46 protein-coding genes (2 of these 46 running past the window's edge) are annotated in these 57,671 nt (G+C 69.8%); 20 read left to right on the forward strand and 26 right to left on the reverse strand.

The window, feature by feature from the left end; all coding sequences use genetic code 11:
* On the forward strand, positions 1 to 372 hold the final stretch of the coding sequence (locus tag J2853_RS10870) for an alpha/beta fold hydrolase (RefSeq protein WP_307556928.1). Its footprint begins 1,074 nt before the window's first position; the window shows 372 of its 1,446 coding nt (coding positions 1,075-1,446); its start codon lies beyond the left edge, outside the window; it ends in the stop codon at positions 370 to 372.
* A gap of 241 nt (positions 373 to 613) precedes the next feature.
* Here J2853_RS10870 and J2853_RS10875 read toward each other — a convergent pair whose 3' ends face one another.
* The 12 genes from J2853_RS10875 to J2853_RS10930 all read right to left on the reverse strand — a co-directional run bounded on the left by J2853_RS10875 (position 614) and on the right by J2853_RS10930 (position 16,779).
* Positions 614 to 1,207, reverse strand: a complete 594-nt coding sequence (locus tag J2853_RS10875) for a helix-turn-helix domain-containing protein (protein WP_307556930.1) — start codon at positions 1,205 to 1,207, stop codon at positions 614 to 616.
* 156 nt (positions 1,208 to 1,363) lie between these two features.
* Positions 1,364 to 2,392: a ketopantoate reductase family protein gene (locus tag J2853_RS10880; RefSeq protein ID WP_307556931.1), complete on the reverse strand. Its 1,029-nt coding sequence runs from the start codon at positions 2,390 to 2,392 to the stop codon at positions 1,364 to 1,366.
* Positions 2,393 to 2,401: 9 nt separating this feature from the next.
* Positions 2,402 to 3,745, reverse strand: coding sequence for a M24 family metallopeptidase (locus J2853_RS10885; RefSeq protein ID WP_307556933.1), 1,344 nt, complete (start codon positions 3,743 to 3,745; stop codon positions 2,402 to 2,404).
* 219 nt (positions 3,746 to 3,964) lie between these two features.
* A complete protein-coding gene (locus tag J2853_RS10890) occupies positions 3,965 to 6,457 on the reverse strand; it encodes an ATP-binding cassette domain-containing protein (RefSeq protein WP_307556935.1) in 2,493 nt (830 codons plus the stop codon).
* A gap of 10 nt (positions 6,458 to 6,467) precedes the next feature.
* Positions 6,468 to 7,649 (reverse strand): substrate-binding domain-containing protein, encoded by a 1,182-nt coding sequence (locus tag J2853_RS10895; RefSeq protein WP_307556937.1) that lies wholly within the window; start codon positions 7,647 to 7,649, stop codon positions 6,468 to 6,470.
* A 45-nt stretch (positions 7,650 to 7,694) separates the two neighbouring features.
* Positions 7,695 to 8,693, reverse strand: coding sequence for an ABC transporter permease (locus J2853_RS10900; RefSeq protein ID WP_307556939.1), 999 nt, complete (start codon positions 8,691 to 8,693; stop codon positions 7,695 to 7,697).
* Positions 8,694 to 8,704: 11 nt separating this feature from the next.
* Positions 8,705 to 10,090 carry an amidohydrolase family protein gene (locus J2853_RS10905; protein ID WP_307556941.1) on the reverse strand — a complete coding sequence of 462 codons (1,386 nt, stop codon included), beginning with the start codon at positions 10,088 to 10,090 and terminating at the stop codon, positions 8,705 to 8,707.
* A 224-nt stretch (positions 10,091 to 10,314) separates the two neighbouring features.
* Positions 10,315 to 11,001 (reverse strand): helix-turn-helix domain-containing protein, encoded by a 687-nt coding sequence (locus tag J2853_RS10910; protein ID WP_307568647.1) that lies wholly within the window; start codon positions 10,999 to 11,001, stop codon positions 10,315 to 10,317.
* Between the two features lie 313 nt (positions 11,002 to 11,314).
* Complete coding sequence (locus J2853_RS10915; protein WP_307556943.1) at positions 11,315 to 12,031, reverse strand: helix-turn-helix domain-containing protein; 717 nt, start codon at positions 12,029 to 12,031, stop codon at positions 11,315 to 11,317.
* A 277-nt stretch (positions 12,032 to 12,308) separates the two neighbouring features.
* On the reverse strand, positions 12,309 to 13,193 hold the full coding sequence (locus tag J2853_RS10920; RefSeq protein ID WP_307556945.1) for an NAD(P)-dependent oxidoreductase: 885 nt from the start codon (positions 13,191 to 13,193) through the stop codon (positions 12,309 to 12,311).
* A 53-nt stretch (positions 13,194 to 13,246) separates the two neighbouring features.
* Positions 13,247 to 14,572: a dihydrolipoamide acetyltransferase family protein gene (locus J2853_RS10925; RefSeq protein WP_307556948.1), complete on the reverse strand. Its 1,326-nt coding sequence runs from the start codon at positions 14,570 to 14,572 to the stop codon at positions 13,247 to 13,249.
* Between the two features lie 26 nt (positions 14,573 to 14,598).
* Entirely contained in the window at positions 14,599 to 16,779 is a 2,181-nt protein-coding gene (locus J2853_RS10930; protein ID WP_307556950.1) for an alpha-ketoacid dehydrogenase subunit alpha/beta, read from the reverse strand.
* Between the two features lie 132 nt (positions 16,780 to 16,911).
* Here J2853_RS10930 and J2853_RS10935 point away from each other — a divergent pair, with 132 nt between their 5' ends.
* Positions 16,912 to 17,439, forward strand: coding sequence for a VOC family protein (locus J2853_RS10935; RefSeq protein ID WP_307556951.1), 528 nt, complete (start codon positions 16,912 to 16,914; stop codon positions 17,437 to 17,439).
* A gap of 7 nt (positions 17,440 to 17,446) precedes the next feature.
* Positions 17,447 to 18,115 (forward strand): GntR family transcriptional regulator, encoded by a 669-nt coding sequence (locus tag J2853_RS10940; RefSeq protein WP_307556953.1) that lies wholly within the window; start codon positions 17,447 to 17,449, stop codon positions 18,113 to 18,115.
* A gap of 248 nt (positions 18,116 to 18,363) precedes the next feature.
* On the opposite strand, the gene J2853_RS10945 is transcribed toward J2853_RS10940, so the two are convergent.
* The 4 genes from J2853_RS10945 to aceE all read right to left on the reverse strand — a co-directional run bounded on the left by J2853_RS10945 (position 18,364) and on the right by aceE (position 25,424).
* A complete protein-coding gene (locus J2853_RS10945; RefSeq protein ID WP_307556955.1) occupies positions 18,364 to 19,842 on the reverse strand; it encodes a non-reducing end alpha-L-arabinofuranosidase family hydrolase in 1,479 nt (492 codons plus the stop codon).
* Between the two features lie 631 nt (positions 19,843 to 20,473).
* A complete protein-coding gene (locus J2853_RS10950) occupies positions 20,474 to 22,045 on the reverse strand; it encodes an MDR family MFS transporter (RefSeq protein ID WP_307556957.1) in 1,572 nt (523 codons plus the stop codon).
* A 97-nt stretch (positions 22,046 to 22,142) separates the two neighbouring features.
* A complete protein-coding gene (locus J2853_RS10955) occupies positions 22,143 to 22,757 on the reverse strand; it encodes an acyl-CoA-like ligand-binding transcription factor (protein WP_307556959.1) in 615 nt (204 codons plus the stop codon).
* Positions 22,758 to 22,964: 207 nt separating this feature from the next.
* The gene (gene aceE, locus J2853_RS10960; protein ID WP_307556961.1) at positions 22,965 to 25,424 is read right to left on the reverse strand and encodes a pyruvate dehydrogenase (acetyl-transferring), homodimeric type; all 2,460 of its coding nucleotides are present in this window, start codon (positions 25,422 to 25,424) and stop codon (positions 22,965 to 22,967) included.
* Positions 25,425 to 25,484: 60 nt separating this feature from the next.
* Between aceE and J2853_RS10965 the strand changes: the two genes are divergently transcribed.
* A complete protein-coding gene (locus J2853_RS10965; RefSeq protein WP_307556962.1) occupies positions 25,485 to 26,096 on the forward strand; it encodes a GntR family transcriptional regulator in 612 nt (203 codons plus the stop codon).
* 48 nt (positions 26,097 to 26,144) lie between these two features.
* On the opposite strand, the gene J2853_RS10970 is transcribed toward J2853_RS10965, so the two are convergent.
* Positions 26,145 to 29,345, reverse strand: a complete 3,201-nt coding sequence (locus tag J2853_RS10970; protein WP_307556964.1) for a hypothetical protein — start codon at positions 29,343 to 29,345, stop codon at positions 26,145 to 26,147.
* Positions 29,342 to 29,683 (reverse strand): hypothetical protein, encoded by a 342-nt coding sequence (locus tag J2853_RS10975; protein WP_307556966.1) that lies wholly within the window; start codon positions 29,681 to 29,683, stop codon positions 29,342 to 29,344. Before J2853_RS10975 ends, J2853_RS10970 begins: the two co-directional genes overlap by 4 nt.
* A gap of 174 nt (positions 29,684 to 29,857) precedes the next feature.
* On the opposite strand from J2853_RS10975, the gene J2853_RS10980 reads away from it, so the two are divergent.
* The 4 genes from J2853_RS10980 to J2853_RS10995 all read left to right on the forward strand — a co-directional run bounded on the left by J2853_RS10980 (position 29,858) and on the right by J2853_RS10995 (position 35,029).
* Positions 29,858 to 31,408, forward strand: a complete 1,551-nt coding sequence (locus J2853_RS10980; protein ID WP_307568648.1) for an FAD-dependent monooxygenase — start codon at positions 29,858 to 29,860, stop codon at positions 31,406 to 31,408.
* Between the two features lie 168 nt (positions 31,409 to 31,576).
* Entirely contained in the window at positions 31,577 to 32,347 is a 771-nt protein-coding gene (locus J2853_RS10985) for an FAD-dependent monooxygenase (protein ID WP_307556968.1), read from the forward strand.
* Positions 32,348 to 32,639: 292 nt separating this feature from the next.
* Positions 32,640 to 34,016, forward strand: coding sequence for a serine hydrolase domain-containing protein (locus J2853_RS10990; RefSeq protein ID WP_307556970.1), 1,377 nt, complete (start codon positions 32,640 to 32,642; stop codon positions 34,014 to 34,016).
* A 236-nt stretch (positions 34,017 to 34,252) separates the two neighbouring features.
* The gene (locus tag J2853_RS10995; protein ID WP_307556971.1) at positions 34,253 to 35,029 is read left to right on the forward strand and encodes a MerR family transcriptional regulator; all 777 of its coding nucleotides are present in this window, start codon (positions 34,253 to 34,255) and stop codon (positions 35,027 to 35,029) included.
* Between the two features lie 84 nt (positions 35,030 to 35,113).
* Here the strand turns inward: J2853_RS10995 and J2853_RS11000 are convergent, their stop codons facing one another.
* A complete protein-coding gene (locus J2853_RS11000; RefSeq protein WP_307556973.1) occupies positions 35,114 to 36,322 on the reverse strand; it encodes a serine hydrolase domain-containing protein in 1,209 nt (402 codons plus the stop codon).
* Between the two features lie 198 nt (positions 36,323 to 36,520).
* On the opposite strand from J2853_RS11000, the gene J2853_RS11005 reads away from it, so the two are divergent.
* On the forward strand, positions 36,521 to 37,180 hold the full coding sequence (locus tag J2853_RS11005; RefSeq protein ID WP_307556974.1) for a helix-turn-helix domain-containing protein: 660 nt from the start codon (positions 36,521 to 36,523) through the stop codon (positions 37,178 to 37,180).
* Between the two features lie 65 nt (positions 37,181 to 37,245).
* On the opposite strand, the gene J2853_RS11010 is transcribed toward J2853_RS11005, so the two are convergent.
* On the reverse strand, positions 37,246 to 37,908 hold the full coding sequence (locus tag J2853_RS11010) for a response regulator (RefSeq protein WP_307556976.1): 663 nt from the start codon (positions 37,906 to 37,908) through the stop codon (positions 37,246 to 37,248).
* Positions 37,905 to 39,032 (reverse strand): sensor histidine kinase, encoded by a 1,128-nt coding sequence (locus tag J2853_RS11015; protein WP_307556978.1) that lies wholly within the window; start codon positions 39,030 to 39,032, stop codon positions 37,905 to 37,907. Before J2853_RS11015 ends, J2853_RS11010 begins: the two co-directional genes overlap by 4 nt.
* Positions 39,033 to 39,250: 218 nt before the next feature.
* Between J2853_RS11015 and J2853_RS11020 the strand changes: the two genes are divergently transcribed.
* Complete coding sequence (locus J2853_RS11020; protein ID WP_307556980.1) at positions 39,251 to 39,640, forward strand: DUF6223 family protein; 390 nt, start codon at positions 39,251 to 39,253, stop codon at positions 39,638 to 39,640.
* A gap of 110 nt (positions 39,641 to 39,750) precedes the next feature.
* Positions 39,751 to 40,737 carry a serine hydrolase domain-containing protein gene (locus J2853_RS11025; protein ID WP_307568650.1) on the forward strand — a complete coding sequence of 329 codons (987 nt, stop codon included), beginning with the start codon at positions 39,751 to 39,753 and terminating at the stop codon, positions 40,735 to 40,737.
* On the opposite strand, the gene J2853_RS11030 is transcribed toward J2853_RS11025, so the two are convergent.
* Positions 40,718 to 45,238 carry a WD40 repeat domain-containing protein gene (locus J2853_RS11030; protein ID WP_307556982.1) on the reverse strand — a complete coding sequence of 1,507 codons (4,521 nt, stop codon included), beginning with the start codon at positions 45,236 to 45,238 and terminating at the stop codon, positions 40,718 to 40,720. The two genes, J2853_RS11025 and J2853_RS11030, sit on opposite strands and share 20 nt — an antisense overlap.
* A gap of 284 nt (positions 45,239 to 45,522) precedes the next feature.
* Here J2853_RS11030 and J2853_RS11035 point away from each other — a divergent pair, with 284 nt between their 5' ends.
* The 6 genes from J2853_RS11035 to J2853_RS11060 all read left to right on the forward strand — a co-directional run bounded on the left by J2853_RS11035 (position 45,523) and on the right by J2853_RS11060 (position 52,772).
* The gene (locus J2853_RS11035) at positions 45,523 to 46,773 is read left to right on the forward strand and encodes a GNAT family N-acetyltransferase (RefSeq protein WP_307556984.1); all 1,251 of its coding nucleotides are present in this window, start codon (positions 45,523 to 45,525) and stop codon (positions 46,771 to 46,773) included.
* A 704-nt stretch (positions 46,774 to 47,477) separates the two neighbouring features.
* Positions 47,478 to 48,371 carry a DUF2268 domain-containing putative Zn-dependent protease gene (locus tag J2853_RS11040; RefSeq protein WP_307556986.1) on the forward strand — a complete coding sequence of 298 codons (894 nt, stop codon included), beginning with the start codon at positions 47,478 to 47,480 and terminating at the stop codon, positions 48,369 to 48,371.
* Positions 48,372 to 48,373: 2 nt separating this feature from the next.
* Positions 48,374 to 49,132, forward strand: a complete 759-nt coding sequence (locus J2853_RS11045; protein WP_307556988.1) for a MerR family transcriptional regulator — start codon at positions 48,374 to 48,376, stop codon at positions 49,130 to 49,132.
* Positions 49,133 to 49,242: 110 nt separating this feature from the next.
* Positions 49,243 to 50,040: a hypothetical protein gene (locus J2853_RS11050; RefSeq protein WP_307556990.1), complete on the forward strand. Its 798-nt coding sequence runs from the start codon at positions 49,243 to 49,245 to the stop codon at positions 50,038 to 50,040.
* Positions 50,041 to 50,133: 93 nt separating this feature from the next.
* The gene (locus tag J2853_RS11055) at positions 50,134 to 52,116 is read left to right on the forward strand and encodes a sensor histidine kinase (RefSeq protein ID WP_307556992.1); all 1,983 of its coding nucleotides are present in this window, start codon (positions 50,134 to 50,136) and stop codon (positions 52,114 to 52,116) included.
* Entirely contained in the window at positions 52,113 to 52,772 is a 660-nt protein-coding gene (locus tag J2853_RS11060) for a response regulator (protein WP_307556994.1), read from the forward strand. The genes J2853_RS11055 and J2853_RS11060 overlap by 4 nt, the downstream gene beginning before the upstream one ends.
* A gap of 249 nt (positions 52,773 to 53,021) precedes the next feature.
* Here the strand turns inward: J2853_RS11060 and J2853_RS11065 are convergent, their stop codons facing one another.
* Positions 53,022 to 53,933, reverse strand: a complete 912-nt coding sequence (locus J2853_RS11065; protein WP_307556996.1) for a helix-turn-helix transcriptional regulator — start codon at positions 53,931 to 53,933, stop codon at positions 53,022 to 53,024.
* A 217-nt stretch (positions 53,934 to 54,150) separates the two neighbouring features.
* On the opposite strand from J2853_RS11065, the gene J2853_RS11070 reads away from it, so the two are divergent.
* Both J2853_RS11070 and J2853_RS11075 read left to right on the forward strand, forming a co-directional pair.
* A complete protein-coding gene (locus J2853_RS11070) occupies positions 54,151 to 55,119 on the forward strand; it encodes an aldo/keto reductase (protein ID WP_307568652.1) in 969 nt (322 codons plus the stop codon).
* Between the two features lie 95 nt (positions 55,120 to 55,214).
* Complete coding sequence (locus J2853_RS11075) at positions 55,215 to 55,619, forward strand: nuclear transport factor 2 family protein (RefSeq protein ID WP_307556998.1); 405 nt, start codon at positions 55,215 to 55,217, stop codon at positions 55,617 to 55,619.
* Between the two features lie 181 nt (positions 55,620 to 55,800).
* On the opposite strand, the gene J2853_RS11080 is transcribed toward J2853_RS11075, so the two are convergent.
* Genes J2853_RS11080 through J2853_RS11090 form a run of 3 tightly spaced genes read right to left on the reverse strand, consistent with a single transcriptional unit; the run spans position 55,801 to position 57,261 of the window.
* On the reverse strand, positions 55,801 to 56,148 hold the full coding sequence (locus J2853_RS11080; protein ID WP_307557000.1) for a DUF3703 domain-containing protein: 348 nt from the start codon (positions 56,146 to 56,148) through the stop codon (positions 55,801 to 55,803).
* Positions 56,099 to 56,854, reverse strand: a complete 756-nt coding sequence (locus J2853_RS11085; protein ID WP_307557002.1) for a cation efflux transmembrane domain-containing protein — start codon at positions 56,852 to 56,854, stop codon at positions 56,099 to 56,101. The genes J2853_RS11080 and J2853_RS11085 overlap by 50 nt, the downstream gene beginning before the upstream one ends.
* On the reverse strand, positions 56,851 to 57,261 hold the full coding sequence (locus J2853_RS11090) for an ArsR/SmtB family transcription factor (RefSeq protein ID WP_307557004.1): 411 nt from the start codon (positions 57,259 to 57,261) through the stop codon (positions 56,851 to 56,853). The genes J2853_RS11085 and J2853_RS11090 overlap by 4 nt, the downstream gene beginning before the upstream one ends.
* Before the next feature lie 239 nt (positions 57,262 to 57,500).
* Between J2853_RS11090 and J2853_RS11095 the strand changes: the two genes are divergently transcribed.
* Positions 57,501 to 57,671, forward strand: the 5' portion of a protein-coding gene (locus J2853_RS11095; protein ID WP_307557006.1) for a helix-turn-helix domain-containing protein. It continues 132 nt past the right edge of the window; 171 of the gene's 303 nt are visible here — the first part of the coding sequence; the start codon lies at positions 57,501 to 57,503; the stop codon falls past the right edge of the window.

The following is a 57,671-nucleotide window of genomic DNA, read 5'->3' on the forward strand; positions in this document are numbered from 1 at the left end:
TGTCCCGACGGTCTGGGCTACACCACCTACGCCGAGCACCGCGAAGCACTGAGGGAGGCCGGGAAGATCTCGCCGGACATGCCCTACAGCACCTTCGACGGCCTGGTCTGCTCCGGTTGGAAGATCCCGGTGGCCAATCCGGCCCGGCCACTGCCGGTCAAGGGACTGCCGCCGTTCCTGGGCGTCGGCAGCCAAACCGATTTCCCGTGGACCGACAGCCTGACCCGCACCATCCCCGGCTCCGCCTCGGTGCTGTATGACGGGCCTGGTCATGTCATGTATCTGACGGGATCCTCATGCGTGGTCGAGCACGCCGATCGGTATCTCACCGAGTTGAAGCTGCCCCCGGCCGGAACCGTCTGCCGGGCGTGATCACACCCCGGCGCGCCTTCGGCGTCGACGCCGAAATCGCCCAGTTCGGTCCCACCGGCCACCGGCCGCTCCGCGTCGGCGACACCCTCTTCCGACAGGCGTGCGGCCGTACGCGAGGAGATCGCTCGGCGGGTACCCGCTGGACGGTTGGGCGCCCACAGCCGGCCGGCGTCGCCGGCGGCGAGCCGGCCTCGGCGATGCTCGGCACCGGGCGCTGGGATGAACCGGTGCCGTGGTTCCCTCAGTGGCGGTCGGGCTTGAAGACGAACATGAGTGCGCGGGCGTCCTCGGTGCCGGTGTTCTCAAGCATGTGGGGCTCGGTGGCGTCGAAGGTGGCGGTGTCACCGGGGCCGAGGACATAGGTGTCGAATCCGAGGTGCAGCGTCAGCCGGCCGGCGATCACATAGGCGAAGTCGATGCCGTCGTGCCGCTGGAACTTGCCGGCCTCCACCGATGTGCCGCCCGGCGGGTAGGTGATCTCCATGAGCGTCGCGACGTCGGGGTGGATGTGGGCGAGCCGTTCCCACACCACCCCCGAATCGAGTCGGATCTTGGTCCGGTCACCGGCGTGCTCGACCGGCCGGTCCCGGTGCACGGGAACGACCTGGGGCCGCGCCGGCGGGTCCGGGACGGACCGGCCCCCGAACAGTTCGTCCAACGACAGGTCCAGTTCGCGCACCAGGGCGTAGAGGGTGGTCACCGACACGCGGCTGCGACCGGTCTCGACCTGGGACAGCATGCTGGCCGAGACTCCGACCCGGCCGGCGAGTTCGCGCAGCGACAGCCCCTTTCGCTTTCGCTCCTCCCGGATGTGCTTCCCGAACTCGACTTCCATCGAACGCTCCCGTTGCCCGCGCCTGTCTCGCCCCTGAGGGTCTCACGGCCCGACGGTACGCCGGGCCGTGGACATCAGCCTTCAGGCACGTTCACGGTGTGGCGGGATGCCGACCGGGGGCCGCGGGATGAACGGCGGCGTTCCCGATGGGCGGTGTTACGACAGGCTCTTCACCATCAGGTCGACGTTTTCGGGACGGGCTTCCAATTCGCCGGATTCGACCCGACGTGCCAGTTCCACCGCGATCGCGTTGGCGGGCGCCGAACTCCCGTGCTCGGCGTGGACGTCGACCACCAGACCGTTGATCTCCTCGACCTCGCAGCGGCGGCCCTTCATCCAGTCGTGCAACACGGTGGTCTTGGTGTGGGGCAGAGCGAAGTCGTACATGACCGCGTCCAGCAACGCCTCGACGAATTTGTGCGGGTCCGTCGGGTCGAGCCCGTCGAGACCGAAGATGGGCACCAGCTTGTTGCCGGTGGCGATGATGGCCTCGGCGGCCTCGATCCCGCACCGCAGCATGAACTCCCGCATCCCGGGGGTCGCCATCGCCTCCCGCATCGGCAGGTTCAGGACGGCCGAAGGCACCAGTTCGCCGGCATTGACCAGGAGCTTCGCCCACTTCGCCGACCGGATGTCCTCGACGATCTCCACGGTTCCCGCGTGCCCGAGGATGTCGGCGACCTCGCGTTCCCGCGGGCGGGTCGCCGCTGTCACGCTGCCGAGCCCGAACCAGGACTTCGCGGGTGGTGTGTGCCGTTCGACCACGCCGGGCTCGAACATCGCGGCACTGCACTCGATCACCGCACCGAGCGTGCGCTCGGGCCCCATGATGTCGGCGATCGCGTCGATCGTCATCCCGTTCTGCAGCCCGATCACCAGGCCGTCCGGTTTGACCAGCGGCTTGATCAGCTCGCACGCCCATCGCGTGTCATACGCCTTGACCAGCGTGAACACCAGATCGAAAGGTTCGCGCAGAGTCGCCACCTCGCAGAGGTTGAGCGCCCGCACGGGAGTGACGACGCTCTCCTCGGGCATGTCGACGCGGACCCCCGCCGCGCGCATCGCGGCCACGTGCTCCGGCCACTGCTCGATGAATGTGACGTCGAGGCCCGCTCTGGTGAGGTCGGCTCCGATCGCGGCACCGTTCGCGCCGGTGCCCAGCACAGCGATCCGTGGACCGGTCATCGTGTCTCCTTATTCGGTCGGTCGGTTGTTGATGTGGGACTGGGCGTGGCGCTCGGTCGGCAGCGGTCCGCCGACGCTGTAGTAGCGCTGGCCCGCCACCAGCAGTTGCTCGGCAGGGAACTTGGTGATGACCTCGGCGCCGTCGGCGGTGACGACCAGCTCTTCCTCGATCCGCGCCGCCCCCACGCCGTCGGCCGACGGCCAGTAGGTCTCCAGCGCGAACACCATGCCCTCCTCCAGCACCTCCGGATGGTCCAGCGAGACCAGGCGGCTGAAGATCGGCTTTTCCCAGATGGACAGTCCGACGCCGTGGCCGTACTGCAGGGCGAAGGCGGCCTCCTCGTCGGCGAACCCGAATTCCTGCGCCGTCGGCCACACGTTCACGATGTCGGCCGTCGTCGCGCCGGGCTTGACGAGTTCGATCGCGTGGTCCATGTATTCGCGGCAGCGCTTGTAGGCGTCGTTCTGCGCGCGGGAGGCGCTGCCGACCGCGAAAGTGCGGTAGTAGCAGGTCCGGTACCCCATGAAACTGTGCAGGATGTCGAAGAACGCCGGGTCTCCGGGGCGCAGCAGCCGGTCGCTGAACACGTGCGGATGCGGGGAGCACCGTTCCCCGGAGATCGCGTTGACGCCTTCCACCTGCTCCGACCCGAGGTCGAACAGCCGCTTCGCCACCAGTCCCACGGCTTCGTTCTCGCGCACCCCGGGGCGCAGGAACGCGTACAGGTCGTCGTAGGCCGCGTCCACCATTGACGCGGCGGTGGTCAGCAGCGTGATCTCGTCGTCGGTCTTGATCCGGCGGGCCTCCAGGAAGATCTGCTGCCCGTCGACGACCTCGATGCCCTTGGCCCGCAGTGCCATCAGCACGGGGATCTCGGCGATGTCCACGCCGATGGGCTCGTTCTGCAGGCCGTAGCGTTCGAGCTCTTCGAAGATCTTTTGTGCGACCGCCTCGGCGATGCCGGCGTCGGGGTGGAAGGCGCCTCGCAGCACGGAGATCCCGGCGCGGGCGCCGCTGGTGCCGCGGGCGGGTCCGGCCACGTCGTCACCGGTGCGGTAGTCCAGCCACGGTGCGTAGAGCTGGTGGTGGCGCGCCGCCGAGCCGAAGTCCCACAGCACGGGTTCGCCGCCGCGGGGAAGCAGGGCGAACCGGATCAGCTTGTCCATCGCCCACGTGCCGATGTGGGTCGAGGTCATGTAGCGGATGTTGTGGAAGTCGAAGGTCAGCAGGGCACCGACGTCCGAGGCGGCGAGCTGCCGCTTGAGCTTGGCCAGCCGCTCCCGGCGCAGCCGGTCGACGTCGACGCGCGCCTCCCAGTCGACGACGTTCATGCCGAATGTAGCTGTTCCCATGAGTTTCTCCGGATTGTGTCGATGCTCAGCCACAGGGCCGGCGATGCGGATCCCGCCCGTTGGGGAGGGAACGAGTGAAAGGGCGGGCGACGCGTTCGTTCTCCGGCAGGACAGGTGCCGACGCTGCCCTGCCGGTGGAATCGCCCATCGTGGACCGGACGCGGTCCCGGCCCGGCGGGAGCGGCGCGAGCCCGTTGCCGGTACGCGACAGGGGGAGCATCAGGCACCCGCCTTCCGCCGGGAGTCGCCCGTCCGGACCAGGGGGACCACCGCGGCGCCGATGACGAGGATGCCCTGGATCCAGTACTGCCAGGCCACGCTGACCGACAGGAAGCTCAGGGAACTCGTGATGGTCTGCAGGAACAGCGCGGTGGCCAGCGTCGCCAACGCCGAGCCGGTGCCGCCGAAGATGCTGGCGCCGCCCAGCACCACGGCGGTGACCGAGGTGAGCGTGAGCGACTGGCCGATCGAGGCGTCACCGACACCGGTCTGCGAGTAGAACGCGATGCCGGCGCACGCGGCCAGCACCCCGGCGATCACGTAGGCGAGCAGCCGGGTGCGGCCGGTCGGCACCCCCATGCGCGCGGCCCGCAAGGCGTCGGCCCCGGTCGCCCGCAGCGCCCGGCCCGCCCTGGTACGGCGGATCACCACGTGGGCGAGCACCCCCACCACGACGGCGAGCACGAACACCATCGGGACACCGCCGAGCGTGGTGCCCAGCAGGCTGAGCAGGGTGTCGCCGGCCTGACCGCCGGGCAGCGGGCGCAGCAACTGTGCCAGCCCCAGCACCCCGATGGAGCTGACCAGGGTGGCGATCACCGGCGGCATGGCCACTTTCGACACCAGCAGGCCGTTGAGCAGCCCGATCGCCGCGCCCGCCCCGGCGGCGCACAGCACGCCGACGCCGAACAGGGCGGGTGAGCCGCCCGCGAAGAACGACACCGTGACCACCGACAGCGCGACCACCGAGCCCACGGACATGTCGATCCCGCCGGTCATCACGACCAGGAGCTGAGCGAGGGCGACCAGGGCCAGGGACGCGGTCGCCATGAACAGTTGCCCGAGGCTGAGGCTGCTCAGGAACGCCGGCGACGACAACGCGGTCAGCCCGCCGACGACGACGACCAGCGCCAGCATGGCCGCCGCCTGGAGCTCGCCGCCCAGCAGCGGGCGACCCGCCCGCGTGTGGGACGGCGGCGGCTGCTCGACGCTCATCTCGGTGGACAACACGGCCGCGCCGGTGATCTCCCGTTCGGACAGCGTCGCCGCCTGCAACTCGGCCCTGACGCGCCCGCGAGAGAACACCAGCACCCGGTCGCACAGCCCTTCGAGCTCGACCGCGTCGGTGGACAGCGTGATGACCGCCGTGCCGCGGGCCGCGATCTCGCGGAGCACACGGTAGATCTCCAGCCGCGCCCCCGCGTCGACCCCCTGCGTCGGATCCTCGACCAGCAGCACCTTCGGCGCGCCGAGACTCGCGCGGGCGAGCAGCACCTTCTGCTGGTTGCCACCGGAGAGCGTGTTGACCGGAGTGTCCAGACTGGCCGCCTTGATCCGCAGGGCGGCCGCCGCGGGGGCGACCAGTTCCCGCTCCCGGCGGGGGACGAGCACCGACCGGGCCAGCGAGACGTCCGGGAGCCGCAGCGCGTCGATGTTCTCCCGAACGCCCAGGTCACCGAACACCGCTTCCCGCAGGCGGTCCCCGGACAGGAACACGATGCCGTGCCTGGCCGCGGCGGACGGGCCGGACAACCGGACCGCCTTCCCCGCCACGTACACCGCTCCCTGGGATCGGGTGAGCCCGGCGAGCGCGCGAAGCACGTCCCGCTGCCCGTTGCCTTCGACGCCGGCGAAGCCGACGATCTCGCCCGCGCGCACCGATCCGTCGACGTCCTGGAATCCGGTGCCGGTGAGCTTCTCGAACCGGAAGACCGTCTCGGCACCGGTCAGGTCCGGCTTGCCGGGGAACGTGGTCTCCAGCGAGCGGCCGATGATGAGTTCGATGATCTGCTCGTCGCTGAAGTCCGCGACCTTGCCGCCGCCGACCACGCGGCCGTCCCGCAGCACGGTCATCGAGTCGGCGATCTCCCGGATCTCCGGCATGCGGTGCGTGATGTAGACGACCGCGCCTCCTGCGGCGACGAGGGATCGGACCTTGCCGAACAGCCACTCGGTCTCGTCGGGGCCGAGCGCTTCGGTCGGCTCGTCGAGCACGAGCACCCGCGGTTCGTTGGCGAGCGCGGCGGCGATCTCCACCAGGTGCGCTTCACGCGGCGTCAGGTCGGCGACCCTCAGCCTGGAGTCGATCCGCAGGCCGAGCTTCTCGAAATGCTTCCTGCTCCACTCGGCGGCGCCGGCCACGGAAGGCCGTACCGATTCGTTCAGGAGCACCAGCATCGATTCACTGATCGTCAGGGTCGGCGCGAGCGCCGGTGTCTGATACACCAGCGCCAGGCCGTGTTCCCTGGCCACCGTGGGCGTCATCGCCGGGTAGGACGTGCCCAGCAGGGAGATGCGTCCCTCGTCCGGGGTCACCGACCCCGCGGCGACCCCGACCAGGGTCGACTTTCCCGCGCCGTTCTCGCCGAGCACCGCGTGGATCTCCCCGGGGCGGACCGTCAGGTCCACCCCGTCCAGTGCCCGGACGCCGGGATACTGTTTGACGATCCCCGAGAGCGCGAGGGCGGCGTTGGCCGCTGCTTCCACCTTCATCTCCATCTGCTCAGCTGCTGAGCAGAGAGCCGAGTTGTGCGTCGGTCAGCTGGGAGGACGGCGGAGTGCCGTTGGGCAGTCCCGGCTTGCACGCCTTCGACGGGGCGACGGCGCCGTCAGAGCTGCCGGTGGAGTCCTCGTACAGGCCGAGCTGAACCAGGGAGGGCTCGGCGTCGGGCTTGCCGTTCAGCGCGGCGACGGCTTTGCGCAGCCCGATACGGCCGACCCAGGTGCGTGAGGAGACGGTGGCCAGCTCGTAGTCGGGGTTGGCCTTCTTCAGGGCGTCGAAGCCGCAGCTCAGCTCGTTGTCGTCGGTGGACGCGATCGGCACCAGAGGCCGGCCGGCGCCGGCGAAGGCCCGCGTCACCCCGCTCGTGGTCGCACCGTAGTCGCTGATCACACCGTCGATCTGGGGGTACTTGGCCAGCAGGCCGCTCATCGCCTGCTGGGCCATGGCCGGATCCCAGTTGGTCGTCACCGGATCCTCGTTCAGCAGCTTCACCTGGGGCGCGGCGGCGAGCGCCTTCTTCACGCCCTCCATTTCCCCCGCCGACACCGCGTTACCCGCGGGCCCGCCGAGCATCACGATGTTGCCGCCCTTGGTGCCGAGCCGGTCGATCATCCACTTCGCCCAGGTCTCACCCATGTACGCCGGGTCCCAGTCGACGTAGTCGAGGAAGTCCGATCCGGCGGAGCCGGTGGGATCCGCGGCGATCGGGACCACGGTGGTGCCCGCCTTCGTCGCCGCGCGCATGGCGGCCAGGTGCGAGGGGCCCGGGCCCGCGTCGGGGATGACCAGCAGGATGTTCACGCCCTTGGTGGTGAGGCTGGTGATGCCCGCCAGCGTCGCCTGCAGATCGCCGCGGCCCGCCACGTAGTCGAAGCTCGTGATCGCCGGGCACTTCTTGACCTCGTCCTCGACCTCGGCCCGGACGATCTTGGACCATGCGTTGGTGCCCAGACCGTCGACCAGGCCGACCTTCACCGGCTTGTCACCGCAGACCTGGTCCATCGAGATCAGCGCCGACATGGGGCCCGAGTTGCCCACGGTGACCTGGCTGGGGCTTGCCGGGGTGCCGCCGGCGGCGGACGGCGAGGTGCTGTTCACACTGGAGCATGCGGTCAATGCCGCGGCCAGGGTCGCCACCGTGGCGAACGCTGCGGTGGCATGGCGTCGGGTTTTCCTGGACATGAGATTTCCCCAAAAGACGGGTGTGGATAAGCAAGAAGTGGTGTGTCAGGTCGGGTTTCGCCGGATGACGCGGCGCCGCAGGCGGTTCGCCAGATCGAGTTGGACGACGATGCCGACGCCGATGATCGCGGCCTGCACGATGTTCTGCACGGCTGTCGTCTGGGTGTAGGTCTGGACCAGTTGATTGAGCTGCCCGAGAAAGAGCGCGCCCAGTGCGGTGCCCACCAGGCTGCCCCGGCCACCGGTGAGCGCGGTGCCGCCGAGCACGACGGCGGCCACCGAAGGCAGCAGGTAGGAATCCCCCAGGGAAAGCGTGGTGGTGCGCAGGAACGCGGCCAGCAGGACACCGGTGGCCGCGGCGAGCAGGGCCGACAACACGTACGCGGCGACGATGTGGCGCCGGGTGCCGATGCCGGCCGCGTGTGCGGTGTGCCGGTTCGCGCCGACGAGTTCGTAGCGGCGCCCGAGTACGGTGGTTTTGAGCACGATCTGTGCCACCACGATGAGGACGACCGCGATGTAGACCAGGTTGGGCACTCCGAGGGTACGGCCGACCGCGAAGCTCGTCAGCGACGACGGCGCCTCGGCGCTGTACCCGCCCGACAGGTACTGCACCAGACCGATCAGCACCGCGTTCATCGCGATGGTCACGACCAGGGGCGGCAGCCGGAAGATGGCGACGATCAGGCCGCTCGCCGCGCCCGCGGCGGCCGCCACGACCAGCGCGAGCACGATCGCCATCGTGAGGCCGAGCTCCTGCGGTGAGCCTTGTTTGGCGACGATGAACGCCCCGAGGGAGATCCCGCCCGCCACGGACAGGTCGAGTCCCGCCTGCTGGACGACGAGCGTCTGCCCCACCGAGACGATCGCGGTGAGCGCGGCGAAGGGCAACATCGCCAGCAACGCGCTCTGGCTCACACTGGCGGGGGAGATGACGGCACTCGCGATGAACAGGATGACGACCGCGGCGAGCGCGCGGCTGACGGGCCATGCCGCCAGGCGCTGTGCCAACGGGTCGCCCGCGCGGATCACGGGCGCTGTCATCGCCGGTGCGCTCACGCCGGAGACAGATTCGTCTCGGGCTGCCAGTCGCCGCCGATCGCGGCGCCTTCCAGCGAACCGACGACGTGATCGCGCGAGGACTCCGCCATGCTGCGCAGCCGGTCGAGGTCGACGCCGATCAGCTTTCCGTCACGCTTGACGAACTTCCCGGCCACCAGGATGTCCTTCACCAGGCCGGGGTGGGCGTTGTAGACGACGGTGGCGACCGGGTTGGTGATCGGCAGGGTGGCCAGGGTGTCGTTGGACAGGATCAGGATGTCGGCGGCCTTGCCGACTTCGAGCGAACCGGTGACGTCCACGAGCCCGTTGGCTCGGGCGCCCTCGATCGTCGCGAAGCGGAGCACGTCCTGGCAGCGGAGCCTGATCCGATCCACCGGCTCGCCCGCCTCCACCGCGGCCTCGTTGTCGCTCGCCCGTTGCACCGCGATCGTCGTCCGCATCAGGGAGAACATGTCGCCGCCGACCGAGCTGCACACGTCGACCGACAGCGACGGCTGGATGCCCGCGTCGAGCAGTCGTCCCGTCGCGGGCCAGCCGTGTCCCATCTGCATCTCGACGTCGGTCGCGACCGAGGCGGACCCGCCCGTGTCGGCGATGAGCCGCAGCTCGTCGTCGGCGATGGTGTTGCAGTGGACGTAGGTCGTCGTGTCGGCGAGCAGGCCCGCCTCGTTCAGCTTGTGGATCGGCTTGGTCTTGCCCCAGTGACCGTCGCCGACGTGTACCGAGACGCGCAGGTCGAGTTCGCGCGCGAGCAGGAAGTCCGCCTTGGTGACCTCCATCGTGGTGAACTGCGGACCGCGCGCCGCCAGCCCCATGGTCACCAAACCGTCGTTGGCGGAGAAGCGACCCGTGCGTAGCCGGCGGACGTCCGACTCCGGGTGCGGGACGGGTGAGGGAAACGGGCCGCCCCACTGCTGCGCGCCCCCACCGTGGGAGAACACCGCGCGGATCCCTGATTCCTCCAGCGCGTCGACGGCCGCGTCCGTGTGTTCCGGGGTGTACAGGTTGTGGGACCAGTCGAGCAACGTGGTGATGCCGGAATCAAGTGCTTCCAGCGCGCCGATGAGGTTGCCCGCGTAGGTGTCCTCGGGGCGGAAATACCGGCTCAGTCCCGTGTGGAGACCGACGAGGTATTGATCGAGCGTCCAGTCCGAGGCGATGTTGCGGACCACGGACTGCCAGGTGTGGCGGTGGGTGTCGATCAGGCCCGGCATCACGATCCGGCCGCTGATGTCGATCCGTTCCGCGTCGGGCGCTTCCAGCTCACGCCCGATGGCGGCGATCTTGCCGTCTCGGATCAGTATGTCTCCCGGCCAGAAGACGGTGTTTGAGTCATCGCAGGTAACGACGATCCCGCCGGAGAGAAGAAGCGTGTTCATCAGCGTGAACCTCCGCAGGCTTGGCGAGGGGTGTTCGATTCCGCTGATCTGTTGATGTTCCTCAGCCGGATCAGCGTGAACAAACTATGCGAGCTACACTGAACATCTGTCAAGTAAAAATTGATTTTCGTTCAGTCTCATTGATCACTCGTGTTCAACAAAAACGCCGGAGGGCTCGCCGACATGATGTCGGCGAGCCCTCCGGCGGGTGGGACGATGAACGATCAGCGCATGTGGTCCGGCCAGTGGCTGAAATCTCCGGCGGCCCCGCCGGGGTCATGCGGCGGGACGGATTCGCCGGCGGGGGAGGCGTGAGCCTCGGCGGGGCGGGTCAGCACGACCCAGACCGCGCGCATCTCCTCCTCCCCGCGGTTCTCCAGAAGATGCGGTTTCCCGCAGTCGAACGTGACGCTGTCGCCGACGCCCAGTGAGACCTCCTCGAACCCGACTCGGCAGGTCAGCTCACCCTGGGTCACGAACATGCTCTCCACCCCCGGGTGCCGGTGGTAGCGCCCGAACTCGCTCGAGCTGGCGCCCGGCGGGTAGATGACGAGCATGAGCTCCAGGCCGGCCGCGGAATTCCTGCCCAGCCGCTCCCAGATGACACCGGTCTCCATCTCGATCCGGCGTCGGTCGCCCGCCCGGGCCACGTTGAGGAAGGAGGGGGTCACCTCGGAAGACCTCTCGGCCGGCGGCGGCGCGGCGGGGGACTCCTGATCGGAGAAGAGCTCGTCCATCGTCATGTCCAGCGCCTCGACGACGGCGTACAGCGTCCGTACGGACGAGCGTGACTTGCCGTTCTCCAGCAGCGAGAGCATGCTGGCCGACACGCCCACCTTCTCGGCGAGCACGCGAAGGCTCATTCCCCTGGCACGCCGAGCGGCCCTGATCCGGCTGCCCGCGTTCTCCATCTCAGGCAAGGCCGTGCCCCCGGTATGGAGACGCGTGTGACCCGGCGTTCCACGCCGTTCTGTACGGCCTGGCTCCAGCAGCGGGCACTCGACCTCCACTGTCACTGTTGATTCAACAACGGTTACTTTAACGAGACTCAAACTTGCTGTCAACGAGTGCGGTGCCGACGTCAACACCTGTGAACAGGGGGCCGACAGGGAGCGCCGAAGGCGTACCGGTCGCATCCACGGCACGTGGAACCGTCGCGGGTGAACACCGCGGTGGCGGAGCACTGTCGTCGACGACGAGATCGCCTGACGGCCCGGAGGACGCTCAGCGGCGTCCGGGTTCTCTCATGGCCGCCAGGACGTCCACCGCCGTCCTCATCGACCGATCTCCCGCCAGGGGCACGGCGTGTTCGGCCAGCAGGTCACTGGCGGCGGCGTTGTCGTGCCCGCCCACCACGACCCAGAGCCCTCGGGTCACGTTGCCGGTCTGGTTGATGTACAGGTGAGGACGCACCGAGTTGAAGCAGACCGAATCGCCGGTCCGCAGGGTGAACGTGTCGAAGTCCAGCTTGAGGGTCAGTTCGCCTTCGATGATGTAGCCGTACTCGACGCCGGAGTGACGCATCAGCCGGCCGTCGATGGAACTCGATCCGCCGGGGGCGTAGGTCGTCACGAGCGGGTCGGCGATGCCGAAACCGCCCACGGCCAGTCGCTCCCAGGTGACCCCGTTCTCCATCTCGATCATCGGGTTGTCCTCCCGCCGCTGGATCGCGCCGGACTCCGGAAGCGGGGCCCGCGACCGCTCGTCGGTGGGCTCGGCGGGCGCGGTGGGTGGTTCCGCGGACACCGCCAGTAACTCGTCGATGGACAGACCGAGGTGCGTGACCAGGGAGTACAGCGTGCTCACCGAGGGTTGCGACTTTCCGGTTTCGACCTGGGAGAGCAGGCTGGGGGAGATCCCGGCCGCGGTGGCCACGGTGCGCAGCGTCCGCCCCTTCGCCAGGCGGGCGGTGCGAAGTCTGGTGCCGAGATCCCGTTTCACGTCACTCATCATTGAACACCGGTCCCCCCTCGCATCACCATTACTGCACAGTTTATACGACCATGCACCATCGCAAGCCGATGATCATCGTGCGTCGAGCATGCGCAGGGGCGAACGGCACCGATCCTCCTGTGCGGGGTGAGCAGGTCCCGCCCGCTGAACTGCGGGACCTGCTCACCGCCGTCACCGTGGGGCGGTTCCTCGATCTCCACGCCCCACCTTGACAAACCACCGGCTGAAAGGGGTTTTGTTCAATAGGACTGAACGAGGAGTGCGGTCACGGCTGGGGCGTACCGGAGCGGAGGTATCGCGCGACGGCCGACTCGTCCTCGTCGCCGAACCCGGCCGCCATCGCCGCGCCGAGAACCTCGCGGTTGACGCGGGCCTGCGGGAGGTCCGCCCCGACCTTGTCCGCCAGTTCCAGGGCCAGGCGCAGGTCCTTGGCCGCGAGTTCGAGCCTGAATGCCACGGGCACCTCGCCGGGCCGCTCGAACGCCTCCCGGCGATACTGCACGAACGGCGCGGAGACGGCGCTGTTCACGAACACCGAGTACGCCGTGGCCCGTTCGATGCCCGCGCGCTCGGCGAGCACGAGAGCCTCGGACACGGCCTGGTTGAGGCTGTGCACGATCGTGTTGACCACGAGCTTCATCGCGCTTCCCCTGCCGCTTTCCCCCAGGTGGAGCACGGGGTCGCCCAGCGATGACAGGACCTCCCGCCCCCGCCGCACGGCGTCGGCGTCGCCGGCGGCCATGATGGTCAGGGACCTGCCGGCGGCCGCGGCGACGCTGCCCGAGACCGGGGCGTCGACGAAGTCCACTCCCCGGTCGCCGAGCAGGGAGTGAAGGCGGCCGATCGTGTCCGGCGACATCGTGCCCATGTCCACCGCGAGCATCCCCTCGGACATGGCGTCCAGCGCCCCGCCTTCGCCGGTGTAGGCGTCCAGCACCGCACGGTCGTCGGCGAGCATGGTGATCACGACGTCTGCCCCGGACACGGCGTCGTACGGTGTCGCCGCGGCGCGGGCCCGGTGCCGGGCGGCGAAGTCCCGCGCCTTGGCCGGGCTACGGTTCCACACCGTCAGCTCGTAACCGTCCGCGGCCAGGTTGGTGGCCATGGGCAGGCCCATCCGCCCCAGGCCGAGAAAAGCGATCTTGGTCATCTGCTCTCTTCTCTGTGCGCTCCTTGTGAACTTGCCCGCGGCGGATGCGCCGCCTAGGCGAGCAGCCGCAGCGGTTCCTCGATGCTCGTCACCAACGCGGCCATCCAGCGTGCCGCCAGGGCTCCGTCGATGGCCCGATGGTCCACCGAGAGCACGAGTGACATCACGGTCCCGACCTCGATCGCACCGTCGGCGACGACCGGTACGGCCTTCCCCGCGCCGACGGCCAGGATCGCGGACTGCGGGGGATTGATGATCGCGGAAAACTCGTCCACGCCGAACATCCCGAGATTCGTGACGCTGATGGAGCCGCCTTCGAGGTCGCTCTGCAGTAGCTTGCCCTCGTTCGCCTGCCGCACGTACGCGCCGACCTGCCGCGCGACCGCGCTCGGGGCCGCGTTCTGCACGCCGCGCAGAACCGGTGTCACGAGTCCGCGCTCCGACGCGATGGCGACCCCGATGTCGACCGACTCGAACCTGCGCATGCCCTCCTCGGTCCAGATCACGTTGGCGTCGGGCACCTCGACATGGGCGATCGCGACCGCGCGGAGAACGAGATCGTTGACGGAGATCCGGTGCGGCGAGACATCGTTCAGCTGGGACCGCAGCGCGAGCAGGGCGTCGATCCGTGCGTTGCGGCGCAGGTAGAAGTGCGGGATCGTCTGCTTGCTCTCGGTCAGCCGACCGGCGACCGCGCGCCGGAGACGCGAGTGCGGGATCTCCTCGAAATCCGATCCCGGTGCCGCGGCGGCTCGCGATGTGCGTGGGGGCCGCGCGGATTCCCCCTTGGCCACCGCGGGCTCGGGGGCGGGGCCGGACGCGGTCGCCTCTCGGGACATCGCCACGGCCCGCTCCACGTCACGGCGGAGAATCCGGCCGTTCGGCCCGGTGCCCTGTACATCCTCGGCGCGCAGCCCGGCGTCCCTGAGAATCCTGCGGGCGATGGGCGTGATGAACAGCCGCCCACCTTTCTGGGCCACAGGCGGTGCGACGGGAGCCGCCGACGGTACGGGGGCTACCGGTGGTGCGGGAGCCGCCGACTGCACGGGGGGCACCTCACGCCGTACCGCCGGTGGCTCCTCCCGGGGCGAACCGATCCCGAGCTCCGCCAGGAGCCGGTCGAGATCGCTGTCCTTCTCGCTCTCGTCCCCGATGAGGGCCATCGGCGAGCCGACCTCGACGCGCGTCCCGCCTTCCACGAGGCGGCGGAGCAGGACCGCGTCGGTCTCCGCCTCCATCTCGACGACGGCCTTGTCGGTCTCGATGACGACGATGGGCTGGCCGGTGGTGAAGGACGCGTTCTCAGCGACCAGCCAATCGGACAGGACCGCCTCCGTGGCGCCGGCTGCGACCTCGGGCATTCGCAGGAGGGTTGCCATGATCTTCTCCTTCGGCTCTCGCGCGATCAGGACTGGGCCCGGGTACGTAGCGCGGTGACGACTTCCTCGGTTCGGGCGATGGCGGCTCGTTCGAGGACCTTGCTGATGCTCGGTGACGCGACGGCGCCCGTGACGCGCTCGATCGGGCCGTCGAGCCAGTCGAACAGCCGGCGTTGGATCTCATCGGCCAGCCAGCCGCCGTAGGACGTGCCGACGGCGCCCTGCTCCACGATCAGTACGCGGTTCGTCTTCTTGACGCTCGCCTCGATCGTGTCCCAGTCGAGGCTGGCGCGGTCGAGCCAGCGCAGGTCGATGAGGTCGGCGCCCAGCTCGGGCACCTGATCCAGCGCCTCCAGGCAGTGGCCCACCATCGAGAGGTAGGAGATGATCGTGAGGTCGTCTCCCTGCCTCCTGAGCGCGGCCTTGCCGACCGGTATCCGGTAGTCGAGGTCCGTGAGCGGACCGGTTCCCGTGGCGGCGTACAGGTCGACGTGTTCCAGCACCACGACGGGGTCGTCGCAGGCCAGCGCCGTGTTCATCAGGCCCACGTAGTCGAACGGGTTGGACGGGGCGATCACGCGAAGGCCCGGCGCGGTGGTGAGGACGCCCGCCGGATCCATCGAATGTTGCGAGCCGTACCCCGTGCCGGCGGACAGCTTGCTGCGCAGCACGAGGGGCACGGAGCTCTCACCGCCGAACATGTGCCGTGCCTTGGCGATCTGGTTGAAGATCTGGTCGGCGGCGACCCACATGAAGTCGGCGTACATGAACTCGACCACCGGCCGGAACCGCCCGTCGAGCGCCATCCCGCCGGCCATGCCGGCGAAGGCGTTCTCGCTGATGGGGGTGCCGAGAACCCGCTCGGGGAACTTCTCGAGCGGCTGGCGGGTGGCGCCGTTCGTGCCACCCTTGAGGCCGTCGACGTCTTCGCCGAGCACGACGATCGAGGGGTCCTCTTCCATACGCCGGGCCATGACGTCGCTGACGACGTCGATGAAGCGCCGCTCGGCGAGTTCGCCGCCGAAGGTCGACTCCTCCTCGTAGCGGCTGCCGCGCAGTTCGCTCAGGTCCCCGCGGATCCCGACGTCGACGAAGCCCGGGTCGGGCCACTTGCCGGCCCGGACCCGGCGCTGACCGGGTTTTCCGCCGGGCAGCGGTTCGAAGAGGTCGTCCCCGATCGACCGCAGGCAGTCCGAGATCTCCCGCTGCTTCGCCTCGAACTCCGCCTCGGTGACGACGCGCTGCCGGATCGCGTGCCGCTTGAGGAGCTCCAGCGGGTCACGCTCACGCCAGGCCTTCTCCTCGTCCTTGGTGCGGTAGCCGAACGCGCTGCCCGGATACGCGCCGTTCTGGTGGAAGTAGCGGTAGACCTCCGCCTCGACGATGACCGGGCCCTTGCCGGACCGCAGGTGCTCCAGCGCCTCGTTCATCGCGAGATGCACGGCGAGGGGATCCATGCCGTCGACGCGCCAGCTCGGGATGTTGAAGCCGAGGCCGCGGGCGGACAGGCGCGGCTCGCCGGTGGCCTTCTCCACGGGGGTGGAGACGGCGTACAGGTTGTTCTCGATGAAGAAGCACACGGGGAGCTTCCACGCCGACGCGAGGTTGAACGACTCCAGGACGGATCCGATGTTCACCGCACCGTCGCCGAAGTAGGTGACGGTCACTCCGTCCGTGCCCGAGTTCCGCTGGTTGAACGCGAAGCCGAGCGCCTGAGGCACTCCGCCGCCGACGATGGCGTTCGTGCCCATGGCACCGGCCTCGCGCCACTGCAGGTGCATCGAGCCACCGCGGCCGCGGCAGAACCCGTCCGCGAGACCGCAGATCTCGGCCAGCGTCCGGTACAGGACGGTGCGCACGTCCTCGCTCAGCTCGGGCAGCCCGCCGGCCGCGGGCGGCATCACATGGCCGAACGCCTTCGCCAGAAACTGGTGGTGCCCGCGATGGGAGCCGTTGACGAAGTCGGTGCTCCGCAGGCCCGCGATCGAGCCGACGGCGCCGCCCTCCTGGCCGATGCTCGAATGCGCGGGCCCGTGCACGAGCCCTTCGGTGGCCAGTTGGAGGACGTACTCCTCGAACACCCGGATCCACAGCGTCTGGACGAGCATCGTGCGCAGGAGATCGGGGTCCGTGGCGTCCCAGTCGGCACGGCTCGGCGTCAGCTCCACCCAGGGGGAGTGGGCGGCCAGCTTCCTACGCGTCGACATGTTCTTCCTCCCAGCCGAAACATGGATCCATTTATGCGGGATTCCATGGAGTTCGGGGATCGTTTGTCCTGCTTTGACGGTTGTGCATGCAGAACCGTAGACTACGAATGGATCCATTACAAGGTGGGGGAGATGAAGTCCACGACCGGCCCGATACCGGGAATCACTCGCGTCGACCACTTCGGGGTCACCGTTCCCGACCTCGACGAGGCGCGCGCGTTCTTCGTCGACGTCCTCGGCTGCGAGTACATGTACACGCTCGGCCCCTTCCAGCACGACGACCGCTGGATGAGCGAGCACCTCAACGTCGCCGACAGCACGGTGATGCGGCGGCTCGACTTCTACCGCCTCGCCGGGCAGGCGATCTTCGAGGTGTTCGAGTACGAAGCCGCCGAGCGCAGCCTGACGCCGCCGCGCAACAGCGACGTGGGCGGCCATCATGTCGCGCTGTACGTCGAGGATCTGGACGCCGCCGTCGATCATCTGCGCGGCCTGGGCTTGACGGTCTTCGGTGAGCCGACCGCGAGCAGGGGACCGAGCGAGGGCCAGCGGTGGATCTACTTCCTCGCACCGTGGGGAATGCAGTTTGAGCTAGTGTCCTATCCGGGTGGGAAGGCATTCGACAACGCGCGCCGCGGGCAGGCCCCCACGAGGGGATGATCGGTGTATGTCCGAGGTTGACGAGGGATCGGGTAGCACGGTCGCCAGTCACCGCATCGCGGAGACCGTCCGCGAGCGCATCCTGTCGGGCCGGCTCAAACCCGGGACCCGCATCCTGCAGGACGAGCTCGCCGAAGAGCTGAACGCGAGCCGCCTGCCGGTCCGTGAGGCCCTGCGCATTCTGCAGTCACGTGGTCTGGTGACGCTGAGGTCCAACCGCGGTGCCTGGGTCACGTCCCTGGACCAGCGCGACTGCGAGCTGAACTACAAGATCCGCGAGCGGCTCGAACCGCTGCTCCTGGCCGAGAGCATGCGCGCGCTCACGGCGGACGACATCGAGGAGCTGTCCGGCATCCAAGATCGCATCGAGGCCACGGAGGACGTCGAGGAGTTCCTCCGCCTCGACCGCCAGTTGCACTGGGCGAGCTACCGGCGGCACGACGCCCAGGAGCTGGCGGCGATCATCGCCCGCCTGTGGGACACGACGCAGCACTACAGGCGGGCGTACACCAAGCTCGCCGGCCGAGACCAGCGCTGGATCATCAACTCCGAGCACCGGCTTCTGATCGCGGCCATCGGCCACAAGGACACCGAGATGGCGCAGCGCATCCTCGCCATGCACATCAGCCGCACCCAGCGCGAACTCAGCCTGCATCCGGACATCTTCGCCTCATGAGCGACGATCGGCGCCGGCCGTGGATGAACGCCTGAGACCCGCCCCCGGAAACGCGTCGGCCGACCCACACTGGCCGGTTGAGCGCACCTGACGTTTCTGTGCGACTCGGGCGGGCTCGATCTTGCGCCGAGCCCGCCGCTTCGGCTCCAACCCGGTCATGCTCGCGTGTCGTGATCGGGCTCACCCGATGGGGTGAACGCCTTTGCGGCGCGTGCCAGGAGCGTTTGGGCCGGATCGGTGTCGTGTCGTCAGCGCTGGTGGGTGAGCAGGCCCGGCCGGTAGGGCAGGAGGCCGTAGTCGCCGCCGGAGCTGGGGCTGCGTCCCTGGTAGAGCAGTTGCAGGTTGCAGGGGTCGATGGTCATGGTCTGGTCGGCGTTGGTGCGCAGCAGTTCGCCGTGGCTGATGTCGTTGGTCCAGGTGGCGCCGCTGTTGGCCTTGCCGGCGAAAGGGTTGCTCTCGGTGGCGGCCTGGGGGGTCCAGGAGCCGTTCAGGCTGGTGGCGGTGAAGGAGCGGAAGTAGCGGCCCTGCGAGCCGATCGCCTCGACGATCATGAGGTATCGGTTCTGGCCCTGAAGCTTGTAGACCTGGACGGCTTCGAACAGGTTGTTGGTGGTGTCGCTCATGATCACGGTCGAGGTGGAGCCGAAGCTGCCCGGGAAGTTCCCGATGGGCATGCCGGCCCGGTAGATCTTGCCGTTGTCGCCGGCGAAGAACAGGTACATGGTGGTGCTGTCACCGATGAGTGCCTGGTCGATGGGTCCGGTTCCGGAGCCGGAGATGCTTCCGGAGAAGAGGGTTTGTGGCGATGACCAGCCGTTGGGGTTGGTGGGGTCGCTGGAGGTTTTGTAGGAGAAGGCGGGGCCGCCCCATTGGTAGGCCAGTACCCAGGTGTTTTTGGGGGCGAAGTAGAACAGTGAGGGTGCCACCGTGGCGGCTGACATGGTGTTTTGAGTGGCTGAGGCCATTTCAGGCCAGGTGGTGAACAGGCTGAAGTTCATCGAGCCCCAGCTTGTTCCGGTGTTGTGTGTGGTGGCGTAGACCAGTTGCCTGCCGTTGTAGGGGGCGACGGTGAAGTCTTTGAGTGAGACCCATCCGGATTTGGGGGTTGCCAGCGGGCCGGTGGAGGTCCAGCGGTAGCTGGAGGGAAGAGCGCAGTTACCGCTCGGGGGCGGGGTCGTTCCGTTGCCGACTTGGATGAGTTGCCATTGCTGGTTGCCGCCACCCCAGTCGTCGTACTGGACGATGTTGGCGCCGTCGGCGGTGGAGGCGCCCTGCACCTCCAGGGCCTTGTCGCTGTTGCGGTTGATCAGGCGGATGTAGCCGCTGTCGGAGTCGGCCGGTCGCCACTGCTGGTTGGTGCCGTTGAGGTCGGCCCATTGCACGATCGCGCCGCCGTTGGCGGTGGAGAAGTTGTGAACGTCCAGGACCTTGCCGGAGTGGCGGGACTTGACGCGGTAGTAGCCGCCGCCGGAGTCGACGAACTGCCACTGTTGCTGGTTGCCGTTGTTGCGGGCCCATTGGGTGATGCGGGCGCCGTCGTTGGTGGCGAGGTTGTAGACGTCCAGGGCCTTGCCGCTGGTGCGGTTGACCAGCACGTACCAGGCGTTGGTGTCGACGGTCGCCGCGGTCGCGGAGGAGGTGGTGACGGTGAGCAGGGCGCCGGTGAGCACGAACGACGCGATGGCGGCGATCAGCACGCGCAGGCGATTTCGTCTGGGGGGTCGCATGGTTCTCCCTTCAAGAACTTGTTAGCGTTAACATTTTGATCATGAAGTTGTCCGGAAGGTGGCGTACTGCCGGGGGGAAACACATCCAACGCTCCTGAGCCGATCAGAGATCAGGTGTAGGCCGCCCAAAATTGTTATCGTTAACATTTGAGGCTCCAGATCTCCATGGCCTGCTTCTGAGGGGATGATGTCGCGGAGTACATCCGACTGGCCGATCGGTGTCAACGAGCTACGGCCCGCGCTGACCTGGTATTACCGTCGACCCGCTTCCCTGCCTGGACGTTCGTCCGAAGGGAGATCATCCAACGGCGCCCGCGCGGGTGAAAGTTTCACCGGCGTCACGACTCGGCAGCCGCGGATTTCCAGCCGAATCCGGCTGATTTTCGTGACCGGCCGATCTCGTCTCCGCCGCGCGGTTCGAGGGTCCGCCGCGCGGCGGTAGACGATCGTCAGCGTTTGACGCCGAGGGCGTCCGGCGCGGCCAAGGCTCTCTTCGGGCCTTGGCCGCCGTTCTTCTCTGGCATGAACCACTCGTGTCGGGTGCCGTCCGAGGCGAGGTACATGAGGTTGCCGCCCGGTTCGGGGACGTCGAACCGTTCGTGGCAGCTGTCAGGAAGCGACCGGGAGCCGCTCAGTGACCGGCGGCCGTGGCGCGTTCCTGGGCCAGGCGTTCCTCCCCCGACAGGGTGTTGAGCGGCTTCTCCTTGATGAACAGCACCGCCACCAGCGCGAGCGCGGTGAGCGGAACGCCGATGAGGAACAGGTCCGCCGTGGCGGTCGCGTACACGTCCTGGATGACGCGGACGACGGGAGCGGGCAGCTTGGAGATGTCGGGTACGGCGTGGCTGTCGCCGCCACCGGCGGCCATCGGGCCGAGCTTCTCCTCCATGAGCGTCGTGATCCGGTTGGCCAACACCGCGCCCAGCGCACTGACGCCGACCGCGCCGCCCATGCTGCGGAAGAAGGTCAGCACCGAGGTGGTGACGCCGAGGTCGTGGGCGGGCACGTCGTTCTGGGCGGCGAGGACCAGGTTCTGCATCAGCATGCCCACGCCGATGCCGAGCACGGCCATGTAGACGCCGAGCATCACCGTGCTGGTCTGGCCGTCGATGGTGCTGAGCATGCCCATCCCGGCGAGCATGACGACACCGCCGGCCACCAGGAAGCCCTTCCAGCGGCCCCACTTGGTGATGAGCTGACCCGCCACGGTGGAAGAGATCAGCAGACCGAACACCATCGGAAGGCTCATCAGGCCGGCGACCGTCGGGGATTTGCCGAGCGCCACCTGAAAGTACTGGGACAGGAAGACCGTACCGCCGAACATGGCCACGCCGACCAGCACGCTGGCTATGGTGGCCAGGGCGACGGTGCGGTTCTTGAAGATGGCCAGGGGGATGATCGGCTCGGGCACCCGCGACTCCACCCAGACGGCCAGCGCGAGGACGACCACACCGCCGACGACGAGCACGGCGGTCTGCCAGGAGCCCCACGCGAACTGGTTGCCCGCCAGCGACGACCAGATCAGCAGGGTGGACACGCCCACCGTGATGAGCAGGGCGCCGAGATAGTCGATCTTGACTTCCTTGCGCACCACCGGCAGGTCGAGGGTGCGCTGCAGCAGGACGATGGCCAGGATCGTGAACGGCACGCCGAGCAGGAAGCACCAGCGCCAGCCGAGCCAGGAGGTGTCCACGAGCACGCCGCCGATGAGCGGGCCCGCGACGGTGCCGACGCCGAACACGGCGCCGAAGATGCCGGCGTAGCGGCCGAGCTCACGCGGCGGGATCAGGGCGGCCATCACGATCATGGCCAGCGCGGTCATGCCGCCGGCGCCGACGCCTTGGACGACACGGCTGACGATGAGGATCTCCACGTTCGGGGTGAGGCCCGCGATCAGCGAGCCCACCACGAACAGCCCCAGCGAGAGCTGGATCAGCAACTTCTTGTTGTACAGGTCGGCCATCTTGCCCCAGAGCGGCACCGTGGCCGTCATGGCCAGAAGTTCCGTGGTGACGATCCAGGTGTAGACGGTCTGCGAACCCTGCAGGTCGGTGATGATGCGCGGGAGGGCGTTGGCCACAACGGTCGAGGCGAGGATGGACACGAACATGCCCACCATCAGCCCCGATAAGGCCTGCAGAACTTTTCTCCTGGACGTGGGCGCCGCGGCCACGGGCTCAGGCTGCGCGCTGGTAGATGTCATCTTTCCTCGTTCTCTCAGACAGGGATCCGCGCTGCGGCAGCGCAGGCTCAACAAAAAACGTTTACGGGGACGATCGAAAAGAGGGTGACCGGTGCGGTCACGGATTGGGCAGACCGGCCGCGAGCTGGGAAAAGGCCTCGTCGACCAGGTCGGCCAGCGATGGGCTGCCGTCTGCGGCGCTCCAGCGGATCATCGCCACCCGGAAGGCCGCCATGGCCGCCGCGGTGGCCAGTTCGGGATAGCCGCTCGTGCCTGGCTCGACGCCGACCCGGCGGGCGACGGCGGACGTCAGGACGCGTTCGGTCTCGGTTCCGCCGACAACGAGACGCGGGAGTAGCGATGGGTTCTGCTTGAACACCTTCAACCGCAGCAGCCATTGCTCGCGCTGTTCCTGGACGTGCCCGGCCTCGATCCGGGACATCAGCCGCAGCGCCTCCAGGACCGGCACGTCCGAGGGCAGGGCCTCCAGCCTCTCGCGCAGTTCGGTGGCGGACGCCGGGCTCGGGCCGATGAGCGCGTCCTCCTTGGACGGGAAGTAGTTGAAGAACGTGCGTGAGGAGACGTCCACGGCCTCGGCGATGTCCTCCACCGTGACCCCCGCCAGGCCACGCTCGGCCACCAGTGTCAGGGCGGCATGCTCCAGCGCCGCACGGGTCTCGAGCTTCTTGCGGTGCCTCCGTCCGAGCTCGTCAGCGTTGTCCACGATGGTCACGATATCGAGGGTAGAGATGAACTTTCGCAATCTGCAATGTTTCAGTATCTGAAGTGCGGTAGATCACACATGGGGCTTTGGGTACCGCACCTGTCCGAGCTGGGCCTCTTCACCGTTGAGACGTGTCGGCGGGCGTCCGGGTGTCGTCCGCGCGAAGGTGGACGACACCCGGACAGCTCGGCCGCGGCGGTGGTAAGGCCGGGCCGGTCATCGCCGGCCGGACTCCTCGACGGACTTGAGCACGGTGTCGGCGATCGAACGCGGGTCGACGCCGAAGTGCTCGCGTACGGACTCCCGGGTGCCGGAGAGGCCGAACCCGTCGGTGCCGAGGGAGGTCCACGGCCGGTCGATCCACGGGCTGATCTGATCCGGCACGGCGCGCATCCAGTCGCTGACCGCGATCACCGGGCCCTCGGTCCCGGCCAGGGCCTGCTGGAGGTACGGCACTCCGGTGGAGGTCATCGCGTCACGGCGCAGCTCGCTCCACGAGGTGACCGACCAGACGTCGACGCCCACGCCGTACTCCTCCTGGAGCAGCCGCTGCGCGGCCAGCGCCCAGTGGATCGCGGTGCCGCTGGCGAGCAGATGGGCCTGGCCGCCGCCGGAGGAGTACCGGTAGATGCCCTTGAGGATGCCCTCGCGCACGCCCTCGGGCATCGCGGGCTGGGGAAGCGGCTCGTTGTAGAGGGTGAGGTAGTAGAAGACGTCCTCGCCGTCGGGCCCGTACATGCGCCGGAGCCCTTCGCGCACGATCTCCGCGACCTCGTAGCCGAAGGCGGGGTCGTAGGCGAGACACGCGGGGTTGGCGGAGGCGAGCAGCTGGGAGTGCCCGTCGGCGTGCTGCAGCCCTTCGCCGGTCATCGTGGTCCGTCCCGCGGTGGCACCGATCAGGAATCCGCGGCCGAGCTGGTCGGCCAGCGCCCACATCTGGTCGCCGGTCCGCTGCCAGCCGAACATCGAGTAGAAGATGTAGAACGGGATCATGGCCTCGCCGTGGGTGGCGTAGCTGGAGGCGGCGGCGGTGAACGACGCCATCGATCCCGCCTCGGTGATGCCCTCGATCAGGAGCTGGCCGTCGACCGCCTCCTGGTAGGACAGTAGCAGGTCCCGGTCGACCGACTCGTAACGCTGGCCCAGCGGCGAGTAGATCTTGGCGGTGGGGAACAGCGACTCCATGCCGAAGGTCCTGGCCTCGTCGGGCACGATGGGCACCCAGCGGCGCCCGGTCTCCGGCTCCTTCATGAGGTCCTTGACCAGGCGGACGAAGGCCATCGTGGTGGCCACCGGCTGCTTGGACCCCTTCTTCAGGGACTGGAACGGCCGCTCGGCCGGCGCCGGCAGCGGCCGGTGGGAGACGGTTCGGCTGGGGATGGGCCCGCCCAGGGCGCGGCGGCGCTCGGCCACGTAGCGGACCTCGGGCGAGTCGGCCCCGGGGTGCAGGTACGGCGGCAGGTCCGCGTCGAGTGCCTCGTCCGGCACCGGCAGCCCGAGCCGGTCGCGCAGCGCCCGGAACTCGTCCTGGGTGAGTTTCTTCATCTGGTGGTTGGCGTTGCGCGCCTCCACGCCGGCCCCGAGCGTCCACCCCTTGACGGTCTGCACGAGGATCACCGTCGGCGCGCCGTGGTGGTCGAGGGCCCGGCGGTAGGCGGCGTGCACCTTGCGCGGCTCGTGGCCGGCCCGCGAGCCGCCGACGATGCGCCGCAGGTCCTCGTCGGAGTACGGCACGTCCAGCCCGTGGAACAGATGCTGCCTGATGTAGTCTCCGGTCGAGGTGGCGAAGGTCTGGAACTGCCCGTCCGGCATCTCGCTCAGCCGGGACACCAGCTCGTCCGAGCCGAGCAGCCCGTCCCATTCGGCGCCCCACAGCGCCTTGACGACGTGCCAGCCCGCGCCCCTGAAGACGCCTTCGAGCTCCTGCACGATGCGGGTGTTGCCGCGCACCGGCCCGTCGAGCCGCTGCAGGTTGCAGTTGATCACGAAGGTCAGGTTGTCCAGCCCTTCGCGGGCGGCCAGGGTGATGGCCGCCGTGGACTCCGGCTCGTCCATCTCGCCGTCGCCGAGGAAGGCCCATACGTGGCTGAGCGAGGTGTCCTTGATACCGCGGTTGTGCAGGTAGCGGTTGAACCTGGCCTGGTAGATCGCGTTGAGCGGCCCGAGGCCCATGGACACCGTGGGGAACTGCCAGAACTCGCGCATGCTCCGCGGGTGCGGGTACGACGGCAGCCCGCCCTCGGGCTCGCGCCGGAACAGGTCGAGCTGGCCCTCGGTCAGCCGTCCCTCCAGGAACGCGCGGGCGTAGATGCCCGGGGACGCGTGGCCCTGGAAGTACACCTGGTCATGACCGCCGTGGAAGAAATGGTTGAACCCGACCTCGTACAGCCAGGCGGCCGAGGCATAGGTGGCCAGATGGCCGCCGAGCCCGAGCCGGCTGCCCCTGGTGATCATCGCCGCCGCGTTCCACCGGTCGTAGGCCGCGATCCGCTCCTCCAGTTCGAGGTCACCGGGGTAGCCGGGCTCCTCCGACGTCGGCACGGTGTTGATATATCGGCTGCTTGTGGCCAGCCGCTTCAGCAGGTATTCGGCCCGTTCTGGGCCTGCCGCCCGGCGGACCGCCTCCAGCGATTCCAGCCACTCCGCGGTCTCCTGCGGGTCAATATCCTTCTCCATATCACCATTAAACACCCAATGATCGATCATTGGGTGTTTGTGTCTGACATCATGTGATCTGTGAAACCTGTTGTGCGGTTCCCGCTTCGTGATCAGATCCGGCAGGCCGTACTCGACGGCCTGATCAGCGGCCGGTGGGGGCCCGGTGACCGCGTGGTGGAACGGCGCATGGCGGCGGAGCTGGGCGTCAGCCAGGCTCCGGTGCGCGAGGCGTTGCGCGAGCTGGAGGCGCTCCGGCTCGTCGAGTCGTCGCCGAACAAGGGCGCGCGGATCCGCCGGCTCACCGCGACCGACCTGCGCGAGATCTACGAGGTGCGGGCGGGCCTGGAGGAGACGGCCGTGCGGCTGCGTCCCCCGTCCGTCGAGGCGCTGCGGGTCCACCTCGCCGGCCTGCACCGGGCCGCGGCCGCCTCCTCCATGGTCGACCAGGTACGCCACGGCGTCGCGTTCCACCGCGAGATCGTCGAGGCCTCGGGCAACGACGTGCTCCTGGCGGTGTGGGAGTCACTCGGCATCGAGGTGTGGACTCACCTGTCGATCCGGCTGTTCCGGATGCGGCCTTGCGAGAACGCCGCCGACCACGAGCCGCTCATGACGGCGTTCGAACGCAGGGACCCCGACGCGGGGTCCCTGCTCCGCGACCACATCCTCGGCTACGCCCCGCTCAACTGATCACATCCGGTCTCCGATCCTCGATCTCGGTACGGATGTCGCCAGAGGTCATGGCGTGGCTCCGGTGAGCTGGGCGTGAAGACGCTTGCACTCGTGGACGAAACGGGTCTTCCGATGGCTGCGCGCGAACTCGGCGACGACCGGGACCTCCCCGCGCGCGCCGGTCCAGCGTGCCACGTCGGCGGCGAAGGCGACGAGTTCGGCGTGGGTCACGGTGACGCGCCGCCCCTCGCCCGGCAACATCCCGGGCAGCAGAGCGCGCAGGACGCGCCACACCTCGTGGTGGCCGCCGGCGTCGGCCAGCTCGGTCAGGGCCGCGATGGCGGGGCGGGTCTCCCGCCAGGTGCGGCGCAGCACCAGCGCGAGCTGACGGCCGATCGCCTCGGCGGGCAGGTCGCCTCTGGCCGCCATCCGCAGGACCACCGGGATCGTCCCGGGCACGCCGCTCCCCAGCAGGAAAGCGATGATCACCGCCGTCGCCTCGCCCACGGGGCCGTCGCAGGCGGCCAGGCGGGAGAGTTCCGCCGGGGTCACGCTCGCGTACCAGCGGTCGCGGAGCACGAACGGCAGCATGTTCACGGCCACCACCTCGCGGTGCGAGGGCAGCATGGCCGGCCACCCGCCGATCCCGCTGCCCAGGCCCTCGTCCGACCAGTCGAACGGCTGCCGCAGCAGCACCTCGTCGATCAGTTCGTCGCCGGTGGGCGTGGCCCGTAGCACCGGTGTCAGGCGGACCTCGGTGAAGTGCTCGGGTTCGCCGTCGCCGAACTCGACCATGGACGCGTCCACCATGTGGGTCCACTGGAGACCGCACTCCGGGTCGGGCAAACCCTGCCCGGCCAGCCATTCGGCCGCCGTGCGCGCCGCCGCGGAATCGGTCTTCGCGGCCCGGTCGGCGGCGGCCGGGTGGCTGCCCCGGGGCAGCCGCAGCAGCGCCTGTGTCAGATCGGCCCGCAGCGGTTCCACGCCCGCGGCGGCGCACGTCTCCAGCCGGTCGACCAGCACGTCGGGATCGAGGTGGCCGGTCATCCACGTCGGCGTGGCCAGCAGCACCGGCGGCAGCGTGCCGGCGCGCAGGGCCCCGTACAGCTCCGCGTAGCGGTTGGCGAGGAAGTCGGACGGCGGCGAGAGACGGTTCGGTTGCGGGAGCCGGTGCCGCCGCCGCCACTCGTGCAGGGGAGGAAGCGGCTGGGGCTGGAAGGAGCGCAACCGGGGTGGGACGAAGCCGACGGTGACCGCCACGAGCGGCTCGTCCGGGCCGGGCGGAGGCACCGGCAGGCCCTTCCGCATGGCCGTGATCCGGTCGGGGTTCACCCCCAGGTCGGCCATGCGCTCGTAGGCACGACGCAGGCCGTGCCGTGGCATGGCCGCCACCGAGTCGTCGTAGAGGACTCCGGGCTCCACCGGACGGCGCTCGCGGTGAGCCGGGCCGGCGTCGTCGAAGTCCTCATACTCCTCGGAGCCGGTGTCCGGTGCCCGGTCGTCATCGGAGGGCTGTCCGTACAGGTAGACCCGGCCGTTGGCGAAGGGGATCGGACGGCCGGCCTCGACGGCCACGGCCCCGGCCGGGCCGTCGTCGCTGGTCCAGGTGATGAAGATGACGCGGAGCGGGGTGTCGTCGTCGAGGTAGCGGCCGGGGCGCCAGCCGCCTACCACCGTGATCCGCCGTTTCGGCGGCTCCAGCTCGATCTCCTCGCCACGGGCGACGGGGCGGACCGAGATCGAGTGACTCGGGTCGTCCCAGAACTTCTCCGGGCCGACAGGGGGGATCTCCGGCAGGGTGCCGGGCACGACGAGCTCCTCGGCCAGCACGGCCTGCCATTCGTCGGGGCCGGCGATCTCATCCCTGTCCCGCCGGTGTCGCGTCTGCTGCTCGATGGAGGGCCCCAGCCTGCGGCGCAGGTTCGTGCGGTTCTCCGCGACCCCGGCGACGAACGCCGCCATCCAGCGTTCCCAGCCGATCCACCGCTCGTGGTGGTTCGGGGAGATCGACGGCTCGGGGAAACGCTCCAGTGGGGGCACCTCGGGCAGCGGCGGGAACTCCTTGGCCTCGATCGGCTCCTCGACGGGCCTCTCCCCGCCGAACCGGGCGGCGAGCCTGGCGCCCATGTCGGCGGGGAGCTGGGGGATCGCGTCGAGGATCGCCCCGGTGTGATCGGCGAACAGCTCGGCGTGCTTCAGGGTGAGCTCCGCCGCGCGGTTGCGCACGTCGAAGGACTTGTGCGCGTACGCGGTGGTCAGCGCGGTCACGAAATCGGCGGCCGCCTCGGGCGTGGCCCGGATCGCCTGGTCGAGCCAGCGCAGGCCCGTGGCGGCGAGCTTGGCCTCGTCCCGGAAGGTGAGCGCGTCGACCGCCTCGACCAGGTCGGCGTGGTCGAGTGGCATCGCCCCGCGCACCTGACCGGCGGCCAGCTCGGCGACCGTGCCCGGAGCCGACGGCAGCAATCGCAGGTAGTCGCGCAGGCGGGGCGCGGACTCCGCGGGCGTGGGGTCGAGGAGCAGGTGTAGCCGGACGAAGAACCGCAGGTCCTGCGCCTCGCCGCCGCGCAGGAAACGGCTCACGCAACCGTCGAGCACCTGCTCCCTGGGCAGCTCGCGGGCGGCGGCGGCCAGCCAGCGGGTCGGCCGGGGCTCCAGCCGCTCGTCACGGAGGGCGCGGCCCGCGCCGTCGGCGTCGAAGACACGGGGCAGCAGCACGGGGGTCAGCGGGTCAGCGGCCACGCTCGGCGCGGCCAGCCAGGCGGCCACCAGCGGGTCGTGGTCGGGCGGCACGGCGCCGGACTCACGCAGCAGCGCCACGGCCAGCGGCGCGATGCGGTCGGCGGGACGGCGCACCCGCCGGGCCAGCCGGACCGCGACATCACGACGCCACTCCCGGGGGCGGGTGGCCACCACCCGGCACACCTGGGCGACGTCGGGGTCCTCGGCCCAGCGGCGGTTGACGTCGCGGCCGGTCATCCACGTCACCGCGGCCGCCGGGCCGGTGATGACGCCGACACCGGTCAGCAGCAGCGCGCCTGCCAGTTCGTCGAGCAGGTCACCGACCTCCCAGGAGGCCATCTCCTCGAAGTCGTCGGGATGATGGGCGCGCACCTGCTCGGTGCGGACACGGCGCAGCTCCTTGACGAGGCCGGGCAACCGCCCGCCCAGCTCGGCGCGCTCCTCCTCGGTGAGCGTGACCAGCCGGTCGGCCAGGCGGGTGACCTGGTTGCGGGTGACCAGGTCACAGATCTCCGTCCAGAGCGTCATCGGGAGACCTCCACGGCGGCGCGGGCGACGATCCGGGCGGCCGGCACGTGGACACAGGCCGGGAACGACTCGAACCGCGACCGGTCTCCGTCGCACGTCACCACCGGGTCGCGCACCCAGCCGGGCCGCGCCTGCGGCTGGTGGTGGGCCGGCGCCACGTCGGCGACGCCGGGCAGGGCCGCCGCGGCGGGGGCCGCCCGGGTCACCACGCCGCTGAGGAACCGGGGGGCCACGGCCGGACGGGACAGGGCCCGCCCGCCGGAGGCCGCCGATCCGAGACGACCGTCGACAAGGGGGGAGGGCGCGGCGTACGTGTACGCCTGCGTCGCTGGAGTCATGGCCGGGACATTAGATCACCCGACCGACAAACCGGCGCGGCGGATCTCGCCGCCTGCCCTTCGCCGTCTCCGGTCTCCGGGACGAGTCGTCCGGCATCGGGTGACACGCGGTTTCGACGGTCCAGCGCGACCGCGAAATCCGGAACCGGCTGCAAGACTGAGCCGGTGACGCAGATGGACACCCAGGTGGCCGTACTGGGCAACGGTCCGGTGGGACAGACCGCCGCACTGTTGCTGGCCCGGTGGGGCGTCTCCGTCATGCTGCTGGATCAGCGCCCGCACCGCGACGCGGCCGGCTCCAAGGCGATCGTCCAGCAGCGCGACGTGCTCGACATCTGGGAAGCCGTCGGTGCGGGACGGCGCATCGCGGACGAGGGACTGACCTGGACCACCTCCCGCACCTTCTACCGTGACCGCGAGCTGTTCGGCTACGGTCACGCCGAGGCCGGCCCGCCCGCGTTCCCCCCGTTCGTCAACATCTCCCAGAGCCGCACCGAGCAACTCCTCGACGAGCACATCACCGCCCAGCCACTGATCGAGGCGCGCTGGGACCATCGCGTCACCGCCGTCGTCCAGGACGGCGGCGGCGTGACGGTGACGTGCCGGACCGCCTCCGGCGAGGTCGGCGTGCGCGCCGCCTACGCGCTGGCCTGCGCCGGCGCGAAGGGCGAGGACGTACGCCGGATGCTCGGCGTGCGCTTTGACGGGCACTCCTTCGACGACCGGTTCCTGATCTGCGACATCCGTACCGACCTGCCCGACTGGGCCACCGAGCGGCGTTTCTACTTCGACCCGCCGTGGAATCCCGGCCGCCAGGTGCTCATCCACCCCTGCCCGGACTCGACGTTCCGCATCGACTGGCAGGTCCCCGCCGACTACGACGAGCGCTCCGAGACGGACAGGGGTGCCCGTGACGCCAGGATCCGCGCCATCATCGGCGACCGGCCCTACGAGGTGGTGTGGAGCTCGGTCTACCGCTTCCACTCCCGCCTCGTCGATCGAATGCGCGTCGGCCGGGTCCTGCTCGCCGGGGATCTCGCGCACCTGTTCTCCCCCTTCGGCGCCCGCGGCCTGAACTCCGGCGTGCAGGACGCCGAGAACGCCGCCTGGAAGCTCGCGTTCGTGCTCAACGGCTGGGCCGGGGAGGCGCTGCTCGACAGCTACCACGCCGAACGGCACGCCGCGGCGCTGGAGAACCTCGACGTCACCACCGCCACCATGCGTTTCCTGGTGCCCGGTGACGAGGACGGTCACCGCCATCGCCTCTCCACACTGGAAGCGGCCCACGTCGACCCGGAGGCGCGCGCCGCGGTCGACTCGGGCCGCCTGGCCGAGCCGTTCTGGTATGTGGACTCGCCGCTGACGACCCCCGACCCCACCCGGCCGTTCACCGGTCGACCGCCCCGGGGCGCGACGCCGGCCCCGGTCCCCGGCGTGATCCTCCCCGATGCGCCCGTCTCGATCACCGGCAGCCCCGCGACCCGGTTACGCGAGGTGGCGCGCGACGGATTCCTGCTGCTGGCCGCCGGCGACGTCGACGCGGAGGCCGTCCTCAAGGCCGCGCGTCGGGCCACCTCGGCCCCCGTACGTCTGCTGTGCCTCACGGGTGCCCTCGACGCGAGGCCCGGGGAGGTGTGGGTCATCAGGCCTGACGCACACATCGCGGCGGTGGCGGCCGGCCCCGCATCGGTCGCCGCGGCGCTGCGAAGGGCACTGGGCTTGTGAGGTGGATGAAGGGGATCGACGCCGTGCATGCGGGTCAGCGGTGCCGTTCACGTCGAGCATCGGAATCGTTTCCTGTGGGTGCGGGTGGATGAAGTCCACTTATTAATCTACATTGTAAAGGCATCGGGTTGGATTCAAGATCATTTACATTGGAAGTCGGCCAACGGGGTGACCGCGACCTTCGCAGACGGCACCACCGCGCACGGTGACCTGCTTGTCGGCGCCGACGGGCTGCGCTCGGCCGCCCGCACGATCATCGACCCGAAGGCGCCGGCGCCGCGGTACGTGCCGCTGCTCAACGCGGGCGGGTACGCCAAGGGCCTGCGGCTCGACGCCGAGCCCGGCCACATGCACATGGTCTTCGGGCGGTCGATCTTCTACTCCTACGTCGCGCACCCGAACGGCGACGTGTGGTGGTTCGCGAACCCGCGCCAGCCACGTGAGCTGTCGAAGGCCGAGCTGGCCGCGATCCCGTGGCGGTCGCGCATGCTCGAGCTGTTCGAGAAGGAGAACGGCATCGCTCGCGACCTGGTCAGCGCGTCGGAGGAGCTCTTCGCCGGCTGGAACACCTACGACTTCCCGAAGGTGCCGACGTGGCACCGCGACCGGATGGTGATCATCGGGGACGCCGCGCACGCCACCTCACCCGCGTCGGGTCAGGGCGCCTCGATGGCGATCGAGGACGCCGTGACCCTCGCGAGGTGCCTGCGCGACGCCACCGGCGTGCCCGACGCGTTCGCCAGGTACGAGTCGCTGCGCCGCAAGCGGGTCGAACGCGTGGTGGCGCAAGGGAAGCGCAACGGCGACGGCAAGTCGCTCGGGCCGGTCATGCGGCACGTGCTGCCGATGGTCTTCAAGCTGTTCAAGCCGAGCGAGTCCGGTACGGACTGGCTGTACGGGCACCGCATCGACTGGGACGCACCGGTTCCTCAGTCCTGAGAGGTGGTCGCGTGCGAGCGGCGGCGGTTGGCGGCTGGGAACACGTTCGGGAGGAGGAGGCCCGGTCGGCGGGCGAGAGTGGCTGCCCGTCGGCGAGGCGACCTTCAGCTTGGGATGGCGCGAGGAAAAGTCACGACAAGGGCTTGACGTTGACCCTGGGTCAGGGTTCGAGGGTTGTGGCATGAACGCGCTTGAACAGGGTGCGAATCGCTGCGGAGACCGCGCGAGGACCCTCGGCGTCGAGCGCGTCACCAAGCGGAGTCGAGCGCCACAAAGCGAAAAGGGGAATGGAATGTCACACGAGACGCTGTCCGAGTTCGTCGAGGCGACGGCCACGAAGTTCGGCATCCCCGGCGTTGCCGTCGGGGTGTGGGCGGACGGTCAGGAGATTTACGCGTGCCACGGCGTGACGAGCGTCGACAACCCGCTGCCCGTTGACCGGGAGACGCTGTACGAGCTGGGCTCGATCACGAAGACCTATACCGCGACCGCGCTGATGCGCCTGGTCGCGGAGGGGCGGATCGAGCTGGACGCGCCGGTGCGCCGCTATGTTCCCGAGCTCACGCTCGCGGACGAGCGGGCCGCGGCCGAGGTCACCGTGTTGAACCTGCTCAACCACACCGCGGGGCTGGGCTGGGGGGTCATCGTCGACACCGGTGAGGGGGACGACGCCCTGGCCGGTTATGTGGCGAAGATGGCCGAGTTGGAGCTGATCGCGCCGCCCGGCGCCCGGGCCTCCTACAGCCAGGCGGGCTACAACCTGGCCGGGCGGGTCATCGAGGAGGTCACGGGCCTGACGTACGAGCGGGCCGTCGCCTCGCTCGTCTTGGAGCCGCTGGGGTTGTCGCACAGTTTCTTCACACCTGGAGATGTCATGACCCGGCGGTTCGCCGTGGGGCACAACCCCGGCGAGGACGGAACGCCGTCCGTCGCGCGGCTGTGGAAGCGCTGGCGCGGCAACAATCCCGGCGGCGGCCTCATGTCCTCGGTGGCAGACCAGATTCGCTGGGCCCGGTTCCATCTCGGTGACGGCCGCGCCGAGAGCGGTGAGCGTGTTCTGCCCGCTGAGGCGCTGCACCGGATGAAGCAGCGGACCGTGGAGTTGCGTGGCAGCACGCTCGGCGACGCCTTCGGCATCTGCTGGTTCCTGCGCGGGGTGGACGGCGTCCGCACCGTCGGGCACGGCGGGTCGGCCAACGGCCAGTTCGCCGAACTGCTCACCGTGCCGGAACGCGATTTCGCCGTCGTCTCGTTGTCCAACGCCGGCCCCGACGGCATCCCCTTCAACCAGGCCGTCGTCCGCTGGGCGCTCGAGCACTACCTGGGGGTGGTCGACCGCGACCCGGAGCCGTTGCCCTATGACCCGGCGCGGGCTCGGGAGCTCGTCGGCAGGTACGAGACCGACGCCATGACGCTCACCATCGGCACGGACGGGGCAGGGCTGACGCTCGGGGCCGGGATCAAACCGGAGATCCGGGCTGCGTCGGACAGCGAACTACCCCCGGACTACCCGCCGGCCGCCATGGGCCTGCTGCCCGGCGACGGCGACGAGTACATCATCACGGAAGGCGGCTTGAAGGGGCAGCGCGGCTTCTTCACCCGCGCCGGGAGCGCGGTCGTGGGAATCGACCTGGCCGGCCGGACGGCCAACCGGGTCGCGTCGGGCTGATGGGCGAAGCCCGGTATCCGGTCACGCACGGCCGGGACCTCAAGCGTCGCTTCCGGGTTCTCGGACGGGCCCCGAACGAGACGGCCATCCGGTCAATCGGCCGACCCCCGAGGGGCTCCCATCCGCGTGGATCGCCGAGGCGATCGGCACACCGGCAGGGACGAACCCGCGCCGGCGGCGTGCACGCGGGCTACCTGTGGGCCTGAAGGCCGTGCTTCGCCGCGGTACCCGCTGGCATGATGAACGTCTTGGGCGGCGAGCTGGTCGAAGGGAAACCAAAGCACATGATCACCATCGGCCGGCTCGCCGACTACGCGGGCGTGACCATCAAGGCCATCCGCCACTACCACCAGCGTGGCCTGCTCGCCGAGCCGCCGCGCGACTCGTCGGGCTACCGGCGCTACAGCGCCCAGCACGCCATCGACCTCGTCAAGATCAAAACGCTCGCCGAGGCCGGAGTGCCGCTCGCCCGCATCAACGAGCTGCTCGCCGCCGACCCCGACCGATTCGCCGCGGCGATCGCCGAGATCGACCGAAACCTGCGGGCACGAGCCGAGGAACTCCTCCGCGCCCGCGAGCGGATCGCCCGGCTCAACGCCGGTGACCGGCTGTTCGTCTCCGCCGAGGTCGCCGACTACCTCGAGCGACTGCATGAGCTCGGCGTCAGCCGGCGCACCGTGCAGGTGGAACGCGACGGCTGGATCCTGCTGCAGTCGGTCTCGCCGGACGAGGCGGCCATCTGGATCGCCGACAAACGCGACGCGATCGGCGATCCGGAGTTTCGCGCCATCTACCTCGGCTACGACGCGGCGTTCGACTGGTCCCCGGACGACCCGCGCCTCTCCACGCTGGCCGATCGCACCCAACGGTGGATCGCCAACCGGCACGGCACCTCCGAGGACGGAGAGCAGCCGGTCCAGAGCCCGGCCATCACCCAGCTGGTCACGACGTCGGCCTCGCCGGCCTGGAACCGGCTCACCGAGATCATCAAAGGGCGCGAGGCGGGCGGGTGAACCCGCGTGGCACCTCCTTCCACGTCTTGATCACCGGCTGGGTGCCTCGCGGCCGCATCAGACGCGGCGGCACGCCCGCCGGCGTCAGAACACCTCCTTGAGGAGCGTGTCCAGCACCTTCGGGAACGCCGCCAGGTCGGGTGCGGCGTCCCCGTAGGTGATCGAGGCGGTCAGGGTCTTCTTGCCGTCGGGCGTGCCGTACATCGCCGACACGTAGCCCCCCGCGGTGCTGCCGTTGTGATGGAGGACGATGCCGCGGTCCGGGCCCAGGTCCTGCACGGACACCCCCAGGCCGTAGACGAGGGCACCGCTCTCGGGATGCGGCTTGCGCATCTCGGCCAGCAGCCGGGCCGGCAGGAGCTTGCCGCTGTTCAGCGCGGAGAAGAACGTGTGGAGGTCCTGGGTGGTCGAGATCATGTCACCGGCGGCGGCCACCATGGAGGGGTTCTGGCGGGTGACGTCGATCACCTTCCACTGGTCGGCGGCGTCTTGGTAGCGGTGGTAGCCGTGGGCGTGCGGCCCGGGGAGCTCCGGCGAGGCGCCCGGCAGCACGGTGCCTCGCAGCTTGAGCGGATCCAGGATCCGCCGCTTCATCTCCTCGGCGATCGAGTGGCCGGTGACCTTCTCGATCAGCAGCTGGGCCAGCGTGTAGTTGGTGTTGGAGTAGCTCCAGCTCGCCCCCGGCTCGAACCGCGCCGGCCTGGACAACGCGAACCGCACCAGCTCCTCCGGCTGATAGGTCTTGAACCGGTTGTCCACCCACTCCTGGCCCCCCGCGGGGATCCCCGGCTCGACCGTCCCGTCAGGGCGGAACTCGCCGGTGTAGGCGTACAACCCGCTGGTGTGCTGCAGCAGCATCCGCACCGTGATCCGCCGGTCCAGCTTGAACTCGGGCAGGTGGTCGGCCACCGGGGCGTCCAGTCCGATCTCGCCGTCGGCCACCAGTTGCAACACCACGGTCGCGACGAAGGTCTTGGTGCTGCTGCCCACCCGGAAGTGCCCGTCCGTCGGCGGCTTGGCGGTCTCGCCCAGCTTGCGCACCCCGGCGCTGCCGACCCACTCGCCCCGCTCATCGTTCACGCGCATCTGCACCCCGGCGAAACCGAGATCGACGACCGCCTGGATGGCCTTCTGCAGCTCCGGGCGGTCCTGTCCGGCAGCGGCCTTCGGCGTGGCCGTGCTGCCTGCCGTGGCCGAAGCGGGCGCGGCCGCCGGCGCTGTGACCGCCACCGGCCGGGAGACCTGTGGCGTCCGGGCGCCGGTGTTCTCGGTGGTGTGGAGGGATTCATTCATGGTCGTTCCTCAATTCGCGACAGTACGTGTTTTGCTCAGATCGAACGCTATGTTGCGTTCATAATTTCGTCAATTAATGGAAATAGATTTTCCCAGGTAAATGCTGATAAATTGGTGCAATGACGCTGGGTTCGAATGCAACGAAGAGTTGCAATGGGTGACGGCGAAGGCAATACTGACGGCATGCCAGGAGGACGATTGACCCAGCAGGACCGCCAGCGCATCGCGGCCGGACTCACCGACGGACTCTCCTACGCCGAGATCGCCAGGCGGCTCGACCGGCCGACCTCGACGATCACCCGGGAGATCACACGCAACGGCGGCCCCGCCGGCTACCGGCCCCAGCAGGCACACCAGGCGACGATCCAGCGAGCTCGGCGCGGCACGCCGGCACCCCCGCGCGCGGACACACCGCCGGACGGCCTGGCGGAAGAGGAACTCCTCGAAAGGGCGATCAGAGCGGGGATGCCGACGATAACCGCGCGCGTGCACCACGACCTGATGCTGTCCGAGGACGGCAGGCGCACCGCGGCCGAGCTGACCCACAGGCTGAAGGTCAGCCCGGCCTCCGTCTCCGTGGCCGTGAACTACCTGCTCCAGCAGGGATTCGTCCGGCGCGAGCGCGATCCGCAGCGGCGTCGCGACATCTACGTGATCGACGACGACGCCTGGTACCACGCGATCATGATCAGTGAGCGGCAGACACTCGAGTCGGCGCGGGCCGCGATGGCGGCGGCCGAGAACTACGGGCTCGACAGCCCCGTGGGGCAGCGGCTGGCCAAGACGGCGGCGTACCTGGAACGCGTCAGCCTGGACATCATGGAATCGGCCGACCGCTGGCGCCCCCTCCTGAGGTGACGGGACTCAGCGACCCGCCCAGACGGCCGAAGAGCTCGCGGGCAGGCTGTACCGGACCGGGGATGTCAGGAGCCGCGTGGGGCCACCAGGCCGGATTCGTAGGCGAGGACCACGAGTTGGGCACGGTCACGGGCATGGAGCTTGGTCATGGCCCGGTTGATGTGGGTTTTCGCGGTCAGTGAGCTGATCACCATGCGGTCGGCGATCTGGTCGTTGGACAGGCCCTGCGCGACCAGGACCACGGCCTCGCGCTCGCGGTTGGTCAGCTCTTCCAGCCCCGTGCCGGCGCCGGTGCCGAGCGGCTGGGTGATGTACCGGTCGATCAGTTTGCGGGTGATCGACGGGGCGAGCAGCGCGTCACCGCGTGCGGCGACGCGTACGGCGTGCAGGAAGTCTTCTGGCACGATGTCTTTGACCAGGAATCCGGCGGCGCCGGCGCGCAGCGCGTTGAAGACGTATTCGTCCAAGCCGTAGTTGGTCAGGATGACGACGTGCACCCCGGCCAGGGCCGGGTCCGCGGCGATGCGCCGGGTCGCCTCGATGCCGTCCATGACCGGCATCTGGATATCGAGGAGCGCGACGTCGGGCAGGTGCTCCCTGGCCAGAGCCAGACCCGCCTTCCCGTCGGCGGCCTCCGCCACCACCTCGATGTCGTCTTCGAGGTCGAGGAGCGCGCGGAATCCGCTGCGCAGGAGCGACTGGTCGTCGACCAGCAGGACACGGATCATGACGTTCGGTCCACGGGAAGTTCGGCGTGGACGGTGAAGCCGCCCTCGCTGCGCGGTGCCGCCCGCAGGCGACCGCCGAGGGCGGTGACCCGCTCGCGCATCCCGAGCAGCCCGACGCCGGGCACGGTGGCGGTGTCCGGTGTGGCCCCGCCGTCGTCGTCGATACGTATCGCGAGGACGTCGGGACGGTAGTCGATCCGGACCGACGCCGTAGCCGCGGAGGCGTGACGGGCGATGTTGGTCAGCGACTCCTGAACGATCCGGTAAACGGTCCGGTCCACCGCGGCCGGCACGTCATGGCGTTGTCCCTCGATCGTCAACGTCGCGTCCAGGCCGGTCGTCCGAGCCCGTTCCACCAGTTCGGCGACGTGGTCGAGCCCACGCGGCGGGGTCGTGTCGTCATCGCGCAGCGCCTCCAGGGTCGCGCGCAGTTCCCGGGCCGCCTCACGACCGGCCTCCCTGATCGCCAGCAGGGCCTCCGGCACCTCTTCGCCCCGCTTGCGGGCCACGTGGACGGCGACTTCGGCCTGCACCTTGATGACGGAGATCTGGTGGGTGAGCGAATCATGTAACTCCCGCGCGATGTGCAGCCGCTCCTCGTCGGCACGGCGCCGCGCGGTCTCCTCCCGAGTGCGCTCGGCCTCGTCCGCCCGCCGCTCGGCCTGCCGCAGCGCTTCACCCGCGGCGCCGGCCGCGATCAGCCAGGCCAGTTCGAGGGCGCCCCGCGCCTGCGCGAACGCCGCGCCCGTGTCGTGCAGGCCCGAGGCCAGGGCCGCGAGGGGGAGAACGGCCAGCATGGTCACACTCGCCACCACCGTGACGGTGCGGTGGCCCGCCCGCACGGCCGCGTACACCGCGAACAGGTACGCGACGGCGGGCACGTCGAAACCGGCCGCCTGGTAACCCACCGCGCACAGCCCGGTGACAGCCAGGACGAGAACCGGAGCCCGGCGACGCGCGACCAGCCCCAGGCCGCCGGCCGCCAGCAGTGCGAAGCCGAACAGGTCGAGGTAGGTGGCGGAGTGCTGCCCGGACAGCCCGGTGACCAGCAGCGTCGCCGCCACGCCGACGGCGATCACCCAGTCTGTGACACCGGCCCGGACACGGAGCCGTCCTGTCCTCATGCGCGCACCCTAGCCGGATGTTCGCGCGGGCGAATCCCGCGCACGGATTATCGACGGACTACCGCACACGCGGTACTTCCGCGGCTCCTGCGGCGTCCGCGGCAGCCGGCTACGGCGTCGGCGGCAGCGCGAAATGCCCACCCCCGCCGGACGACCGGCGGCGGGTCCGGCAGACATGATCAGGCGGTGTCCCGTCGTAGGAGAAGAAGGAGCGCCTCATGTCCATCCGTCATCTGCTCGCCGCCGCCACACCGGCGACCGCGCACGTCCTGGCCCAGCCGGATCCCGTCAGTGCCTACGCCCTGACCGCCGGGCGTCTCTGGTCCCTGGTGGCCGCACTGCTGGGACTGGCCGGCGCGGTCGTCGGCGGGCTCGCTCTGGCCCGCTCCACCGGCCGCATCGGCACCGGAAACGGGCGAAGGGGAGCCGTCGTGGCCCTGGCGGCGGGGCTGGCCGGCGCGGTCGCCGGGGGGCTGGTCGTAGCCGCCGCCGACGGCGGCCCCGGCACCGGCTACGGAATAGTCGGGGGCTACCTGGCCCTGGCAGTGGGGCTGATCGCCATGGCCCTCGCCGGGCTCGCTCTGGCCCGTTCCCGCCGCGCCGGCTGACCGGCTGACGCAGCGAATACGAGCATGTGGACGGCACGGCGGCGAGCAGGGCGACCCCGAGCCGTCCGGTGAGGTGGTCGCAGCACAGCCGGGCACGCAGCAGCGCCTGCGTGCGCACGCTGTCGCGCAGCGATCGGACCGCCGGAATCCGTACCGATCCTCCCGAAGGCCGATGGCGGGTTTCCGTAAGAAAGCAGGTCGCCGCACGCCTGGTCGAAGTGGTGAGCGGCCAGACATTCGCGACCTACCTGCGCGCACACGTTTTCACGCCGCTCGGCATGAACTCCAGTACAACCGTCGAGCGCGAGCGCGACCTGCCCCCCAGCGCCCGCGGCCACCTGCTCGTCCTCGGCAAGGCCGTCGCCCTGCCGGAGCCGCCCGGCTTCGGCAACGGCTCCGGCGGTGTCCTCAGCACCGCCGGCGACATGGCCCGGTGGCTGATCGCACAGAACAACGGCATCCTGACCCCCTCAAGCGTGCGGCAGATGCGCACCCCCTCCCAGGCGAACAAGGAGTACGCCCTCGGCTGGACCCTCGGCGAAACCCCGCACGGCACTTCCTTCGTCGAACACGGCGGCGACCTGTTCACCTCCACCGCCGACCAGTTGCTGATGCCGGGATCCGGGTACGGCGTCGCCGTCATGGCGAACACCGGGATGACCTACGCCGACGCCGGAGCCCTCATGGACGGCCTGGTCGCCCTGATCGAGGGGGACACCCCGAAGATCCCCTCCGCGCCGCAGTACCTCCTCATCGACGGCCTGTTCCTGCTGCTGACCCTGGCGACCATCGGGCCGGCGGTGCGCGGTGCGATCCGCTCCCGGCGCTGGGCGGCCCGCCGTACCGGATGGCAGCGGTTACGGCTGCTGCCCTACCTGGCGCCGCTCGCGCTGTGCCTGTCGGTCGCCCCGATCTTCCGTGTGCTGGCCCGCGGCGGCGACATCATGTGGATCCAGGTGGTCTACCTCTATCCGACATTCATGATCTGGCTGGTGACGGCCGCGGTCGCCTGCACAGCGGTGGTGGCGACGCGGCTGGGCCGGGTCCTGCTTCACTCACGTTATTGGCGGGCGGAGGTCAGGGGCAGACCTTCCTGAATGACTCGTCGGACATGCCCGCCATGTAGTGCCGCCACTCCTCCTCGGTGAGCGAGCGGCCCGCGACGGCGCAGATCGCCGCGGAAGGGGCCGAAGGCAGCGGGATGTTCCACAGCCGGACAGTGCCGTCGTCACTCGTGGTGGCGAGGGTGCTCCCGCCGGGACCGAATGCCACATCCCGCACGGAGGCGGTGTGCCCGAGCAGGGGGTCGCCGATCTGGCGTCGGGTGTCGACGTCCCAGAGCCGAACGGTGCCGTCGTCGCCCCCGGTGACAAGGGTCCTCCCGTCGGGGCTGAACGTCACCGCGTCGACGCCGCCGGTGTGCCCGAGCAGGGGGGTGCCGAAGGGCCGGCCGGTGGCCACGGTCCACAGCCGGACGACGCCGGCGTCGCCCGCCGTGGGATCCACGCCGGAGGTGGCGAGGATCTTCCCGTCGGGGCTGAACGCCACCGCGTAGGAGGAGTCGGATTCGTCGTCGAGCGACGGGCCTGCCTGACGGCCGGTGGCGGTGTCCCACAGTCGTGTGACGCCGTCGTTGCCGGCGGTGGCCAGGATCCTTCCGTCGGGGCTGAAGACGACGGCGTTGATGCCGTCGTCGCTCGGAATGATCATGGTGCCGTCCGGGGCGTCCGCCGAAACGCCGTCGGCCCCGTGAGCGGTGATGGGGGCGGTGAGGGGACGGCGGGTGCCGGCGTCCCACAGCTGGATGGTGTTGTCCTGGGCGGTGGCGAGGATTCTCTCGTCGGGACTCAAGGCCACTTTCCCCGGAGTGCCGCTCAGCTCGAAGAGGGGCGCGCCGTGGGGGTGACGGGTTGCGGTGTCCCAGATCCGGAGGACGTCGCCTTCGACGGTGACGAGCGTCTTTCCGCCGGAGCCGAAGGCCACCGCGTACATCGCCTCACCCAGGCCGGTCATGGGTGCGCCGACCTGCCGGCGAGTGCCGGTGTCCCAGAGCCGGACGGCGCCGTCCCCCGTGGTGGCGAGGGTCTTGCCGTCGGGGCTGAACATCACGCCGAGCGGGGCCTGGGCCCGTTCGACCAGGGGCCGGCCGATCTGGCGGTAGGCGGTGAGATCCCACAGCCTCGCGGTACCGTCGCCGCTCGTGGTGGCGAGGGTCCTTCCGCCGCGGATGAAGTTCATCGTGGTGACGCTGTCGGTGTGGCCGGTGAGGGTCACGCCGACCCGGCGGCCGGTGGCCGTGTCCCAGAGCCGGACGGCCTTGTCCCTGCCCGAGACCGCGAGGGTCCTCCCGTCCGGGCTGAACGCCAGCGTGTGGACGCGGCCGCTGCCCACGGCGATGGGGGCGCCGATCCGCCGGCGGGTGACGGCGTCCCAGAGGCGGACGGTGTCGTCCTCCTTGGCGTTGTCGCGGACGGTGGCGATGGTCCTCCCGTCCGGGCTGAACGCCGACAGGCCCGGGGCGCCGCCCTCGATGGCGGCGAGCGCGGTGATCTGGCGGCGAGTGGTGTCCCAGAGGCGAACGGTGTCGCTGTGCGGGGGAGCGGCGGCCTTGCCGAAGCCGGACGGCACCTCACGAAACGCCTCGGGTCGCCCGGCGGTGGAGGCGTCGATCCGGCGGCCGGTGGACACCTCCCAGAACCCGATCGCGGAGTCCACGGTCTCGACGGCGATGGCTCTGCCGTCGGGGCTGAAGGCGATGGTCAGGATTCGGCCGTCGGGATCGGTGACGGTGGGGTTCGGGATGATCGGGGCGCCCACCGGGCGTCGGTTCACGGTGTCCCAGAGCCGTACGGAGTGGTCCTGGCTCACGGTGGCGAAGGTCTTCCCGTCGGGGCTGAACCTCATCTCCCGGATCGGATGGGTGTGACCGGTGAGGGGCCTGCCGATCCGGCGGCGCGTGGCGGTGTCCCAGAGGTGGACGGCGTTGCCGGTTCCCGCGGTGGCGAGGATTTTTCCGTCCGGGCTGAACGCCGCCGCGTCCGACTCCTTGCCGTGAGTGGGGAAGACGCTCCGCACGGAGGTGGCCAGGGCGTCGACCATGCCGTAGCGGGCCTCGGCCGTGGGGAAGAGGTTCCAGGCCGTGGCGGCCAGCAGTCCCGACACCAGGGCGTCGGTGTCACCGGCACGGTCGCTTTGCACCATCGTCAGTCGGGACAGGGCTTCCCGCCGGTTGGCCTCCGTATCGATGTAGCTGATCAGGACGACGGCCAGGGCGGCTGCCAGGAAGACAGAGAGGACCCCGATGGCGATTGTGCGCCGCCTGGTGGCTCGAGCGGCCACGCCGGCGGCGCGGGCGGACGCGGCGAGGAATTCGTCGGCGATCGCCTCGACGGGGGGATAGCGGTCCGGGTCGGCCTCCCAGCCGGTGCGGGCCTGCCGGATGTCTTCCACCCGGCTGCCGCTGTACAGCAGGGAATGGCTACGCTGCTTGAGACGCCAGTCTTCGGCATCCCCGTTGAGCTGCCCGATCTGGATGCGGGCGTCCTGGTCGTGCCGGAGCCACTCGTGGAGCCGCGGCCAGGCCTGGAGCAGCACGTCGTGGGAGATCTCAGCGACGTCCTCGTGCAGGACGATGAGACGCCTGGTCGTGAAGGCCTCCAGAACCGTGTCGACGTCGGCGCTCTCGCCGGTGGAGGTGTCGCCGCGCAGCTCGCTCAGGGCCAGGGGCCGCCGGGCGTACTGGCCGTCGGCCAGCACCACGGTCATCCGCTGAAAGAGCCTCCGGGTGATTTCCCTTCGCGTCCGGTCGAGGCTTTCGTAAGCGGCGTCGGCGCTGGCCTGAACCGCGTGGGTGACCCCGCCGCCGGCACCGTAGCCGCGCAGGGTGAGCCGGTTGCCCTCCCGGTTGTTCCAGGTGGCCAGCATCGCCTGAGAGAGCAGCGGCAGCGCTCCCACTCCCACCCGGGAGTCGCGGCCCACCCCCTGCTGGGAGCGCAGGTCACCCAGGACGACGTCGACGAACCCCTCGTCGAGAGTCAGGCCCGCCCGGTGCGCCGGTCCGACGATCGCCTGCCTGAGCTCGGGCTCACCCATCGGCCACACCCTGAACAACCCGGTCCGCAGCACCTCGCAAAGGATCTCGTAGTCGGCGCAGCGGTCCGAGAAATCCCCACGCATCCCCAGCACGATCAGCGCGGCCGGTTGCCCGCCGGGCCCGGCGGGGGTCTCAGCCGCCGCGCGCAACACCGACAGGAACGTCTCGACGTGGCCGTCCGGGCCGGGGCCGGACGGGGCGAGAGTGAAGATCTCCTCGAACTGATCGACGACCAGCACCACCCGTCCCGGAGTGTCCGCGGCGGCCGGTCGGCCATGCCTCTCGGCATGCCTCAGCGCAGCCTGGCGGAAGAGCCGGTGCGCCTGGTCCGGGGCGCCGGCCAGAGCCTCCTCCGCGGTGAGCGAGGTGGTCCCGGCCAGAGCGGCCAGGTGGACGGAGAGCTCGGTCAGCGGGGCGCCGTTCGGAGTGATGACCAGCTGGGGCCAGTGCTCGGAGTCGGGCTTTCCGGGCAGCAGTCCCCTGGCCAGGCGAGGCAGCAGCCCGGCGCGGAGCAACGAGGTCTTACCCGCCCCCGACGCTCCGGTGACCATCAGCATGCCCGGCCGGTCCAGCCGCCCGGAGAGCTCGGCGAGCAGTTCCCCGATCAGCTGTTCCCGGCCGTGGAAGACTTCGGCGTCACCCTGCTGAAACGGCCGCAGTCCCCGGTAGGGGCCGTCGCCCGTCCAGGGCGTCGCCGGCGTCGCGCCCGTTGGATCCGCTTCGCCGCCGGGCGAGCGGGCGGTGTCCGGAAGAGGTTCGCGCAGCCGTACTATCTGCACCTGCAGCTGGTTCAGCGCCTCCTGATGACTCCGATACTCCGCGTTTTGGCGCAGGACGATCCGCTCCAACCGCACGAGGGTCTGGTCGACACCGCGTACCAGCTTGTTGAGCTCGGCGAATTCGTCGCTCAGGCCGGAGAACACCTGGGTGACGAGAAGGGTGAACCGGTCGTTTTGCCGTTCGTCCATCTCCTCCACGAGCGTGCCCAGGGCGTTGATCCCAAGCAGCACGGCAGCGATCTCCCGGCGCAGTTCGGCGGCCTGCGTGCCGCCGACATCCAGCGCCCGCTCGATCCGCTCGGCGAGTTCTTCCCGGACCGTCCCGGCGGTCGGAGGGGTTTCGCCGGTGCCGCGCCCTCGCCAGGAGTCGGTGCCCCTCATGATCAGCTCGCTGAGGATGTTGGTCCCCACCCCGGCGAGTGCGGTCAGCCCGGCTGCGGTCGCGGCCATGGCCGCTCCGCCCGGTACGGCGGCGGTCGCCGCCAGGGCCACCGGGGTCAGCGCGCTGGCGCTCAGCCCGGCCAGCAACACGGCGGGAGTGAACCGTCCCACCGTGAGCACTCCCCGGTGCGCCTGGTGGGCGGCGAGTCGCAATCCGTCGGTCTTGGTCTGGACCTCGTGTGCGGCGAGCCGGGCCCACAGTCTGACCTCCTCGCGCATCTCGCCCACAAGACCTGCATGGAGGTCCGCCTCCGTTTCGGACGGCTCGTCGCCGCTCTTCACCATTTTTGAAATCCTCGCCCGAGTTCATGGAACGCAGCACAAACGCAGCAGAACGGAGCTATTACACAACATCATTTGATGTCATGACCGGCCGCTGACGGATGGGAGGATCAGGCGCCGCGAGCCGGTGCAACAGATCGTGCTGGAGCCAGACGGCTGTGGAGCAGGTACGACGTCGCGGCGAACACGATGCTTGCCGGGGCTGGCTGATTGAGCAGCACACCCTGAGGACTCAACGCCACCTCGATCAAGCGACCGACAACGCGGTCAGGCTGAAAGATCTCGAGGTGATCGACTACACCGAGGAGGACTTCGCCGAGACGGTCCGCGACGTCGACCTGGTCATCGACAGCATCGGTGGCGACTACGGGGCGCGTTCCCTGAGGACGCTGCGGGACGGCGGCATCCTTGTCCGGCTCACGTCGAAACCTGACGAGGACCTCCTTCGGCAGGCGGGGGAGCGCGGCATCTGGGCAGGCTGCGTCCTCGTCGAGCCGGACAACGCCGCGCCGGCGACGATCGCCGAGCCGGCGACCGGTCGCGTCCGGCTTGGCCGGCTCGGCTTCGACCGCTCCGCGGCGAACAGGCGCCCTCCTCCCGAACGTGTCCCCGGCTGCCGACGGGAAATCCGGATGCGGAGGATCGGCGGGGTGGTGTGTGATGGAGGGATGACGATCAAGACAGATAGGCCGGGGGCGGACGGGCTCGGCGACGTGGTGCGGGTGCTGGGGGAGTGGCAGCACGACGGCGGGCTCGTGCAGTTGCATCCGGGGGATGTGGGGTGGTTCTGGCGGTTCGGTGCGGAGCCGACGGCGGAGGCTACGCGGACCTGGAGTCGGGCTGGGGAGGTTCTGGCAGTCGGGCTGCTGGATGGTGCGGATTTGCTGCGGTTGGCGTTCGCGCCGCAGGCGTTGCAGGACGAGGAGCTGGCGCGGCAGGTGGTCGAGGACGTGTCGGCGCCTGAGCGCGGTGTGCTGCTCGAGGGCAAGGCGTACGTCGAGGCGCCGATGGGTGCGCTGGTCCAGGACCTGTTGCTCAGGGGCGGCTGGGAGAGTGGCGAGCCGTGGACACCACTTCGGCGTGACCTCGGCGCGCCTGTGCCGGATCCCGGCGTTCGCGTCGAGGTGATCGGGCCGGAACAGGCGCACGAGTGGGCCGCGGTCCTGCGGGCGTCGTTCGACGGGTCGACGTTCACCGACGAGCGCTGGCACGCGATGGCGGCAGGTGCGCCGTATGCCGACGCGCGGTGCCTGGTCGTCCGCAATGAGCAGGGCGAGGCGGTGGCGGCCGTGGCGGTGTGGTCGGCGGGTGAAGGCAAGCCCGGGCTGATCGAGCCGATGGGCGTGCACCGGGCACACCGCCGTCACGGTTACGGCAAAGCGATCACGGTCGCCGCGGCGCGCGCACTCCAGGAGCTGGGTTCGTCCAGCGTGGACGTGTGCACGCCGAGCTCCAACGTCGGAGCCGTCGCCACCTACCGGTCGGCCGGCCTCGAGCGGTTGCCCGAGAGACGAGACCTGTACCGCAGCGCTTCCTGAGGTTTTCGGTGTGGACCCGGTGCCGGGCCTCGCCGGTTGTCGCAGGTGGGCGAGGTTCGAAGAGGGCGTCAAGGTCGCCGGCGGCCTCGATGGCGTACAGGGCGGCGGCGAGGCGGCGCACCGCAGCGAGCCCATCAGGAGTGCCGGACCAATGGCGGACCAACGCCTCGGGTCCGACAGCCCGGACGACCGAACGCAGGACGGCGCCGACCAGGACGGCCGAGTCGCTTGTCCTACCTGGGCGCTCAAGAGCCGCGACCCAGGGCTCCATGATGCGGCCGGCTCGGGCCGGCCGGCCCGATGGCCACCTTCTCGGCTCGTACCGCATCGCCACCACCCCCGAGCCGAACTCCAGCCGGCTCACGAGCTTCAAGTCGACATGCTTCGACAGTCCAGCACCCGGCCTTTCAGCCGGGTCTGTCGGTTCGCGGTTCACCGGCCGGGCAACCCCGAAGCCTCCCCGCGCGGACACGGCACGCCCCGCCGCGCTCGAACAAACACCTGCCCCGCTTGGCTATCGCGAGACACCTCAGCCCTACCGAGCCGAACCCACACACCACGAGGAAACACCAGAAGTTCCTCCTCCCCGCCCTGAAGGACGAGGCATCCGCCCCAGATGTCCGGTGACGGCATGCCGGCCATGCCTCGACGAAGGGCGCCGCTGGTTTGACCTTGACGCTGCGTCAACTTCTACCATCGGGACCATGTCGATCACTGTTCTTGACACCCACTCCGCCATGAGGCGGATCCTGCTGGCCCCGCTCGCGGACCGCGCTGACCTGCTGCGTTCGATGCTGGAGCCCAACAAGGGCATGTACCGCTACCACCCCGGCGAGGTCGACCTGGTGGCCGTACATCTTGAAACGTCCGGGTTCCCCATCGACCGCGACGAGGAGCGTTGCCTCGAAGCGCTCGAAACCCTGGCGGCGGCCGGGGCCTGGGAGCGGATGCAACGCGCGCTCGACGACGCTCTCGCCGTACTGCTGGAGGCGACGCCGGGGCTGGAGGTCCCGGACATCACCGTGCTGTTCGTGCTCGGCGATCCGGGTGACGAGCACTTCATGGGTCCCTGCACAGGATTGACCGGGTTCGGCGGCATCTCGGGCCACATCGCCATCACGTTCTGGCCCTTCCCCGAGAACGTGGAGCGGCTGGAGGCCACCGTCGTGCACGAACTCAACCACAACCTGCGGTTCGGCCCGGGCGGGGTCGTGTGGGACCCGATGACCGTCACGGTCGGCGAGCACATCGTCTCCGAGGGCCTGGCCGACGCCTTCGCCCGGCAGCTCTACGGTGACGAGTTGGGCCCCGCCCGCATCGGCGTGCCGCACCTGTACGACGACGAGGTCTTCGGCAAGGTGCTCACCGGGCTCGACGTGACAGGCATGCAGAACTTCACCGCCTGGGTGCACGGCGACCCCAGCGCCGAGCGCTTCGGCCTCACCCCGGTGGGACTGCCGATGGGCGCCGGGTACGCCGCGGGCAACCGGCTGGTCGACACCTACCTGGCGGCGACCGGGCAGACGGCGGCGCAGGCCCTGCACGCCGAAAGCTCGGAGATCATCGCTGCCACGCTCCGCCGCGGGGTGACACTGTAGGGATGGAGTGGACGATCCAGGAACTCGCGGCGAGGGCCGGCATCAGCAGCCGTACTCTGCGTCACTACGACCGCTTCGGACTCCTGGCCCCGTCCCGGGTCGGCGAGAGCGGGTACCGCTACTACAACGCCACCGCGATCGCCCGGCTACAGCGGATCCTGTTCATGCGCCGGCTCGGCATGGGCTTGCCGGCCATCGCCGAGGTCCTGGCCGACGAGGTTGACACGTGCGACGGGCTGCGCGTCCACATCGCCGCGCTGGAGGAGGAACGGGACCGCATCGAACGGCAGATCCGGTCTGTGCGTCACACGCTCGAGGCCCTGCAGGCGGGGGCGGAACCGCGGATGGACGTCATGTTGGCGGGGTTCAACGACCTCTACAAGGACGAGGTGATCTCACGCTGGGGCGAGCGCGCCTTCCACGTGAGCAACGACTGGTGGCACGGCAAGACCCTTGACCAGCAGCGGGCCTGGAAGCAGGCCACCGAAGACCTCGTCGCCGCATGGGTCGCCGCGGCGAAGGCCGGGGTTTCTCCGACATCGGAACACGCTCGGTCACTGGCTGCCCGGCACGTCCAGTGGCTGAGCCAGATCCCGGGTACCCCCATGGCCGAGGGCGACCGGGAACGCTCGATCGAGATGGTGAAATGCCTGGGGGACATGTACGTCGACGATCCCCGTTTCACCGGCATGTACGACGACGCCGCGGGGGCGACGTTCGTCCGTGACGCACTGCAAGCGTACGCGCGGACCCGCATGTAGCTCGCGTGTGGTTCACGGAAATGACCGGTTCCGCGAGGCCGGAGCCCGTGTGCTTGGCGGTCGCGTTCACCGGCCGGCTCGGCACGTACGCAGGTGAGCCGCGAACCCGCGTGACCGGATTCGAATCCCTGGCCACCGGGACAGCGGTCTCTGGTCCCGGGACAGCGGTACGGCCGATGGTGGGGGTGGCCGCGGATCGCGGCCGGAAGCCTCAACAGCGGGAGGACGTCGTGGTGTCGTCGAAGTGGCGGGTGGCGGCGGGGATCATCGCCCTGATGGGCGGCTCGGTCGGGCAGTTGCTGTATTTCGTCGTGGTGCCGGTGCCGGTCTCGTCGGGTGCCACGAGTGACCAGGTGGCCGCGGCCGCCGGACAGGGGGCGGCGATGCAGGCCGTTCTCTGGCTGGACCTGCTCATTCTGCTGCTGATCCCGGCGGCGCTCTACGTCGGCGAGGTCGCCGGGGCGCGCCGGTCGAGGCTCGCCGCCGTCGGCACCGCTGTGACGTTCGTAACCGCCCTGGGCGCCGGATATCTCCTGGCCGGAGACGTCCTGATCTACCTGGCGTCGGTGGCGGATGATCGGGCGGGCGCGGTGGCCATGGTGTCGGCCTACCAGTCCCACGGGGTTGTGGTCTTCGCGCTCGTCACGTCCGTCGTCGGGAACATGATCGGATTCGTTCTGCTGGGCATCGCGCTGGTCCGGGCCCGCTCGATACCGGTGTGGGCGGGTGCCGCGGTGGCCGCGGCCGCGGTCTTGGAGGTCGCCGGCCATGCCTCCGGCATCGGTGGCGTGGCGATCTTCGCCTATATTCTGCGGATCGCGGGTTTCGCGGCCTGCGCGGTCGCCCTGGTCCGGCTTCGCCGGGACGGCGCCGTGCCCCGGCCGCCGGAAGTACAGATCGCGGTGTGACCGGGTGCCCGCGAGCGGGGGGAGGCCGAGGCCGTGGGCAAGGAGAGGAAGTCCTTACCGGCGGGCAGGGCGTTGGGGGACAATTCGTTCACGATGAGAGCACATCCAGCGGAAGTCGTGACGCGGGCCGCGGTCGGGGTGGCGGTAGGGCTGACGGTCGCGTGCACGACGGTCGGAGTGGTCCACTACACCACGTTGTGGTCGGTGCTGCTGCCGGCGGTCGCCGTCGCTTTTCTGTCGGTGCCGGTGGTCGGGGCCGCCATGGTGCGCTCCGACCGGCGCAACGCGGTGGGGTGGATCCTGGTGGCCGCCGGCGTCGGCCTGCCGCTGGCGTGCACCGGTTACCTGCTCGCCGAGGCCGCCTACGTCGGGGGTGCCGACATACCGGGTGCCGAGTGGGCGGGATGGTGGGACGGCTGGCCGTGGGTGTTCGCCGTGGGACTGGTGCCCACGGTCGGCCTGCTGCTCTTTCCCGACGGACGGCTTCCCTCGCCTCGCTGGCGCCCGGTGCTGTGGGTGTGCGTGGTCCAGATGACGGCGTTGCTGCTGGGGTTGCTGTTCTCCCCGGCCCTGCTCGACTTCCCCGACCAGGCCAACCCGACCGCGTTGCCGGGCGTGTGGGGTTCGGTGGCGGAGGGACTCGGCGGCGCCGTCGCCCTCACCGCACCGTTGTCCACCCTGGCGGCCTGGTCGGTGCGGCGGCGCCTCAGCCGCACCCGTGAGGCGGACCAGGCCCGCGCGCTCGCCCTGGTGGCCCCCGCCGCGTGGCTGATCGCGGCGTCGTGGTGGGGCTGCCTCGTCATCGCCGTCTGGGGAGAGGCGACCATCACCGCGCTGCCCGCCGAGGTGTTCGGGATGCTCGCGCTCGCGGTGACCTCATGGGTCGCGATCCGCAGGTACGGGCTGTTCGACGGTCGTCAGGTGCTCAACCGGACCCTGGTGTACGGGCTGCTGACCACGCTGGTCATCGCGGTCTACCTCGCCGTGGCCGCCGCCGTCCGGGTGCTGGCCTCCGACGCGGTGAGCGGGGCGGTCGCGGTCGCCGCCGCCGTACTGATCGCTCTCCCGCTGCGCGACGTGCTGCAGCGTACGGCCAACCGGTTGGTGTACGGCTATCGCGACGATCCGTACGGCGCGCTGGTGCGGCTCGGTCGTCGCCTTGAGGCCGCCGCGGCGGCCGACCAGGTGCTGCCCGGCGTCGCCCGCACGGTGCGGGAAGCCCTGCGGCTGCCCTACGTCGCCGTCCGGGTCGGCGTCGCGACCGTGGCCGAGGCCGGCCGCCCGGCGAGCGGCGCGTGCGAGGAGTTCCCGCTCGTGTTCGCGGGCGAGACGATCGGTGAGCTGGTCGCACAGGTGCGTGACGAGGGCCCCTTCACGGTGTCGGAGCGCGGGCTGCTCACCGGGATCGCCGGTCAGGTCGCCGCGGCCGGGCACGCCGTGTCGCTCACCGAAGACCTGCTGCGCTCGCGCGAACGCCTCGTGGGCGCGGCGGAGGAGGAACGGCGGCGACTGCGCCGTGACCTGCACGACGGGCTTGGCCCGACGCTGGCGGGAGTGGTCCTGGGACTCCACCGCGCACGGCGCCACCTGCTCACCGACGCCGCCGCGGCCGCCGGGCAGATGGACACGCTGACCGATCAGATGCAACAGGCCGTCGCCGACGTACGCCGGCTGGTGTACGGCCTGCGCCCACCGGCACTGGACGAACTGGGGCTCGTCGGCGCGCTGAACGAGCAGGCGCGTTCGCTCGGCATCATCGTGGTCGAGGGACCCGCCCGCCAGCCGGCACTGCCCGCGGCGGTCGAGGTCGCGGCGTACCGGATCGCCATGGAGGCGATGACGAACACGATCCGTCATGCGCGGGCGAGCCACGGCACCGTACGGGTCGTCATCGACGACGCGTTACGCCTGGAGATCTCCGACAACGGAACGGGGCTCCCGGACGGCTACCGCGCCGGAGTCGGCATCACCTCGATGCGCGAACGCGCCGCGGAGCTGAGCGGGACGTGCGTCATCGAGCCCCGTGCGCCGCACGGAACCCTGGTCCGCGCCGTCATCCCGCTGGAGAGCACATGAACGACCCCCTGCCCATCCGCGTCGTGGTGGCCGACGACCACCCGGTGTTCCGTTCGGGACTGCGGACGCTGGTCCAGGAGAGCCCGCTGCTGGAGTATCTCGGTGAGGCCTCCGGCGGGGAGCAGGTCATCGCGTTGTGCCGGGAGCGGGAACCCGACGTCGTCCTCATGGACATCCGAATGCCGGGGGTCGGCGGCATCGAAGCGACCCGCCAGATCATCGCCGGACAGCCGGCCGTGGGCGTCCTCATGCTCACCATGCTCGAGGACGACACCTCGATGTTCGCGGCGCTGCGTGCGGGAGCGCGGGGGTACGTGCTCAAAGGTGCCGCGCCCGACGAGATCATCCGTGCCATCACCGCGGTAGCCGCGGGAGAGGCACTGTTCGGCGCCGCGGTGGCCACGAGAATCGCCTCGTTCCTCCAGCCCGACCTGCGCGGCAGGGATCACCCCTTCCCCGCCCTGTCATCCCGCGAACGCGACATCCTCGACCTCCTGGCGGCGGGCAGGTCCAACGCCGCGATCGCCGCACGGCTGGCGTTGAGCGAGAAGACCGTACGCAACAACGTCTCCAACATCTTCGCGAAACTCCAGGTCGCCGACAGACCCGACGCCATCGTCAAGGCGCGCGAAGCCGGTCTGGGCTCGCCGGACTGACGCGGCGAGGTCTTCCAGCCCGCCCGGCTGCTCGACCGCGCGTTCCCGCGCTACATCGAGGACCGAGCGGCCCGTACCCTGGGCGGGTCTCTCTCCTCGCTCATACCGACGTCATCAGGGGTGCCGTTTTCATCGTGACGGTGCAGGTCACGGCAGGGGCCCACGGCCCGGGTCGCCGATCGGAAACCCTATTACCCCGGCAACCACAAGCGTCTCGGTGTGAACGTGCGGGTCATCTTAAAGATCAAGTTAGTCCTCGGGGTTCTGGCCGCGTGTTCCCGCTGTCGGGTTGTCGTTCCGCTGGTCGTCGGCGTTCCAGCTGGCCAGGAGGCGGATCGCGTCGGCTTCGGGGGTGCCGGGCTGGGGGACGTAGACGGTGAGGGTCTGGCTGGAGACGGCGTCGATGCGGAGGGTCTCGTAGGGCAGTGCGACCTCGCCGATGAGGGGGTGCCGGAAGGTCTTCGTGCCGGATCGGTGGATTCGTACGTCGTTGGTCGCCCAGCGCGTCCGGAATTCTGTGCTGCGGGTCGCGAGTTGCCCGATCAGTTCGGTCAGGTCGGGGTCGTCGGGGTGGCGGCCGGCCTCGATGCGCAGCATCGCCACGACGTCGGCTGTGATCCGGTCCCACTCGGGGAACAGGTCTCGGGCCCTGGGCTCGTCGAGGAACAGGAAGCGGGCGCTGTTCGGCTGTCCGGGCAGGTCGTACATCGGTGCGAGGAGCGCGCGCCCCAGTGTGTTGACCGCGAGGACGTCGAACCGGCCGTTGAAGACCATCGCGGGTAGGTGGTCCATCGAGTCGAGCAGCACCCGGATTCCGGGGGTGACCAGATCCTTCGCCGCGCCGCGGTTCCGTTTGCGGGCTGCGGGGGTCAGGGCGGCGAGCAGCCGGTCGAGGTGAGCGCGTTCGTCGTCGTCCAGACGCAGGACGTCGGCGACGGCGCCGACGACTCCGGCGGAGGGCCCGGTCGCCTGGCCGCGTTCGAGCCGCACGTAGTACTCCGGGCTGACCCCGGCGAGCAACGCGACCTCCTCCCTGCGCAGGCCTTTCACCCGACGGCGGGTGCCCTGAGGAGGAAGGCCGGCGTCGGTTGGGGTGACCAGGGCGCGGCGGGTGGTGAGGAACTCGCGAACCGCCGCCCGCGCGGCCTCCTTCTCATCCATGAGATCGAGGGTACGCCCGGCCCACGTCCCGGAAGGGGTCTCTGTGAGTACCCCTTTTCGCAGGGCCTGTCGGGATGTGGCGAACCGATGTTGGCTGGACGTCGGCGAGATCGAGATCGACGACCGGATACCGCGAACGCCGACCCTCGCCACTTACCTCCGATGCACCCTCCTTCGACACTCTCGACGAGAAACGAGTTCTCCGATGCGACACGCCATGCTTGGGAGCCTGCGGGTTTCCCGGATCGGTCTGGGTGCCATGTCCATGGCCGGCACTCTCCTGTCCGGCGGCGGCCTGGACGACGCCGAATCCATCCGCGCCATCCATCGCGCGCTCGACCTCGGCGTCACCCACATCGACACCGCCGAAAGCTACGGTCCGTACCACAGCGAGGAGATCGTCGGTCAGGCGCTGCAGGATCGGCGCGACCAGGTCGTCGTCGCCACGAAGTTCGGCATCCTGTCCCATGCCGGGGATGGAACCGGCCTGTTCGACAGCAGTCCGGCCAACATCCGCACCGCCGTCGAGGGCTCCCTGCGGCGCCTTCGCACCGACCGGATCGATCTCTACTACCAGCACAGGGTCGACCCGAGCACCCCCATCGAGGAGACCATCGGCACCGTGGCCGAGCTGGTCGCCGAGGGCAAGGTCCTGCGCATCGGCCTGTCCGAGGCCTCGCCGGACACGATTCGCCGCGCCCACGCCGTGCACCCGATCGCCGCGTTGCAGACCGAATACTCCCTGTGGACCCGCGACGTCGAGACCGAGCTGCTGCCCCTGCTCCGCGAGCTGGGCATCGGCCTCGTCCCTTACGCGCCACTCGGGCACGGGTTCCTGACCGGCCGGATCCGCACACCGGAGGAGATCCCCGACGGTGACTGGCGCAAGACCAATCCGCGCTTCATTGGCGAGGCCTTCTCCCAGAACCTGCAGCTCGTGGAGGAAGTACGGAACATCGCCGCCGAGGTCGGTGCCGCCCCGGCACAGATCGCGCTGGCCTGGCTGGTGGCCCAGGGCGAGGACATCGCCCCGATCCCCGGCAGCCGGCGGGTCGCTCGCGTCGAGGAGAACACCGCCGCCGACGGCGTCATCCTGACCGCCGACCAGTTGCAGCGGCTCGACAACATCACGCCGGCCACCGGCGCCCGACACGACGACTTCAACGAGTCCACGATCGACCGCTGAACCCAGCATCGACGAGTGTGCCGCAACCAGCCCGAACACCAGGCCCTACCGGGACTCTCGACGCAAGAGAGCCTTCGCCTCAGAGGAGAAACGCCATGTCCACAGCTACATCACTGACCGAGCAGAACCGCGCGATCGTCGAAGCCATGTTCGCGGCGGCGAACAACGGCGACGTCGAGGGAGTCTTCTCCTATCTGTCCGAGGACGTCGCGGTCATCGAGCCGGTGTTCCTGCCCTTCGGGAAGGCCTACCACGGCAAGGACGAATTCCTCGGCCTCGCCCAGGTCTTGCCGAACTACCTCGACGTCTCCAAGATCACGGTGCACTACACCATCGCCGACGGCGACCGCGTCGCGGCGTGCGTCGGCATCACGGACGTCGCGACCGGAGAGCTGACCCACTTCATCGAACAATTCACCGTCAAGGACGGCAAGATCGTCGAGAATCGGCTGTTCTACCACAACGCCGGCACCTTGATCGACCAGCCCAAGGTCGTGTAGCGCACACTCAAACCCGCTGATCACCTCCGGCGTCTCCTCTCGGAGGCCGGGTCGTGGAGCAGCCGGGCGAACGTGGCGAGCCCGGCCCCGGCGGGCAGCTCGGCGAACCGGTCCGCCGGCCGGCCGACGGCAGGAGAAGATCGCCTGGCCGGTCGCAACCGGTGGTCGCGTTTCTGGCGGGTCAGCCGGCAAGGATGGTGGCCAGATCGGGCGGTATCGGCATGGGCTCGGTCAGCCCGACGCGGGCGCGGCCGGTGTTGCCCTCGGGGTAGCGGCCCAATGCGGAGCCGGGCGCGGCCACGACGATTCGCACCACCTGGCCGAACGCCTCACGCCGGTCGCGCTGGGCTACGGCGAGGGCGAACATGGCGACGTGGTTGCGGGTGTGCGGCCAGGGCCAGGGCTGAGACAGGATGTGTGCCCGCTCCAGGTGCCGCCAGCGTGCCTGAGGGTCGGCGGTGACGCGGGCGGCGCGCATCTCAGCGTGGTAGGCGGACCGAACGGGGGTGGGCATCCGGCGGCGGGTCATCGGGCATCCTTTCGGGCGGGCAGCAGGCGTCGGCGCACGCCGCGGAGGCCGAAACAGGAGTGCCGGCGGCGAGCGGGTTCGGGGCACAACAGGCGTCGCCGCGCCAGGCCTCGCGGCCTTCCTTGACCGCGACCGCGGCGATGACCAGGGCGGCGATCGGGTCGGCCCAGGACCAGCCGAAGGCGCTGTTGAGCGCGAGGCCGACCAGCAGCACGGCCGACAGGTAGGTGCACAGCAGGGTTTGCTTGGAGTCGGCCACCGCGCTGGCGGAGCCGAGCTCGCGGCCCGCGCGCCGCTGTGCGTACGACAGGAACGGCATGATCAGCAAGGACAGTGCGGCCAGCACGAGTCCGGGGGTGGAGTGCTCGGCCTCACCGCTGCCGGTCAGGGCACGGACGGCGTCGACGGTGACGTAGGCGGCCAGCGCGAAGAACGAAATCGCGATGATCCGCAGTGCGGTCTTCTCCCGCTTTTCGTGATCGTTGCCGGAGAACTGCCAGGCCACCGCGGCGGCCGAGGCGACCTCCACGATGGAGTCCAGGCCGAAACCGATCAGCGCGGTCGAGGAGGCAAGGGTGCCGGCGGTGATGGCCACCGCCGCCTCGACCACGTTGTAGGTGATGGTCGCGGCCACCAGAAGCCGGATCCGGCGTCGCAGTGAGGCGCGTCGGGCGGGAGCCAGGTTCGGCAGGTTCAGCGCGGTCACGACACCGGTCTCCTTCCGGTCGCCGGCTCGAGGCTTTCCTCGCCGGCGTCGCTGCCGTAGGTGGGGCAGAGCGCGACCGCGTGACCGGTGGCGGCCAGCAGTTGCTCGGCGGAGGCCAGCAGATCCATCAGCTCGGGATGGGTCAGGGCGTAAAACGACTGGCGGCCCTCGGCGCGATAGTCGACCAGCCCGCAGTCACGCAGGCAGGCCAGATGCTTGGAGACGGTGGACTGGGCCAGGGCGAGCTCGCCGGTCAGATCCACCACCCGGGCCTCGCCGCGCGCCAGGCGCTGCACGATCCGCAGCCGGGTCTCGTCGGCCAATGAGTGAAACAGCGCGGCCGCCGGGGTGATGCCCGCGGCGATCTCGGCGCTCACACACCGACCACCCTCACTATCAATCGTCATATGGCGATGTTAGCCCGAATGGGGGATGCTTTGGCAAGGGGTGCAGGAAACCGGCGTGCGTTAAGATCGCGCTCTGATGGTTCAGACGCTCCAGCGCGTGATCCCTGAATCCCCGGGCAAGCCGGTGCCCGAGGGCGCCGCCGCCCTGCAGGAGCTCGTGGCTTGTCTCTGAACGTTGACCCGGTAATTGATCTCGAGTGGTGAACCCGTCAGGCTGTCTGCCTTCGCAACTTCGGGAGGTGGTCGTGGCTCGTCGACCGGATGTGTTCGTCCGGCCCTTGTCGATGGAAGAGGGCCGCAAGCTGCAGCGCATCACCCGGACCGCCAAGGATCCGGTCAAGCTGCGCCGGGCGATCGTGGTGATGACGTCCGGTCAGGGCCAGAGTGTGCCGGACATCACCTCGTTGATG

Source organism: Streptosporangium lutulentum (assembly GCF_030811455.1).
Lineage (GTDB): Bacteria > Actinomycetota > Actinomycetes > Streptosporangiales > Streptosporangiaceae > Streptosporangium > Streptosporangium lutulentum.

Coding starts and splice junctions, on each gene's coding strand:
- J2853_RS10875 (WP_307556930.1), bottom strand. CDS start 1,207: ATGGAAGTCGAGTTCGGGAAGCACATCCGGGAGGAGCGAAAGCGAAAG.
- J2853_RS10880 (WP_307556931.1), bottom strand. CDS start 2,392: ATGACCGGTCCACGGATCGCTGTGCTGGGCACCGGCGCGAACGGTGCC.
- J2853_RS10885 (WP_307556933.1), bottom strand. CDS start 3,745: ATGGGAACAGCTACATTCGGCATGAACGTCGTCGACTGGGAGGCGCGC.
- J2853_RS10890 (WP_307556935.1), bottom strand. CDS start 6,457: ATGAAGGTGGAAGCAGCGGCCAACGCCGCCCTCGCGCTCTCGGGGATC.
- J2853_RS10895 (WP_307556937.1), bottom strand. CDS start 7,649: ATGTCCAGGAAAACCCGACGCCATGCCACCGCAGCGTTCGCCACGGTG.
- J2853_RS10900 (WP_307556939.1), bottom strand. CDS start 8,693: ATGACAGCGCCCGTGATCCGCGCGGGCGACCCGTTGGCACAGCGCCTG.
- J2853_RS10905 (WP_307556941.1), bottom strand. CDS start 10,090: ATGAACACGCTTCTTCTCTCCGGCGGGATCGTCGTTACCTGCGATGAC.
- J2853_RS10910 (WP_307568647.1), bottom strand. CDS start 11,001: ATGGAGAACGCGGGCAGCCGGATCAGGGCCGCTCGGCGTGCCAGGGGA.
- J2853_RS10920 (WP_307556945.1), bottom strand. CDS start 13,193: ATGACCAAGATCGCTTTTCTCGGCCTGGGGCGGATGGGCCTGCCCATG.
- J2853_RS10925 (WP_307556948.1), bottom strand. CDS start 14,572: ATGGCAACCCTCCTGCGAATGCCCGAGGTCGCAGCCGGCGCCACGGAG.
- J2853_RS10930 (WP_307556950.1), bottom strand. CDS start 16,779: ATGTCGACGCGTAGGAAGCTGGCCGCCCACTCCCCCTGGGTGGAGCTG.
- J2853_RS10935 (WP_307556951.1), top strand. CDS start 16,912: ATGAAGTCCACGACCGGCCCGATACCGGGAATCACTCGCGTCGACCAC.
- J2853_RS10940 (WP_307556953.1), top strand. CDS start 17,447: ATGTCCGAGGTTGACGAGGGATCGGGTAGCACGGTCGCCAGTCACCGC.
- J2853_RS10945 (WP_307556955.1), bottom strand. CDS start 19,842: ATGCGACCCCCCAGACGAAATCGCCTGCGCGTGCTGATCGCCGCCATC.
- J2853_RS10950 (WP_307556957.1), bottom strand. CDS start 22,045: ATGACATCTACCAGCGCGCAGCCTGAGCCCGTGGCCGCGGCGCCCACG.
- aceE (WP_307556961.1), bottom strand. CDS start 25,424: ATGGAGAAGGATATTGACCCGCAGGAGACCGCGGAGTGGCTGGAATCG.
- J2853_RS10970 (WP_307556964.1), bottom strand. CDS start 29,345: ATGACGCTCTGGACGGAGATCTGTGACCTGGTCACCCGCAACCAGGTC.
- J2853_RS10975 (WP_307556966.1), bottom strand. CDS start 29,683: ATGACTCCAGCGACGCAGGCGTACACGTACGCCGCGCCCTCCCCCCTT.
- J2853_RS10980 (WP_307568648.1), top strand. CDS start 29,858: ATGGACACCCAGGTGGCCGTACTGGGCAACGGTCCGGTGGGACAGACC.
- J2853_RS10990 (WP_307556970.1), top strand. CDS start 32,640: ATGTCACACGAGACGCTGTCCGAGTTCGTCGAGGCGACGGCCACGAAG.
- J2853_RS10995 (WP_307556971.1), top strand. CDS start 34,253: ATGATGAACGTCTTGGGCGGCGAGCTGGTCGAAGGGAAACCAAAGCAC.
- J2853_RS11000 (WP_307556973.1), bottom strand. CDS start 36,322: ATGAATGAATCCCTCCACACCACCGAGAACACCGGCGCCCGGACGCCA.
- J2853_RS11010 (WP_307556976.1), bottom strand. CDS start 37,908: ATGATCCGTGTCCTGCTGGTCGACGACCAGTCGCTCCTGCGCAGCGGA.
- J2853_RS11015 (WP_307556978.1), bottom strand. CDS start 39,032: ATGAGGACAGGACGGCTCCGTGTCCGGGCCGGTGTCACAGACTGGGTG.
- J2853_RS11020 (WP_307556980.1), top strand. CDS start 39,251: ATGTCCATCCGTCATCTGCTCGCCGCCGCCACACCGGCGACCGCGCAC.
- J2853_RS11030 (WP_307556982.1), bottom strand. CDS start 45,238: ATGGTGAAGAGCGGCGACGAGCCGTCCGAAACGGAGGCGGACCTCCAT.
- J2853_RS11040 (WP_307556986.1), top strand. CDS start 47,478: ATGTCGATCACTGTTCTTGACACCCACTCCGCCATGAGGCGGATCCTG.
- J2853_RS11045 (WP_307556988.1), top strand. CDS start 48,374: ATGGAGTGGACGATCCAGGAACTCGCGGCGAGGGCCGGCATCAGCAGC.
- J2853_RS11055 (WP_307556992.1), top strand. CDS start 50,134: ATGAGAGCACATCCAGCGGAAGTCGTGACGCGGGCCGCGGTCGGGGTG.
- J2853_RS11060 (WP_307556994.1), top strand. CDS start 52,113: ATGAACGACCCCCTGCCCATCCGCGTCGTGGTGGCCGACGACCACCCG.
- J2853_RS11065 (WP_307556996.1), bottom strand. CDS start 53,933: ATGGATGAGAAGGAGGCCGCGCGGGCGGCGGTTCGCGAGTTCCTCACC.
- J2853_RS11070 (WP_307568652.1), top strand. CDS start 54,151: ATGCTTGGGAGCCTGCGGGTTTCCCGGATCGGTCTGGGTGCCATGTCC.
- J2853_RS11075 (WP_307556998.1), top strand. CDS start 55,215: ATGTCCACAGCTACATCACTGACCGAGCAGAACCGCGCGATCGTCGAA.
- J2853_RS11080 (WP_307557000.1), bottom strand. CDS start 56,148: ATGACCCGCCGCCGGATGCCCACCCCCGTTCGGTCCGCCTACCACGCT.
- J2853_RS11090 (WP_307557004.1), bottom strand. CDS start 57,261: ATGACGATTGATAGTGAGGGTGGTCGGTGTGTGAGCGCCGAGATCGCC.